General features: G+C 67.7%; 54 protein-coding genes and 6 pseudogenes (1 of these 60 cut by a window edge). 25 read left to right on the top strand and 35 right to left on the bottom strand.

The window, feature by feature from the left end; translation table 11 throughout:
• Both ABZ454_RS34075 and ABZ454_RS34070 read left to right on the top strand, forming a co-directional pair.
• A protein-coding gene (locus tag ABZ454_RS34075) for an AAA family ATPase (protein ID WP_359543431.1) crosses the window boundary here: on the top strand, positions 1–1621 show its 3' portion. The gene continues 1196 nt to the left of window position 1, outside the view; only the last 1621 of its 2817 coding nucleotides appear in the window; its start codon lies beyond the left edge, outside the window; its stop codon occupies positions 1619–1621.
• Between the two features lie 7 nt (positions 1622–1628).
• Positions 1629–2474 carry an ATP-binding domain-containing protein gene (locus ABZ454_RS34070; protein ID WP_359543430.1) on the top strand — a complete coding sequence of 282 codons (846 nt, stop codon included), beginning with the start codon at positions 1629–1631 and terminating at the stop codon, positions 2472–2474.
• Between the two features lie 267 nt (positions 2475–2741).
• On the opposite strand, the gene ABZ454_RS34065 is transcribed toward ABZ454_RS34070, so the two are convergent.
• From ABZ454_RS34065 to ABZ454_RS34040, 6 genes are all read right to left on the bottom strand, one after another.
• Positions 2742–4691: a DUF3732 domain-containing protein gene (locus tag ABZ454_RS34065; RefSeq protein ID WP_359543429.1), complete on the bottom strand. Its 1950-nt coding sequence runs from the start codon at positions 4689–4691 to the stop codon at positions 2742–2744.
• A 31-nt stretch (positions 4692–4722) separates the two neighbouring features.
• Positions 4723–5208 carry a three component ABC system middle component gene (locus tag ABZ454_RS34060; protein WP_359543428.1) on the bottom strand — a complete coding sequence of 162 codons (486 nt, stop codon included), beginning with the start codon at positions 5206–5208 and terminating at the stop codon, positions 4723–4725.
• Positions 5205–6416: an ABC-three component system protein gene (locus ABZ454_RS34055; RefSeq protein ID WP_359543427.1), complete on the bottom strand. Its 1212-nt coding sequence runs from the start codon at positions 6414–6416 to the stop codon at positions 5205–5207. Before ABZ454_RS34055 ends, ABZ454_RS34060 begins: the two co-directional genes overlap by 4 nt.
• Before the next feature lie 367 nt (positions 6417–6783).
• Positions 6784–7875, bottom strand: a complete 1092-nt coding sequence (locus ABZ454_RS34050) for a patatin-like phospholipase family protein (RefSeq protein WP_359543426.1) — start codon at positions 7873–7875, stop codon at positions 6784–6786.
• Entirely contained in the window at positions 7872–10433 is a 2562-nt protein-coding gene (locus ABZ454_RS34045) for a ThiF family adenylyltransferase (protein ID WP_359543425.1), read from the bottom strand. Before ABZ454_RS34045 ends, ABZ454_RS34050 begins: the two co-directional genes overlap by 4 nt.
• Positions 10430–11740: a hypothetical protein gene (locus tag ABZ454_RS34040; protein ID WP_359543424.1), complete on the bottom strand. Its 1311-nt coding sequence runs from the start codon at positions 11738–11740 to the stop codon at positions 10430–10432. Before ABZ454_RS34040 ends, ABZ454_RS34045 begins: the two co-directional genes overlap by 4 nt.
• Before the next feature lie 469 nt (positions 11741–12209).
• On the opposite strand from ABZ454_RS34040, the gene ABZ454_RS34035 reads away from it, so the two are divergent.
• Positions 12210–13694, top strand: coding sequence for an AAA family ATPase (locus tag ABZ454_RS34035; RefSeq protein WP_359543423.1), 1485 nt, complete (start codon positions 12210–12212; stop codon positions 13692–13694).
• Positions 13694–14545 carry a hypothetical protein gene (locus tag ABZ454_RS34030; RefSeq protein ID WP_359543422.1) on the top strand — a complete coding sequence of 284 codons (852 nt, stop codon included), beginning with the start codon at positions 13694–13696 and terminating at the stop codon, positions 14543–14545. Before ABZ454_RS34035 ends, ABZ454_RS34030 begins: the two co-directional genes overlap by 1 nt.
• A 321-nt stretch (positions 14546–14866) precedes the next feature.
• Here ABZ454_RS34030 and ABZ454_RS34025 read toward each other — a convergent pair whose 3' ends face one another.
• A complete protein-coding gene (locus tag ABZ454_RS34025; RefSeq protein ID WP_359543421.1) occupies positions 14867–15367 on the bottom strand; it encodes an alcohol dehydrogenase catalytic domain-containing protein in 501 nt (166 codons plus the stop codon).
• Between the two features lie 98 nt (positions 15368–15465).
• On the opposite strand from ABZ454_RS34025, the gene ABZ454_RS34020 reads away from it, so the two are divergent.
• On the top strand, positions 15466–16065 hold the full coding sequence (locus ABZ454_RS34020; RefSeq protein WP_359543420.1) for a TetR/AcrR family transcriptional regulator: 600 nt from the start codon (positions 15466–15468) through the stop codon (positions 16063–16065).
• 180 nt (positions 16066–16245) lie between these two features.
• Here ABZ454_RS34020 and ABZ454_RS34015 read toward each other — a convergent pair whose 3' ends face one another.
• Both ABZ454_RS34015 and ABZ454_RS34010 read right to left on the bottom strand, forming a co-directional pair.
• Complete coding sequence (locus ABZ454_RS34015) at positions 16246–17433, bottom strand: IS30 family transposase (RefSeq protein ID WP_359543419.1); 1188 nt, start codon at positions 17431–17433, stop codon at positions 16246–16248.
• Positions 17434–17524: 91 nt separating this feature from the next.
• Positions 17525–18160 carry a TetR/AcrR family transcriptional regulator gene (locus ABZ454_RS34010; RefSeq protein WP_359543418.1) on the bottom strand — a complete coding sequence of 212 codons (636 nt, stop codon included), beginning with the start codon at positions 18158–18160 and terminating at the stop codon, positions 17525–17527.
• Between the two features lie 146 nt (positions 18161–18306).
• On the opposite strand from ABZ454_RS34010, the gene ABZ454_RS34005 reads away from it, so the two are divergent.
• The 3 genes and pseudogenes from ABZ454_RS34005 to ABZ454_RS33995 all read left to right on the top strand — a co-directional run.
• Positions 18307–19065, top strand: a complete 759-nt coding sequence (locus ABZ454_RS34005; protein WP_359543417.1) for an SDR family oxidoreductase — start codon at positions 18307–18309, stop codon at positions 19063–19065.
• A 301-nt stretch (positions 19066–19366) separates the two neighbouring features.
• Entirely contained in the window at positions 19367–19927 is a 561-nt protein-coding gene (locus ABZ454_RS34000; protein WP_359543416.1) for an SUKH-4 family immunity protein, read from the top strand.
• Positions 19928–20003: 76 nt separating this feature from the next.
• Positions 20004–20519, top strand: a pseudogene (locus ABZ454_RS33995) (transposase family protein); the annotation flags it as partial.
• Positions 20520–21818: 1299 nt separating this feature from the next.
• Here the strand turns inward: ABZ454_RS33995 and ABZ454_RS33990 are convergent.
• Positions 21819–22214: a GNAT family N-acetyltransferase gene (locus ABZ454_RS33990; protein WP_359543415.1), complete on the bottom strand. Its 396-nt coding sequence runs from the start codon at positions 22212–22214 to the stop codon at positions 21819–21821.
• Positions 22215–22424: 210 nt separating this feature from the next.
• On the opposite strand from ABZ454_RS33990, the gene ABZ454_RS33985 reads away from it, so the two are divergent.
• A complete protein-coding gene (locus tag ABZ454_RS33985; RefSeq protein ID WP_359543414.1) occupies positions 22425–23036 on the top strand; it encodes a hypothetical protein in 612 nt (203 codons plus the stop codon).
• 342 nt (positions 23037–23378) lie between these two features.
• Positions 23379–24583, top strand: a protein-coding gene (locus ABZ454_RS33980; protein WP_359543413.1) for an IS3 family transposase whose coding sequence is annotated in 2 segments (ribosomal slippage) — positions 23379–23670 and positions 23670–24583 — 1206 coding nt in all. Because the reading frame shifts where the segments join, the coding sequence is not laid out codon by codon here.
• Positions 24584–24603: 20 nt separating this feature from the next.
• Here the strand turns inward: ABZ454_RS33980 and ABZ454_RS33975 are convergent.
• On the bottom strand, positions 24604–25035 hold the full coding sequence (locus ABZ454_RS33975; protein WP_359543412.1) for a hypothetical protein: 432 nt from the start codon (positions 25033–25035) through the stop codon (positions 24604–24606).
• Between the two features lie 110 nt (positions 25036–25145).
• Positions 25146–25766 (bottom strand): AraC family transcriptional regulator, encoded by a 621-nt coding sequence (locus ABZ454_RS33970; protein WP_359543411.1) that lies wholly within the window; start codon positions 25764–25766, stop codon positions 25146–25148.
• A 494-nt stretch (positions 25767–26260) separates the two neighbouring features.
• On the opposite strand from ABZ454_RS33970, the gene ABZ454_RS33965 reads away from it, so the two are divergent.
• Positions 26261–27235: a chlorophyllase gene (locus tag ABZ454_RS33965; protein ID WP_359543452.1), complete on the top strand. Its 975-nt coding sequence runs from the start codon at positions 26261–26263 to the stop codon at positions 27233–27235.
• A 349-nt stretch (positions 27236–27584) separates the two neighbouring features.
• Here ABZ454_RS33965 and ABZ454_RS33960 read toward each other — a convergent pair whose 3' ends face one another.
• Genes ABZ454_RS33960 through ABZ454_RS33950 form a run of 3 tightly spaced genes read right to left on the bottom strand, consistent with a single transcriptional unit; the run spans position 27585 to position 30295 of the window.
• Positions 27585–28133 (bottom strand): transposase, encoded by a 549-nt coding sequence (locus ABZ454_RS33960; RefSeq protein ID WP_359543451.1) that lies wholly within the window; start codon positions 28131–28133, stop codon positions 27585–27587.
• Positions 28130–28669 carry a winged helix-turn-helix domain-containing protein gene (locus tag ABZ454_RS33955; protein WP_359543410.1) on the bottom strand — a complete coding sequence of 180 codons (540 nt, stop codon included), beginning with the start codon at positions 28667–28669 and terminating at the stop codon, positions 28130–28132. The genes ABZ454_RS33960 and ABZ454_RS33955 overlap by 4 nt, the downstream gene beginning before the upstream one ends.
• Before the next feature lie 60 nt (positions 28670–28729).
• Complete coding sequence (locus tag ABZ454_RS33950) at positions 28730–30295, bottom strand: serine/threonine-protein kinase (protein WP_359543409.1); 1566 nt, start codon at positions 30293–30295, stop codon at positions 28730–28732.
• Positions 30296–30590: 295 nt separating this feature from the next.
• On the opposite strand from ABZ454_RS33950, the gene ABZ454_RS33945 reads away from it, so the two are divergent.
• From ABZ454_RS33945 to ABZ454_RS33935, 3 genes are read left to right on the top strand one after another with little or no spacing between them, the layout of a single operon-like run.
• Positions 30591–30848, top strand: coding sequence for a DUF6093 family protein (locus ABZ454_RS33945; protein ID WP_359543408.1), 258 nt, complete (start codon positions 30591–30593; stop codon positions 30846–30848).
• Positions 30785–31024: a DUF6093 family protein gene (locus ABZ454_RS33940; protein WP_359543450.1), complete on the top strand. Its 240-nt coding sequence runs from the start codon at positions 30785–30787 to the stop codon at positions 31022–31024. Before ABZ454_RS33945 ends, ABZ454_RS33940 begins: the two co-directional genes overlap by 64 nt.
• Positions 30957–31415, top strand: coding sequence for a DUF6093 family protein (locus ABZ454_RS33935; RefSeq protein ID WP_359543407.1), 459 nt, complete (start codon positions 30957–30959; stop codon positions 31413–31415). Before ABZ454_RS33940 ends, ABZ454_RS33935 begins: the two co-directional genes overlap by 68 nt.
• Here the strand turns inward: ABZ454_RS33935 and ABZ454_RS33930 are convergent.
• The 3 genes and pseudogenes from ABZ454_RS33930 to ABZ454_RS33920 form a co-directional block, all read right to left on the bottom strand.
• A pseudogene (locus ABZ454_RS33930) lies at positions 31306–31578 on the bottom strand (DUF6415 family natural product biosynthesis protein); the annotation flags it as partial. The gene ABZ454_RS33935 and the pseudogene ABZ454_RS33930 overlap by 110 nt on opposite strands.
• A 44-nt stretch (positions 31579–31622) precedes the next feature.
• Positions 31623–31805, bottom strand: a complete 183-nt coding sequence (locus ABZ454_RS33925) for a hypothetical protein (protein WP_359543406.1) — start codon at positions 31803–31805, stop codon at positions 31623–31625.
• A gap of 451 nt (positions 31806–32256) precedes the next feature.
• Positions 32257–32970 (bottom strand): N-acyl homoserine lactonase family protein, encoded by a 714-nt coding sequence (locus tag ABZ454_RS33920; RefSeq protein ID WP_359543405.1) that lies wholly within the window; start codon positions 32968–32970, stop codon positions 32257–32259.
• Positions 32971–33197: 227 nt separating this feature from the next.
• Between ABZ454_RS33920 and ABZ454_RS33915 the strand changes: the two genes are divergently transcribed.
• A complete protein-coding gene (locus ABZ454_RS33915) occupies positions 33198–33620 on the top strand; it encodes a hypothetical protein (protein ID WP_359543404.1) in 423 nt (140 codons plus the stop codon).
• A complete protein-coding gene (locus ABZ454_RS33910) occupies positions 33621–33986 on the top strand; it encodes a transposase (protein WP_359543449.1) in 366 nt (121 codons plus the stop codon).
• 8 nt (positions 33987–33994) lie between these two features.
• Here ABZ454_RS33910 and ABZ454_RS33905 read toward each other — a convergent pair whose 3' ends face one another.
• From ABZ454_RS33905 to ABZ454_RS33895, 3 genes are all read right to left on the bottom strand, one after another.
• The gene (locus ABZ454_RS33905; protein ID WP_359543403.1) at positions 33995–34492 is read right to left on the bottom strand and encodes a hypothetical protein; all 498 of its coding nucleotides are present in this window, start codon (positions 34490–34492) and stop codon (positions 33995–33997) included.
• Positions 34493–34857: 365 nt separating this feature from the next.
• Positions 34858–35649: a maleylpyruvate isomerase family mycothiol-dependent enzyme gene (locus ABZ454_RS33900; RefSeq protein WP_359543402.1), complete on the bottom strand. Its 792-nt coding sequence runs from the start codon at positions 35647–35649 to the stop codon at positions 34858–34860.
• Between the two features lie 159 nt (positions 35650–35808).
• On the bottom strand, positions 35809–36681 hold the full coding sequence (locus ABZ454_RS33895; protein WP_359543448.1) for an aldo/keto reductase family oxidoreductase: 873 nt from the start codon (positions 36679–36681) through the stop codon (positions 35809–35811).
• A 105-nt stretch (positions 36682–36786) separates the two neighbouring features.
• Between ABZ454_RS33895 and ABZ454_RS33890 the strand changes: the two genes are divergently transcribed.
• The 4 genes from ABZ454_RS33890 to ABZ454_RS33875 all read left to right on the top strand — a co-directional run bounded on the left by ABZ454_RS33890 (position 36787) and on the right by ABZ454_RS33875 (position 40283).
• A complete protein-coding gene (locus ABZ454_RS33890) occupies positions 36787–37650 on the top strand; it encodes a LysR family transcriptional regulator (RefSeq protein ID WP_359543401.1) in 864 nt (287 codons plus the stop codon).
• A gap of 390 nt (positions 37651–38040) precedes the next feature.
• On the top strand, positions 38041–38625 hold the full coding sequence (locus ABZ454_RS33885) for a transposase (RefSeq protein WP_359543447.1): 585 nt from the start codon (positions 38041–38043) through the stop codon (positions 38623–38625).
• 112 nt (positions 38626–38737) lie between these two features.
• Positions 38738–39349 carry a S1 RNA-binding domain-containing protein gene (locus tag ABZ454_RS33880; protein WP_359543400.1) on the top strand — a complete coding sequence of 204 codons (612 nt, stop codon included), beginning with the start codon at positions 38738–38740 and terminating at the stop codon, positions 39347–39349.
• 2 nt (positions 39350–39351) lie between these two features.
• A protein-coding gene (locus ABZ454_RS33875; protein WP_359543446.1) for an IS5 family transposase occupies positions 39352–40283 on the top strand; the annotation gives its coding sequence in 2 pieces (ribosomal slippage) (positions 39352–39687 and positions 39690–40283; 930 coding nt in all).
• Between the two features lie 15 nt (positions 40284–40298).
• Here ABZ454_RS33875 and ABZ454_RS33870 read toward each other — a convergent pair.
• From ABZ454_RS33870 to ABZ454_RS33845, 6 genes and pseudogenes are all read right to left on the bottom strand, one after another.
• Entirely contained in the window at positions 40299–40682 is a 384-nt protein-coding gene (locus ABZ454_RS33870) for a hypothetical protein (protein WP_359543456.1), read from the bottom strand.
• On the bottom strand, positions 40613–41314 hold the full coding sequence (locus tag ABZ454_RS33865; protein WP_359543399.1) for a transposase family protein: 702 nt from the start codon (positions 41312–41314) through the stop codon (positions 40613–40615). Before ABZ454_RS33865 ends, ABZ454_RS33870 begins: the two co-directional genes overlap by 70 nt.
• Positions 41311–41532, bottom strand: coding sequence for a helix-turn-helix transcriptional regulator (locus ABZ454_RS33860; protein ID WP_359543445.1), 222 nt, complete (start codon positions 41530–41532; stop codon positions 41311–41313). Before ABZ454_RS33860 ends, ABZ454_RS33865 begins: the two co-directional genes overlap by 4 nt.
• Entirely contained in the window at positions 41532–42023 is a 492-nt protein-coding gene (locus tag ABZ454_RS33855; RefSeq protein ID WP_359543398.1) for a DUF2975 domain-containing protein, read from the bottom strand. Before ABZ454_RS33855 ends, ABZ454_RS33860 begins: the two co-directional genes overlap by 1 nt.
• Before the next feature lie 214 nt (positions 42024–42237).
• A pseudogene (locus ABZ454_RS33850) lies at positions 42238–42348 on the bottom strand (IS5/IS1182 family transposase); the annotation flags it as partial.
• A 476-nt stretch (positions 42349–42824) separates the two neighbouring features.
• On the bottom strand, positions 42825–42977 hold the full coding sequence (locus tag ABZ454_RS33845; protein ID WP_359543397.1) for a hypothetical protein: 153 nt from the start codon (positions 42975–42977) through the stop codon (positions 42825–42827).
• 382 nt (positions 42978–43359) lie between these two features.
• Between ABZ454_RS33845 and ABZ454_RS33840 the strand changes: the two genes are divergently transcribed.
• From ABZ454_RS33840 to ABZ454_RS33825, 4 genes are all read left to right on the top strand, one after another.
• Entirely contained in the window at positions 43360–43710 is a 351-nt protein-coding gene (locus ABZ454_RS33840; RefSeq protein WP_359543396.1) for an STAS domain-containing protein, read from the top strand.
• Positions 43710–44642 carry an anti-sigma factor RsbA family regulatory protein gene (locus ABZ454_RS33835; RefSeq protein WP_359543395.1) on the top strand — a complete coding sequence of 311 codons (933 nt, stop codon included), beginning with the start codon at positions 43710–43712 and terminating at the stop codon, positions 44640–44642. Before ABZ454_RS33840 ends, ABZ454_RS33835 begins: the two co-directional genes overlap by 1 nt.
• 1264 nt (positions 44643–45906) lie before the next feature.
• The gene (locus ABZ454_RS33830; RefSeq protein WP_359543394.1) at positions 45907–46239 is read left to right on the top strand and encodes a hypothetical protein; all 333 of its coding nucleotides are present in this window, start codon (positions 45907–45909) and stop codon (positions 46237–46239) included.
• Positions 46232–46900: a hypothetical protein gene (locus ABZ454_RS33825; protein ID WP_359543393.1), complete on the top strand. Its 669-nt coding sequence runs from the start codon at positions 46232–46234 to the stop codon at positions 46898–46900. The genes ABZ454_RS33830 and ABZ454_RS33825 overlap by 8 nt, the downstream gene beginning before the upstream one ends.
• A 224-nt stretch (positions 46901–47124) precedes the next feature.
• On the opposite strand, the gene ABZ454_RS33820 is transcribed toward ABZ454_RS33825, so the two are convergent.
• The 5 genes and pseudogenes from ABZ454_RS33820 to ABZ454_RS33800 form a co-directional block, all read right to left on the bottom strand.
• Positions 47125–47535 (bottom strand): hypothetical protein, encoded by a 411-nt coding sequence (locus ABZ454_RS33820; RefSeq protein ID WP_359543455.1) that lies wholly within the window; start codon positions 47533–47535, stop codon positions 47125–47127.
• A 179-nt stretch (positions 47536–47714) separates the two neighbouring features.
• A pseudogene (locus ABZ454_RS33815) lies at positions 47715–48128 on the bottom strand (site-specific integrase); the annotation flags it as partial.
• Positions 48129–48924: 796 nt separating this feature from the next.
• Positions 48925–50280 (bottom strand): MFS transporter, encoded by a 1356-nt coding sequence (locus ABZ454_RS33810; protein ID WP_359543392.1) that lies wholly within the window; start codon positions 50278–50280, stop codon positions 48925–48927.
• Positions 50277–51122, bottom strand: coding sequence for an SDR family NAD(P)-dependent oxidoreductase (locus ABZ454_RS33805; protein ID WP_359543391.1), 846 nt, complete (start codon positions 51120–51122; stop codon positions 50277–50279). Before ABZ454_RS33805 ends, ABZ454_RS33810 begins: the two co-directional genes overlap by 4 nt.
• On the bottom strand, positions 51119–52468 hold the full coding sequence (locus ABZ454_RS33800) for an NAD(P)-binding domain-containing protein (protein ID WP_359543390.1): 1350 nt from the start codon (positions 52466–52468) through the stop codon (positions 51119–51121). Before ABZ454_RS33800 ends, ABZ454_RS33805 begins: the two co-directional genes overlap by 4 nt.
• Positions 52469–52600: 132 nt before the next feature.
• Between ABZ454_RS33800 and ABZ454_RS33795 the strand changes: the two genes are divergently transcribed.
• Entirely contained in the window at positions 52601–53251 is a 651-nt protein-coding gene (locus ABZ454_RS33795; protein ID WP_359543389.1) for a TetR/AcrR family transcriptional regulator, read from the top strand.
• 328 nt (positions 53252–53579) lie between these two features.
• Here the strand turns inward: ABZ454_RS33795 and ABZ454_RS33790 are convergent.
• From ABZ454_RS33790 to ABZ454_RS33780, 3 genes and pseudogenes are all read right to left on the bottom strand, one after another.
• Positions 53580–54032, bottom strand: a pseudogene (locus ABZ454_RS33790) (transcriptional regulator); the annotation flags it as partial.
• A gap of 17 nt (positions 54033–54049) precedes the next feature.
• Positions 54050–54187 (bottom strand): annotated as a pseudogene (locus ABZ454_RS33785) (transposase); the annotation flags it as partial.
• A 238-nt stretch (positions 54188–54425) separates the two neighbouring features.
• Positions 54426–55469 (bottom strand): Lrp/AsnC family transcriptional regulator, encoded by a 1044-nt coding sequence (locus ABZ454_RS33780; RefSeq protein ID WP_359543388.1) that lies wholly within the window; start codon positions 55467–55469, stop codon positions 54426–54428.
• Positions 55470–55567: the final 98 nt, after the last annotated feature.

The raw sequence follows: 55567 nt of genomic DNA, 5'->3' as shown, positions 1-55567 counted from the left end.
TCTGGTGACCTGCACCGTCGACGACGGCGAGCCGATCGTCTTCGAGACCGTGGATCGTGGGTGCTTCCCCGACCTTCAGCTCACCGAGCATCATCCCCTGCCGCTGACGCAGCCCCTCGACGACGCCAACGACCGGCGCCGTATCGATGCGGCGATGACGACCGTGCTGCTTCGTGCCCAGGAAGAGGGACACACTCTTCTCCCCGTCGAGCAGATGGCAGAGCGGCTCGGTCAGCTGACCGTCGCTGTTCCGCTGGCCACCGATGAAACGATCCTCAGGCCTCTGGGCCTGGCCCCCGAGGCCCTGCTTGACTCCGGCAGCCACGACGAACCCGAGGAATGGAGCCAGCTGCGGCGCGTGGACCTCGCCAGCGGCAAGGCCGCCTACAAGCTTGCTTCCGCTGCCTTGCGCCGTGATTTCATCCGGGAGCGTCTCAACCAGCTACGAGACGGCAAACCTCACCGCGTCCCAGCTGACCTGGCGCAAACCCTGGACACGGCTCTTTCAGGACTGGCCGCTGCGGCGGACTCGGACAACGAGGCCCGGGCCCGCATGGAGAAAGCCGCGGCGTTCAGGGAGATGTTCCACCGGCGTGTGACCATCGTCAACGGGCCGGCAGGCACGGGCAAGACGACGCTGATCCAGGCCTTGGCCAAGCGTTCTGAGGTCACACGCCGAGGGCTGCTCCTGCTCGCCCCTACGGGCAAGGCGCGGGTGCAGCTGGAACAGAAGGTCGGCTACCGGGCCTTCACGCTCGCGCAGTTCCTGCGTCACTCCGATCGATACGACGACATGTACGCCCGCTACCTCACCCTCCCGGATGGGCGCCGCATCTCCGTGGGCACCGTGGTCGTCGACGAGGCGTCCATGCTCACCGAGGACATGCTCGCCGCGCTCCTGGACGCTGTGGAGATCACCGAACGGCTCATCCTGGTCGGTGATCCGCGGCAGCTTCCCCCCATCGGTGCCGGGCGGCCCTTCGTCGATCTCGAACGCCGTCGACGTCCCGACCACAGCAACTGGCCCAGAGTGGCGCCGGGCTGGGCCGAACTGACCATGCTGCACCGGCAGCAAGGTCATACGCGGGACGACCTCGCCCTCGCCCACTGGTACAGCGGAGACAAACGCTCCGAGGACGCCGAGGAGGTGTGGGAGAAGCTGCGCACCCGGGCCCCTATGGCAACCCTGAAGGCCGTTTACTGGAGCGGTCGCCCCGCCGCACGCGTCCTGGACGACGTCCTGCGGGAAGAGTTCCCCGTTACGGACGAGCTGTCATTCACCCACTCCTACGGGGCCACCACCAGGAGAGATTCCAAGGGCAACGAGTACCCGAACTACACCGACGCGTCTGGCTCCTGCGACCGCTGGCAGGCACTGTCCCCCACCCGTGGCCAGACGCATGGCACCGTCGAACTCAATCGGTACCTCAAGCAGACCTACCGGCGTAGGGCCCTTGCCGACGCTCAGCTCATCAAGTCCCGGCGACGTGTCCCCCAGCCCCTGGGCCCCGAGCAGATCGTCGTGGGCGACAAAGTCGTCAACACCCGCAACCAGTACTTGCGTGCCTTCCGGCCGTCCACCGGGAAACCCCGAGGACAGAAGCTACGTCGCCAATGGTGAACTGGGCGTGGTCACCGGCCAGCTGAAGTCCAAGAAGATGACCGGCGCCCCGTGGCAGACTCAGGTGGAGTTCTCCTCCCAGCCCGATCTGCGTTTCGCTGCCCAGCAGGGTCTGGACGATGACCCGGGCCTTGAGCTCGCCTGGGCGTTGACCGTCCACAAGAGCCAGGGCAGCGAGTTCGGCACCGTCGTCCTCATGCTTCCCGCCCACATTTCGGGCATCTCCCGTGAACTGCTCTACACCGCCCTGACCCGCCAGACCCGGAAGGTCATCATCTGCCACGAAGGGCCCTTGGAAGACTTGCGTAAGCTGGCCCAGCCCACCGCATCCGACACCGCGCGCCGACTGACCGACCTCACCAGGCCGCCTGAGCCCGTCGTGGTGCACGACCGCCAGGGACGCCGCATCGGCTGCTTCGATGCCAACCTGATCCACATCACCCACTTCGGGCTCCCGGTGAGTAGCAAGAACGAAGTCATCATCGCCGACCTGCTGCACCGCTTGGCGCGCGGGCGATTCGAGTACGAACAACCGCTGACCGGCAGGGACGGAAAGACGAAGTTCCCCGACTTCACCATCACGACCGACGATCCCGATAGACCCATCTACTGGGAGCACCTCGGCATGCTCGACAGCCCCCGGTACCGGGAGACCTGGGAGAGGAAGAAGGCCTGGTACGCCGCGCAGGGCATTCTGCCCGGCGACACAGGCGGCCCCAACGGACTCCTGCTGATCACGGACGACCGCAACGGGGTGAAGGAGCAGGAGTGGGAAGCCACGTTCCGGAAGGCCTTCGGCTCCACCGCGAGCATCAGGCCTCGATCCATCGGCCGGAGGCGCGGATCGCCGTGACCGCTGAGGTCGCCAGGGCCTGCCGGGGCTGCGCGGCTCACTGCGCCGAGCGTCCGGGGTGGCATCGTCGCCGCCCCTGCCGACCGCCAGCGCTCCGGCCGCTGGGGCCGGCGCCATGCCCAGCACAGCAGAGACCGGCGCCCTTCTCCTCTGCCGGCAGGGTCCAGGGGCGGGTGCCCGTCGACGCCGCCTGTGCCACACGCTTGGACGTTCTCACGGAGCTGGCAGTGCCTGGTTGGCGCCGGCGCGCCGCCCATTCTGGTGTCGTTAGTCGAGCCAGTCCAGGGGAATCAGAGCGGTGCGCGTGCCGTCGGCATCAGGACGCCAGTTGCCGATCACGGCGTCCTGGAACCAGCCTTCGGGCAGGTTCGCGTGGTCGCAGACGATGATCTGGAAAGCTCCCTGGTTGAGCTGTACCACGTCGTTGAGGAGTTGGAAGTAGGCGGTGACGGTGGCCCAGTCGGCGTCCTGGATGGTGGATGCGTCGCGGGGCTTTTCCGGGAAGAAGGCCTGGGTGGGCTGGTCGAGCATCAGGAAGCCTGGGACGGGTCGGTTGTTGCGTCGCAGGTAGGTGTGCAGCGCGAGGTGGGCGACCAGGTGGTAGCCGATGTGGTTCTTGGCACTGCCGATGCGGGTGAGGGGCAGCCGTCCGGAGGGTCGCCTGAGGACGACGTTGAGGAGCTTGAGGCTGATGGCTACTTCGGTGGCGTCGGCTGCTCCTCCGAGGTTGAGTCGCTTGGCCCAGGCCGTCATACCGATGGCGATGTCGGCGAGTCGGCGCTCCGTCTCGGCCGCGACGTCGTCTTCGTCGACGAGTTGTTCCAGTGTGGCTGCTTGGTCCTGGGCGAGGACGAGGTTCTGGCGCAGCCGGGCAATGTCGCTGTCTGTGCCTGTGCGGGTGAGTGCTTCGGAGATTCGGCCCTGGATGTGGGCGACTCGTAGGTTCTGTTCCTGCAGGTTGCGCAGGCGCTCGTCGCTTGCCAGGAGTTCTTTGAGCTGGGCGCCGTTGAGCCTGAGGTTCTCGGTGACGTCGGTGCGTCCGGTCTGCAGGGCTCGTCGGTGTTCCTCGCGGACGGGCTGGAGTGTCTGTGCCTTGGCGAGTTCGCTTGCGAGGTGGCCGGTCAGTTCGGTGATGTCGTGTGCGTTGGGGTCCGGGTGTTCCAGGGGCTGGGTGCACATGGGGCACACGCTGGTGTCGTGCTGGCGCTCCGGGCCGAGGAGGTCGAGGGTTTTGAGGCGGTCGAGCTGGAGGTGGAGTTCGCCGGTGAAGGCTCGTCCCTGCTGCTGCCAGCGGTCGACCGCGGCCAGGGCGTCGTCGAATTCTTGCAGTTGTTCGCGCAGGGCGCGGCGTTCGTCGTTGAGTTCCTGGCGCCTGTCACGCAGTTCGAGTGGTGCGGCGGTTTCCGGGGCTGCGGCCAGAGCTTGGTGGAGGAGGTCGAGGACCTGGGTGGTGTCGGGTGCTGCGGGCACCTCGGTCAGGAGGCCTTCGGCTTCCGCCAGGCGTACGAGGGCGAGACCGTTGGCATCCATGGCCTGCTGATGGCGCAGTGCGTCGTCGAGCTTGCGTTGTGCCGCACGCTGGGCGCGCTGGGATTCGCCGAGTCGGTGGCGGCGCAGTGCCTGCTCGGGGCCGGCGGCGCCGAGAAAGTACGGCAGGGTGTCCTTGAGCGCCTGGGCCATGCCGGATTCGGTTTGTCGGTGGAACAGGGCTGTCTGGTCGGCGATCTCGTTCTGGCTCTGGAAGCAGAGCAGAGCTGCCTGGCCGATGGAGACATCGAAGGCGTTGCGGGCAGCGCCGGTGGGTGGCTGGAAGTGGAAGTCCTCGATTCCGAGGCGGGCGCTGAGCTCGCTGCGCAGCGCTGCGACATTGGAGTTGCTGACGAGTTCGTCGGGTCGTGGGATGTCCAGGCCGGCGCCGCCGGTGCGGGTGTATGCGTGCTGGGTGGAGGCTCCTGCCGGCCGGGGACGGGCCAGGACCATGCGTGAGTTGTCGGCGAAGGTGACCAGGAGGGCGTACCAGCCGACGGTCTGGTCGATCAGATCGTCAGGCAGGTTGGGTGCGCGGCGCCCGAGGCAGTAGTCGACGATGGTGAGGACCTCGGACTTGCCGGTCTCTGACTCGCCGGTGAGGATGTTGAGCGCCCCGGGGCGAAACCGCAGGATCCTTGGGGGCTTCCTGCCGTCTCGGTGGTAGAGGGCCAGGGCGAGCAGTTGCATGACGGTTCTGGAACTCCTTGATGAGGGCGGATCAGGGCCGGACGCCGAGGGTGGTGAAGGCGCGGGTGGGGTCGGTCACGGCGAGCCAGCGGCCGACCAGTGCGGCTGCGCGGGCACAGTCGGCGACCTCTTCGCCGGGGGCGGCGGAAGCAGGCTTGGGAGTGCGGGGGCATACGAGTCCGCCGGGGGTGACGTCTATGGCCCGGTGGCGCATGGCGGTACGCAGGCTGGTGCGGGTGTAGTCGGTCAGTGCTGCGGCGCGTTCGGCGAATGCGGCCTGCAGGCGCGGGTTTTCGTGTGCCCAGGCTGTGAGCGTGACGGTGGATTTGCCGGGGAGAGAGTCGCGGGTATCTGCGGGCAGCACGAGAGGAAGGATCAGGAACGCACTGGGCCAGGGCAGTGGCCGGTCCGCCTTCTTCGTGGCGGTGTTGACGGCGCTGGCCAGCAGGTAGGCGCCGAAGGCGGGGTTGAACAGCGCCTGTACCTCCGACACGTTGCGGTGGGAGTCGGTCGTCACTGTTCCTGCGATTCGTCGGGGCTCTGACAGCGGTCTTGGTAGTCGGGGTGCCAGCCGAGTTGCCGGCCGGGTTGTGCGGTGTCTGCCTGGTCGGCCAGGCCGTGGGCGCTGCCTGTGCCAACCCAGGGTGCGGTGACGCTGCCGGGGCGGAGCGGGGTGTCAGCGACGCGGTCCATGGTGGCGTCCAGGATTTCCTGGCCGATGGACTGGCGTTCCTCTTCGCTTATGTCGTCGCTGACGCGCCGGGTCCGGCGGCGGAAGGCTGTCTCCCACTCGTAGTGGAGTTCGCCTTCGTATTCCTCGAGGCGCTCCGGGGTGATCTTGAAGGTGCGGAGCCATTCGGAACGCTGGGCCCGCGCCAGGTGGTAGTCGCGCAGGTGCATCGCCACTTCGTCGTCGGGCAGCCCGATCCACCGCATCTGGGTGACGACCAAACGGTCGCTGTAGCCTGCGATCTCCGCCTGGGTGAGATTGCGCAGCGTCTCGGTGATCGGCAGGTTCCTGCCGGCGTAGCGGCCGGTGACCTCGTCCCGTCTACACATGAGTTCCTGGGCGCTGACGGAGGCGCGCATGCGCTGGGGGTTCCTGCGTTCCAGCAGCTTGACCGCCATGCCGTACCACCACCCCTTGATCTCCTCGAGGGCGGCCTGAGCGTGGTCGCTCGGCGTGATCCCCAGTTCCTTGGCCAGACTAGAGTCCAGGTCTGACATCACGGGGGCCCCGTCGTCGACCGTGATGGCCCTGACGAACTGCTGGCGCCGGGTCGGGGCGAGTTGCATGAACAGCTCGCGGTCGTCCGCGGTGGTGCCAGGTCCGTCGTCGTCGCGGGCGGTCTGCTCCATGCGTTCCAGCGCCATGGCCTCGTCCCTGTCCGGGCCGTCGCTGAGGTACTGGAAGAAGGTGCCCGGCGGTGCGGTCTGGGTCGAGACCAGGCGGAGGATGGGCATGGCGGTGCCCGAGGGGTCGGAGAGTTTTTTGAGGGCGTCGATCCAGGACGCGACCGAGCGCCAGAAGTCCTTGCCGGTCTCACTCAAAGAGCCGGCGGCTTCACGGTGTTTGGCCTGTAGCAGTTCGAGGGGGGTCTTGTCCGGGTCGAGGAACTCGATGTCGTCGAGGAGTTCCATGCGAACCTCGACGGTGGGCTCCTGCCAGCTGCGGCGGGCGAGCTCAAGCAGGGCAAGCTCGCACTGATAGAGATATCCGGTCATCTGCCCTGCCGCCGAATGCGACCCTGCTCGCGCCACGTTCCCCACTACTGATCGTGCTTGCCTGAGCGGCGCGAGTCCCACCCCTTGCGACCGGCCGACCGCACCAGCAACGCAGCCCTCGAGCTTGTCTGGTCTGGTGTGATGCGCTGTGCCACTCCCCTGCCGCACAACGTAGCACCCGTACAGACGTCACCGTGAGGCTCGGCAAGATCGCCGTCGGTCGCGCGAGCGGACGCCACCCGATCCAACCGCCGCTCCTCCTGCCGCTTCGTCGAGTCTTCATCGGTCACACCGGAATCGCAGCGGCTGTCCGGGGCATTGCCGATCATTCCGGAGAAGCCGGGCCCCAAACGGGGCGGCGCGTTTGTTAGTGGGGTCGGTGGTACAGCGGCAGAACGCTGCGCATCAGTTGCTCTCCGCGGGTTGTGAGCGCATCGAAGCTGGGCTGCTTCATGGCGGCGAAGTTGGTGGGATACGAGGCGACCGCACTGCGGGGGATCAGGTCAGCGGGCCGGGCGGGGAGGCGTTCGTCCTTCATGCCGAGGTAGGCAAGTGCGAAGCCGTCGATGCGCTTGCTTTCAGCCCATTCGTGGAGTCGGGAGCGTGCCGAGTCCTGTGACTTACGGTGGACCACTTCGAAGGAGCGGATCATTCGTCCGAGCATGAAGTGGGGTGCCTTGGGCTGAGGTTGGCCTGTGCCAGCGTCGCAGGAAATGATGAAGGGAACATCGTAGACGTGATCGGTGTACTCGAGTGAGCGTCCTGGTTCGAGGACGGACAGGCCGAGGTTGTCGTACACGCCTCCGTCGGTGAGCAGCAGGGTGTGCTGCTGGCGTTCGTTGCCGCGTTGGAAGGTGAAGGTGCGTTCCAGGGCGGGCAGGAGTGCGGGGTAGGCGGCGGAGGCCGCGACGGCGGTGGCGACGTTGACGGGTTCGGTGATGGTGCCGTAGCGGGAGCAGCTGCTTTTGGCGCTGCCGAAGCGGACTGCGTTGGTGGTGGCGAGGTCGGTGGCGCTGATGACGACGTCGAGGCCGGGGTGGGTCACGTCGGCGAGGGTTTTGGTACCGAAGGCTTTGCGGGCGAGGACGGTTGCGAGGGCGTCGGTGCGGTTGCTAGCGCGGGCGACTGTGACGTCGCGGCGCCGGGTGAACAGTGGACGGGTGCCTGCTCGTGCGGCTGAGGTGAGGTTGCGGATGGCGGCGGTGGGGGTGAAGGCATGCCGGGCGAGGTCCATCTGCAGGCCGGAGCGCAGGAGGTCGGTGGTGAGGCTGTCGAAGTCGGTGAAGTCTTTCGGACCGTAGGCCCACAGGGCGGCGAGCAGGGAGCCGCCGGAGATGCCGGAGACGATGTGGATCTGGTCGAGGAGGTCTCGGTCGTGCAGGGCGCGCAGGCAGCCGAGATGGAAGGCGGCTGCGCGGGATCCTCCGCCGGAGAGGGCGAGGCCGATGGTTCGGATCATGGGCGGGCCTTGCGTGCGTCAGGGACGATGTGGTCGGGGGTGTGGGGGCGGTTTGTGTAGCCGCCGGGCCAGGTGGTGGAGCCGGGGGCGGTCAGCGGACGTGGTGTGAGGGGTTCGGTGTCGGCTGCGGCGGTGCGCGTCGCGAGGTGGGCGTAGAGGTCGGGAGTTGCGGTGGTGGTGAGCCACTTGTTCCAGGTGTCGGTGGTGCCGCCGGCGATGAGAACGAGGGCGCGGGAGGGGGCGTGGTGGAGGGGAAGGGTGAGGCGGGTCATAGCGGCGCGGTCGGTTGCGCTGGGCAGGGCAAGGCTGTGGGGGTGGGTGTGCCACATGCCGAGGAAGCGGCTGATGCCGCCTGTTGCGGTGCGGCGGGTGGCCAGGTGGTCGCTGACGCCGCTCAGGCCGTGCTGGAAGTAGGCCTCGGTGAGGAGGGAGTCCGGGGGCGGGCCGGTGGCTTCGTCGACGGAGATGACGCCGGTGGAGTCGTCGACAGCGCCCAGGAGCGTGCCGCCAGTCTCGATCTGCGGGCCGCGTACGCGGGCGCCGCGGCGTGCTTCTGCGCGCATTTCGGCGAGGGCACGGGGGTTGAGGCGGACTTCGTAGCCGGTGGCTTTGTCGGGGATGACGGTGTCGTTGGTCCAGGTGAGCCAGCAGGGCCCTGCAGGCTGGGGGTGGGTGGGACCGGTGGGCATGCGGATGATGAGTGTGGCCATAGTGTGTTGGCCGGCGGGCGCGGCAAGGGCGGCGAGGATGCCAGTGAGTAGTTGTCCGGCGAGAGCGGTGACGTCGGCGGCGGAGCCGGTGAAGGTGGCATCCGAGCATCCAGGTTCGGGCTGGAAGAGGTCGGTGCGGGGCTGAGTGGGGAAGAAGTCGTCGATGATGTCGGCGAAGTCTTTGGTGGGGGCGGTGTGGGCGGCGCGTGCGGTGCGGCGCAGGACGTCGGTGCCGCCGCCACTGGCGCCGTGGGGTGAGAGGGCGGCAATGCCACGGGTGGCCTTGTGGCCGATCATGAGGGTGGCCAGATGGGGCCATGGTGCGGGGTCGGTGCGGCGGGTGTGCTCGAGGTAGGCGCGGACGGTGCGGTCGGCGGTGCAGTCCAGGATCAGGTCGAAGGTGTGCACATCGAGGGTGGCGGGCAGTTGGTCGGTGATGTCGTCGACGATGGGTACGACGCGCGTGTGGTGGGGGTCGATCCGGTTGAGGCGGTCGGCGAGGACGCGGGCTTTGGGCTGGCCGATGTCGGCGTCGGTGTAGGGCTGTCGGGTGAGGATGCCGGGATGCACGGACGCGTAGTCGACGACGGTGACGTGGGCGGCTCCGGCCCGTGCGCAGTTCTCGGCTGTCGGTGCTCCCAGTGCCCCTGCGCCCAGGACGAGGATCTTCTTTCCTGTGACCCAGGCGGCCGGGGTGGCGTGGTCGCGGCGGATGGTGACTTCGGGCCTGGCTTCGTCGATGCGCATCCAGCGGGTTTTGAGGCCGTCGAGCCAGCGTTCGCCTAGCTCCATGACGCGTCGGCCGATGTCAGCGACCCTCGGGTCGTCGTCGAAGACGGTGTCCAGAGCCAGACGGCCGAGCCGGTCGGCGAAGTCCGGCAGGTGCCAGGCCACCAGATGTGTCTGGCGGGGGCCGTCGCCAGCGGTCCCTCGGGAGGGCGTGCCGAGCAGCAGGTGGACGGGCGCGACCGGTGTCTCGTCGGTTTCGTCCTGGTCCGTGGCCGGGTCGTCTTCAGGTGCGAGCATGTGCCGGTTGCGCTCCGCGACGAATCCGACCAGGCCAAGCAGGCGGTCGGTGGCGATGTGGTCGCTTCCCAGAGCGTTGATCAGGTCACGGGCGTTGCGGGGGTATTCGAAGGTGAGGTGCCGCGTCGTGACGAGGGCGGGGGCGAGATAGACGTCGGTGCCGTCGGGGAGTGCTGCCTGGCGCCGGGCCTGCGCGACGGTGTCCGGCCACGGATCCTGGAGGTGCAGCCAGGCGACGACGTCACTGCGCTCGTCGCTGACGCGGTGCAGGAGGGCCCCACCCAGCCATGGAGTGTCGGGCCCGGGGGCGGTGGGGGCGTTGGCCCGGACGACGAGCCGGCCCGCCGTGTGATCGGGAAACGCCACGGGTGGGTGCAGCGGCTCACCCGGGGTGTCGAGTTCCCCGGCTGCTGCGGCCTCGAACCAGTCGAGCAGGCGTGTGATGAACCCGTACATGCCGTCGGCGGGATCCCATTCGGTGGCAGGCGACCGATACATGCACAGGTTGCGGGCCCAGTTCACGTGAGGTGCTCCGGCGAACCGCACGTGACGGGTGCGTACCAGGGGATAGGCGAACGGGAAGTCGCCCGGGATGAGCAGGGTGACGGGTTCCTGGCTGCGCAGTCGCAACCCCTGGTCCGTGCGGGGCAGGTTGGAGCAGTCGAGGGTGACGCGGGCCTCGATACGCCCAGCCCACTGCCTTGACGGGCCCACGTGCGTGACGTGGATCGAGTTGTGGGAGGCGGCGGCAATCTGCTGGAGCTGGTGGACGGCCAGCTGCTGGCCGTCGGTGAGCGCCGTCGTGGTGGTGCTGTGGTTCACGCGTCACCGAATCCGATCACGGTTGCGGGGGCGGCGTCGTCGCCGCGGGCCTGCTGGACCGCGCTGCGGGCTGCGTCGGTGCCGTGCTGGTGCGGGATGTCTGCGCTGGCGGTGTAGGTGGAGGCGGGAAAGCGCGTGGTACCGAGGGCGACGAGGAGACCGCGTCCCGAGGACGCGGAGGCGGTGAGCGCCGCCGACTTGGTGTCCAGGGTGGTGACGTCAACGAGTTCGAGGCCGAGGTAGGGCTCGAGAGCGAAAACGATGGGGCGGGGCTCCTCGGGGTTGGGGTACTCCCCCGTGCACAGCACCGGCAGCGTAGTGATCAACTCGTAGGCGTCGCGGGCCAGCAGGTGCGGCGGGTTATTGCCCTTCTCATCCTTGTCCCGGAAGGGCCGCGAGCTGGCGATGACTTGGGCGTCGGCGCCGGCGTGGGCTTCGAGCTGGTCGAGGATGTCCTGCTTCAGCTCCACTTCGCCGTCCTCTCCGGGCGCGTACATGGCCTTCTTCGAGCAATGGTGCGGGGAGAGCAGGACGTCCCAGCCGATCCGGTCGGTGTTGCCGGCGGCTTCGCTGAAGTCGAGGATCTGCTTGATGGTCGGGTACGCGTGGTCACCCAAGAGCAGTAGCCGTCCGGTGGTGCCGTCGTCAGTGCGCATCTGGATCTGCAGAGCCAGGGAGGTGTCGTTACGGTCACCGGCACAGTCACCCTTGAACGGAGCATGGACGAACGCCTCGAACATGTGGGCGACATCGTGACCGTCGAGGCTGGTGATCGTCTGGCCGGGAAAGGCCAGATAGATATCGGGGAGCTCGGCGTAGGAGTGCTGGTCGCGGTCGTCGTCGTAGCCGACGATCCGGACTCTGTCCCCGCTTTCAGGCGTAGTTCCGTTCTTGACGGCCGTGAGGGTGGCCGTCACCCGGCGTTCGACCTCGTCCTGGAAGCGAATCGCGTCGGAGCACATACCCTTTCCCTCAACGATCTCCCGCCACAGCCGGGGCGTCGCCCAGATCTCCCCGATGTGAATGGTGCTGTCGAGGAGGTCACCGAACCCGCAGCAGTGGTCCGAGTCCGCGTGGGTGAGGGCGAAGACGGCCAGGTAGGGCGTCTCTCCGTCGGGCAGCTTCGGCAAGGTCTCCTCCAGGCGGTCGATGACTGCGGCGACCACTGCGCCTTCCTCGTCGGCGGCCTTCATGTCCCGCAGGTCGACCTGCACCACCAGGTCACCGCCCAGCACGATCGTGGTGGAGTCGCCCGTGCCGACGGGCCAGAACACCACCCCCTGTCCAGGGAGATCCGTCTCGACCATGTCCTACCTCTTCACTTGATAGTGATCAACTAGCAGGCAAATCAGATAAGTTCACCTAGCCATAGGTCTACCATCCGCCACTGACAACGCCCCCGGGCCGCCGGAACGCCGCCCCGGAGCCGTCGCCAGGCGTGATGGGCCCCCGGGTCTCGCTGGCTTCGGCAGTTGGCGGGTGTCCGGTGGCCCAGCGTTCCGCGGCCTCTCCCCCTGCCTGCTGTTCGCGTCTCGGACCGGCAGCGACGGCACGAGATCGGACGGCCGCCTGGGATCACCTGGGTGCGGCTGACGGCTCGGGCACGTCGATCCGGCCGGCCACCATGACAAGGGGCGGCCGACGGGGGCGCCCCCAGGCACCCATCGCGTATCGTCCGGGATCGGCGCGCCGCAGAGGCAGTTCGCGGTGCGTGGCAGGCCTACGGCACTCTTACCGGCAGCCAGTCCATGGAGGGTGCCTGCTATGCAGTTTGCAATGCTGGAGTACACGAGCCCGGTGCCGGACCGCGCAGGTGCCTACCTGATCTGCGACGGTTGGAACGACGGTGGTTTCATCACTACGTTCGATCTTCATGTCCGCTTGGCCGACACGCGAGAGGTCCGGATCGGATATCTGAGGATCTGCCATGTCTCGATGCGTTCCGACGGGCCAAAGCGGACAGCGGACCTGCTCCCCCGCGAATTCACCACACTTGACCACGGCTTCTTCAGCCTCGCGTACGAGGACGACTACTACGAAAGGCTGCGGGAACTTCCGGTTGCCGGCATGGGGCGTGAGATCCTCAGCGCCCTCAACGATGTCGCTCTCGGGCCAGGCGTGGACAGCGCGACGAGAGCACTGGATGTGTACAAGAAGTCCCTGCTTCGCGGCCGAACTGGGCAGCAACTCTTCAAGGCGAACTACATCGCCACGGGGCTGCGCGCACGCGTCGTCCCCTTTGTCTGGCAATACACACCCGCCCAGGATGGCCTGCTCCCCCCACACAGCTTCGAGTTCGAGGCGAAACCTGGAAGCAGGCCTCCCACAAATCTGCACGCGCTGATCGGCCGCAACGGCGTTGGAAAGTCCACGCTGCTGCACCGTCTGCCAGAGGCGGCGACAGAAGGGCGGATCACCGTGGAGAGCCAGTCCGCTTATGAGGACAACAACTTCACTGGCTGCGTCGTCGTCTCCTTCAGCCCCTTCGACCGGCCGTACGAACTGGCCCACACCGCCGGTATCTCGTCCCACTACATAGGCCTGCGCCACACCGAAGAGCAACGCCTCAAGACAGAGGCCGAATGGCGCAAGGAGTTCGTCGACAGCTTCGCCACCGCACGGATCGGGTCAAGAGGTGATCGCTGGCGCACGGCCGTCGAAACGCTCAACTACAGTGCGAGCGGCTTCCTCGACGAGCACATGCCCGTAATCGACGCCATGATCCGGGAAGGCAGCAGCCAACGGTTCGAAGAGCGGATGGGCGAAATCTTCGACAGCCTGAGTTCCGGGCATGCGGTGGTACTTCTGATGGTGACACGCCTGATCGAGCTAGTCGGTGAGCGCACCCTGGTCCTGATCGACGAACCAGAGACGCATCTGCACCCACCGCTCCTCTCGGCCCTGACCCGGGCGCTGTCCGATCTACTCAGCGACCGCAACGGCATGGCCGTAGTTGCAACCCACTCGCCTGTCGTCCTGCAAGAAGTTCCAGCGTCCTGCGTGTGGATGATGACCCGGCATGGCGACGAGCTCACAGCCCATCGTCCGACCACGGAGACCTACGGTGAAAGCGTCGGAGAGCTGACCTACGAAGCATTCGGCTTGGAAGTCGATTCGACCGGTTTTCATGCAGCGATCGCAGCAGAGGTGGAGCAGGGCGGTACCTACGAGGAGATCGCTGGCCGATTCACCGGCCTGGGAAGAGAAGCTCGGGCTCTTCTGCGTGCGATGACGTTTGCGCGGGCGCGGGGAGGAAGCTGATGCTGTGGCCGCCAAAGCCTGAGATCACTGTCCGCGACGTGCTGGACGCCTGCACCAAATGGCTGGGAACCCAGGATTGGGGTGCTGCACTCCTCGTTCGGCTCCCCGAACTGATAGCAGAGGAAGAGCGGTACCAGGCGGCCGGCGACGCTGGGGAGCTCCTTGCGCTCCTTCTCTCGGAAGCCGATTCACAGAAGGAAGACTCCGACAGGGAGCACTTCCACGCCACGTATGAGACAGCGCTGGTAGAACGTGCACCGGGCCGAAAACTCTACGACGCCCTCATGGCCGCCGCGGTGCACGACATGTGTCCTCTGTGCGGGTACCAGCCGGTGTCTCAGATCGATCACCACGCGCCGAAGGCCACCTTCCCCCTCCTGGCGCTAACACCTCTGAACCTGGTGCCCGCCTGTGGCCCCTGCAACCAGGGCAAGAGCAACAAGCTCGCCACTGAAGCCGCCAAGGAAGCGTTCCACCCATACTTCGACAACCTCGGAGATGAGCGGTGGCTCTTCGCGGAAGTCCACAAATCGGACGACGGCGCCGCAGCCGCCTACTCCGCCCGCCCACCCGCGCACTGGCCCGAGGCAAAGATCCAGCGCCTGCAATATCACTTCTCAAGCCACAAGCTCGGGCGCCGGTATTCAAACGCAACGTCCAGTCGGCTAGCCAATCGTCGCAGACGAGACATCAGGCTGCTGGCGTCCGCAGGGCCCGAGGAACTTCAGGCGTCGATCGGAGAGGAAGCCGCTAGCGCCGAGGAGGCCAACCCCAACAGCTTCGACACGGCACTGCTCTACGGCCTCGCAGCATGCGACTGGTACCTCAACGGCGGGATGGCGGACAGCTGATCACCGGACGGGTCCATACCCGGCGGCACGTACCAAGCGGGCTTGGTGCCTGACCACAACGGCGTCAGCTGGTGAAGGCCCAGCCGACAGCACGCCCACGGGGCTGTGCCCGTTCAGCCGCTCTACCGGCGGCTCAGCGAAGCTGCGCAGCGCCCGTTCCACCTGAGCAATCCAGCCCTTTCACCTCAAAAGGTCGACATAGCGCAGGTCAGCAGCCCGATTGACATGACGTGTGCTTCGACCGACCAGCGCCTCCCGTCACGGCCATTCGCTCATCGAAGTGAGCAATGCGCAGCTCACAGAATCCGAACCTGCTCTCTTTCAACCGAGCCACGACACCAACCTGCCGATGGACGAGCCGGCGGCGGTCTGAAGAACCGGACCCGTCTGCCCGCGCAGGGCCTTCTCCATCGCGCGATACAGCATGCACAGCGTCAGCGGGTTGACCAGCATCAGGGCTGCAGTCTCGTCACTGACCCCGTCCGGCACCGGCACTACCAGATCGGCGGGGACCACGACGAAGTCGCTCCACGTTCCCGGGGCCGGGAAAACCGCCACCCGCTGACCTGGGCGCAGTGTGCGGATGTCCGCTCCGACGCTCTTGACGACGCCCGTCCCCTCCACTCCGGGAGTCCGGGCCCCCGACTGCTGTTCGGGCTGCCCCGGCAGACCCTCCACACCGATCAGGTCCCCCGGATGGATGGGACGGACCAGCATGCGGACCAGAACCTCTCCGCTGCCGGGAGTCGGCGGGCGGGCCTCCTCCCTCAGCGTCAGTACCTGGGCGGCTTCCCCTTGCCGCGTGTACTCCACGGTGCGCATAGGCGCCTCCACTCACTCTTTGATGATGCTCATCATTAAAAAGAATGATGAGGAGTAACATCGAAAACGTCAAGCACTGCCGACACAGGAGGGCGGCCATGCCGCGGATCACCAGGGAAGACAAGGCCAGGAACCGGCAGAACATCGTCGAGGCGGCCGGGCGCATGTTCCGCTCGAAGGGCGTCGATGCCGTAGGCATCGCCGAACTGATGAAGGAAGCGGGCCTGACCCACGGCGGCTTCTACAACCACTTCGCGTCCAAGGACGATCTGGCCGCCGAGGCGTGCGGCGCCTCATTCAAAGCCTCCCTGGGCTCCCTGGAGCAGCTCCTCGAGGAAGGCGCCGATCTCACCGGCCCACCGCTGAAGCGAGTGGTGGACAACTATCTTTCGGCCGCCCACCGCGATGCCTCGGACGGCGGCTGTCCCTCCGCCTCCCTGGTCATCGACGCCGGACGGCACAGCGACACGATCCAGAGCGTCTACGCGGCCGGCGTAGAGGGGTACCTCACCGGCTTCGCCGAGGAGTTCGCCCGCGAGCACGAAGGGGAGATCACCTCACAGGAGGTGCGGGAGCGCGCGGTGCTGCTGCTCAGCCGACTCGTAGGGGCCATGGCCCTCGCCCGCGCCGTGAGCCACGTCCAGCCCGAACTGTCCGACGAGATTCTGCGGACCTGCCGCGCCCACCCTCTCGGCTGACCGGCTTCGCACCCGCCGGCCCTGCGCCGCCCCGTCCGGCGGCGAGCCGCACGGTCACGGCAGATTGCCAAGACTTCGTTCTCCTGGCACCACCCGAGTTGACGGCGGGCGGATGGATCAAGCTGCCCCGCCCTGCCGGCAAACAATGGCGAGCTCAAGCGGTCAGCGCATCACCGCTGTTCAGAAGGTCAGCGTAGACCTCCGCCGGAGTGCGATATCCGTGGGTCTTGCGCGGACGGTGGTTGAGCTCGTGGGCAATGGCGTCCAGGTCGGCCTGGCTGAACGTACGGAGGTCGCGCCCTTGGGGAGGTACTGCCGGAGCAGCCGGTTGGTGTTCTCGTTGGTACCGCGTCGCCACGGGCTCCGCGGCTTGCAGAGGTAGATCGGCATGCCGGTCTCGGCGGTGATGGCCTGGTGCTCGGCAATCTCCCGGCCCCGGTCCCAGGTGAGCGTCCGTCGTAGCTGGGGCGGGATGCCGAGGAGACTCCTGGTGAGGTGCGGGGTGACCTGCTCTGCCTTGATACCTTCCGGCAGCGCGACGACGGCCGTGTAGCGGCTGGTGCGCTCGACCAGCGTGGCCACGGCCGAGGGCCGGGTGCCCATCACGAGGTCACCCTCCCAGTGGCCGGGGACTTTGCGGTCCTCGACCTCGGCGGGGCGGGCGGTGATGGGCACTAGGCTGCGGATGATGCCCCGCCCGGTGGGCCGGCGGGCGAGCTTCGGGCGGCGGATCGGCCTGCCTGACCGCAGCCCCTGGGTGAGGCTGCGGTCGATCGCCTGGCGCTGGCGAGGGTCGTAGAGCGAGAGGTAGATCGCTTCGTGCGAGATCTGCATGGCGGCCTCTGCAGGGAACTGCCGTCGCAGCCATCCCGCAATCTGCTCGGGTGACCAGCACAGAGCCAGCTTGGCCTCCACCAAGGCGCGAAGAACGGGCCGTTGGGCGAGCTTGGCCTGCTTGGGACGACGCCCGCGCTCGTCGGCGGCTGCATCGGCCGAGGCAGCTCGGTAGCGTTCTCGGCCGCCGTTGCGGGCGATCTCGCGGGAGATGGTCGAAGGAGATCGGCCCAGCCGTTTGGCCAGCTGCCGGGCCGATTCCCCCGCAGCGCCACCGCGGGATATCTCCTCGCGCTCGCTGCCGCTCAGATGCCGCTCTGACCGCATCTGCGGGGTGAGGCGGACGCCGCCGCTCTGGTACAGGAAGCGGCGGGCGCTCTGCATCGGCGCCCCGAGCGCCCGCCCGATCAGGCTGAACGACTGCCCCTCACGCCAGCGTCTCCATATCACGTCCTGCTGAGCTGACGAAAACCCGTAGTCACGCACCTGCGCCTCCACGATCACATGATCATCCGTGAGTGGTGCGTTGATCACTTGAGGGTGCCATCGTTTGCCGACAGGTATCGCGGGTGAAGGCGCCGTGATCCTTGGCATTGCGCGGCAGTGTGGAAATTCCGGCTTCGGGTCAGGCCGACGGGTTGGGGGTGTATCTGGCGAGCATGGTCTGGACGGCCTCTTCGACGGCGTTGTGGATGTCGGAGGCTGCGGGGTTCCAGCCAGTCAGAAGCATGCGGGGCCACAGGACGTAGTTAGCGATCATGCCGAGGAACTGGTTCGCGGCGCTCTCAGTGTCGGGCACATCGGCGTTGCCCGCCTCACGCTCGGATTCCAAGTAGTGCTGGACGGAGGCGAAGTAGGGCAGTTTGCCGAGCTGGAACTGCATCCGTCCCAGCTCGGGGAAACGAGGCAGTTCGGCGATGACGATCCGGAACAGGCCTGTCATGCGGGGCTGGCCGATCAGGTCGGCGTACCGGTGGCCGATGACTGTCAGCCCGGAGCGCAGATCTCCCGCCTGTGGCCGCGCGGCGGTATCGCCGGCGTCGCGCTGCCAGGACTCGGTGACGATGGCCTCGAAGAGGGCCGCCTTGGTGGGGAACTGCTTGAACAGGGTGGACTTCGAGACCCCGGCCGCTTCGGCGATCCGTGCGAGGGAGGTGCCGTCGTAGCCACGGCCCAAGAACAGTTCTGTGGCCGCGGAGGTGATCGCCTCGCGCTTCTGCTGGGCGAGCCTGCGGTGATGCGCGGTGAGTTCTGCTGCCATGCGGAGAGTATGCCGCAGCCCCGAGGCGAGTCACTTGACTCGCCTCGGGGGCCCGCTTACGGTGCAGCAGTAAGGCGAGTCGAGTGACTCGCATCTGAGCTGTGGCACCTGGGCACATCCTGGTTCTCGCACGGTGGAGGAAGTTCATGACAGTCGACAAGATCGCTTTGGTGACCGGTGCGAATCGCGGCCTCGGGCGCAGCGCGGCCATCGCCCTGGCCACACGCGGGGTGCGGGTCGTGGTCACCCACCGCGGTGATGCGGCCGGGGCTGAGAAGACGGTGGAACAGGTGCAGGCCGGGGGTGGGACAGCCGCTGCTCTCCGGCTCGACATCAGCGACGTCTCCTCCTTCGGGTCCTTCACCTCCGAACTGGGCGCGCAGCTGGAGCGCTGGGGTACTTCGCGGCTCGACATCCTGGTCAACAACGCGGGAGTGGGAGTCTTCGGGCCGCTGGAGACTGTCACGATCGACGACTTCGACACGGTGATGGGCACCAACGTCCGGGGCACGTTCTTCCTCATCCAGTCGCTCGTGCCGCTGCTGGCCCAGGGCGGCCAGGTCATTAACGTCTCGACGTCACTGACCCGCCACACCGGCCCCGCCACCTCGGTCTACTCCGCCTCGAAGGCCGCCGTCGAAGCTCTGAGCCGCACCCTCGCCGCGGAACTCGGACCTCGCGGCATCCGGGTCAACTCCATCGCCCCGGGGCCGACCGCCACCGACTTCAACGGCGGAGCGATGCGGGACGACGCCGGAATGCGCCAGGTCCTGGCCGGACAGACCGCGCTCGGCCGCGTCGGCGAACCTGAGGAGATCGGCGACGCCATTGCCACGCTGGCCTCCGAGGGACTGCGCTGGGTCACCGCCCAGCGCATCGAGGTCTCCGGCGGCGCCCTCCTGTGACGCCGGGCGACGGCCGGTAGGGAAGCAGGCAGTGACGGCCCCAACTCACTCCGAGCCGACCGACTCGTCCTCATCCTCGTCCAGCTCGGGCGCGTTCGGGTCGCGCAGTGGGCGCAGGGCGCCTGCGGCTGCGGCCTTGTCGCCGCGCGCCACCGCCCGCCACATCCGGGAATCCAGCCGATGATATTCAGGATGATGCCGCCTCTGCCTTCCTAAGGGCTGTCCCGCAAATGCGGCCATGCTCTGACCTGAGGCCGGCTCGATAGGGTCAGGAGCACAGCCGACGGAAGAGGACCGCTCGATGGCGACGTACGACCAGCTGACCGAGTGGACCGGTCTGGGGCATGTCACGCGAGCCGGACGGGACGTGGTCGCCGACTGGTGGATCCCGGACTCAGCGAAGGCGCAGCTTGTCGAGGTGGGCATCCCGGTAGCTCCGCGCCTCATTGAACGAGTCGTGATGCAGAGCGAGGCTGAGCCGACCTTGCTCACGTCCCGGGGTCCGCTCTACCGTCTCACCGAGCAGGCGGACCCTGATGAGCCGGCCGAGCGGTCATCGTTCGGCGTCGAGCCGGAGACCGGGGCGGTCTACTTCGTCATGCCGGACGGGGAGGCATGGTTCGCGAACTCAGATGTCGGCGTGTGGCTCGACGTCCTTCACCGCTACGGCAGCCGCGTCACAGCCTTTGAGCTTCTCAGCGAGCCTGACGGTCCCGAGGAGTACTTCTCTGAGGAGGAGGAAGAGCAGGCTTTCGCCGAGCTGAACCGGCTGGCCGAGGAGCTGAAGGAGCTCGACCCCGCGGCCTTCAACGGCTACGCGGGGTTTCTCTGGCCAGGGCTCCTGGACCGCTGGCTCTACTGACCTCGGCAGGCAGGTCCAGGGCCCGTAGGTCTGGACCGTGCAGGGATGCCAGGCCCTTGGCTGAGATGATCTTCATGTGGGGGCTGTGATCACGGCGTCGGAGCCGTCATGGATAGCGCCGTACTCCGGGCTGAGCCCGAAGCAGTTCGGGAAACTGATCACCATGCTGCGGCGCGAAGGCCCGCCCCTCGTTCGCAGGGGCCGTCCGTGGAGTCTGCCGCTGGAGGACCGGGTGTTGCTGGTTGCCGCGTACTGGCGAACGAACCTGACCTTGCGGCAGCTGGCTCCCTTGTTCGGGATCTCGAAGTCAGCCGCGGGCCGGATCGTGAGCCAGCTCGGGCCCCTGCTCGCGCTGCGGCTGCGGAGCCGTTTCCGTAGAGACACGGTGCTGATCGTGGACGGCACCCTGGTGCCGACACGGGACCACAGTGTGGCGGAGCAGTCCAAGAACTACCGCTATTCCACCAACCACCAGATCGTCATCGATGCCGACTCACGCCTTGTCGTCTCCGTCGGACGGCCCGTGCCCGGAAACCGCAACGACTGCAAGGCGTGGGAACTGTCCGGAGCCAAGAGGTCGGTCGGCAACACCACCGTGTCCAGTCCAGCAGACGGGCGGTGAAGTCCTCGAAGCCCAGCAGCACTTCGTCCTTCGGACGGGAAGCACGCTTCCCGCCAGGAACATGCTCTCCACCGCCCGATTCAGGCCCTCCACCGTGCCCTTGAGGTGCGGGGTGTAGGCGGGCAGGACCTCCACAGTGACCTCGAGGAGATCGAACGCTGCGGTCACCGTCCGGGACAGGAAATCCTTGCCTCGGTCGACGCGTACCTTCTCGGGCAGGCCGCCGAAGGGTCCGTAGGGGTCCTCCCGCAGGACCGCGGAGCGCAGCGCGGCCAGCACCGACTCCCGGGAGGGATGTACCGGGGTGACGGCGACGCCGGTGATCGCGTTGGTGGCACAGTCGGTGAACCATGTGATCCACGGCCTGCGGGCCCTGCCGTCGACGTCGACCAGGACTGGGGCCTGCATATGGTCGGTCTCCCACACGTGGTTGCGCCAGCCCCGCGGCCGAGCCAGGAACACATCGTGTTTCCGGGCCGCCCGCTCCCCTCCCGCGAGCCCGGCCCGCTCCCCCGGCGTCAGGTCCCGGCGGATCGCCCGGTGCAGCGTCGGGATCGAGGGAGGCGGATCCCCCTCGCCCCTGGCCGCGCGAGCGGCCAGCTCACGATGAACCGCCGCGACGTTGCCCTTCCATAAGGCCAGCAGAGCCCGGACCTCATCAGTAACCGTGAACCGCCCGGGATACGCGGCCCGCTCCCCCGGTGCCCGAGCCTCAGCCTCGTCCCGCTCCGCGGCCGCCAGCCACCGCCACACCGCACGCTCCCGCACCCCCAGCACGTCCGCCGCCGACCTCACCCGCGTGGTGGTGAGCTTCCCCTCCCGACGCAGGGCCAGCAGACGGCGCACCGCCGGTCCCCGCAACGCCCGAACCCACGCAGCCGGCAAAGCCCCACTCGAACCACCACCCGTCCCTTCCAGGGTGGGGTCCTGCTCTCCCTGATGCACACTCCCGAGCACACCAACACCGATCGGCCAGCGGATCAGAACTCACGAAACTGAGACAGCATCACCCCTCCCGCGATAACGCTCCACCACAGCGATGCTCTGCAGATCTCTCACCTCCAGAACAGTGACCCCGTAGCCCCAAAACAACCCACTACCAGCACCAACATCCCCAAGCCACGCTGTCTTTCACCCCCACTGTCACAAAACCGAGAGATCGCACCTACCGCCTCGCCAGCACCCGGGCCCGAGCCGAAGAGCACATCGCCAGCTGAAGATCTTCCCTCCCGGTCTCCGGACACATCCCCAGGGCCGGGAGGCCCAAGGTCACAAGGCGATCAGCCCTGCCGCCGTCTTTTTAAAGCCGCAGGCATCGAAGTAGAACGATCGCAAGTGCTCTTCGAAGTCGACATGCAGCCACTCACACCCTGCAGCACGGCATCCCTCAGCAGCCGCCTTGACCAGCGCGGCTCCCACCCCGTTCGAACGATTGCGCTGAGCTACGACGGTGTCCAGGACGAACGCATGGACGCCGCCGTCCCAGGCGACGTTAACGAAGCCGACCAAACGATCATCCTCCCAGGCGCAGACCCAGCCGAGGCTGTGACGTTGAAGCCTTGCACGCCAGTCCGTCTGCCCGACCGGATGATCGAACCCTTCGGCATGCAGCTTGTTGAGAGCTGAGTTGTCGACGTCGCCTCGCCACTCATACGTGATCGTCATGATCCGAACCTAGCGACCACACGGAGTCGGACTGCAGGGCGGGCCGACTCACCTACTCCCGGCTGCCGTCAAAACTGCGGTTGCGGCTCAGTTTCCGTGATTGATGACAGTGCGTCACGACGTTCGGACGAGTAGGAGCCTGGAGCTTGGCGGTGGTGGGTGCCATGATCGGCTGTGGCTGACTGAAAAGCGCCGAGATGGGGAGGGTGAGTGGAGAGGTTCACAGTCGAGCCGCTGCGGGTGGTCGACTTCGTGGAGCATGTGCGGCGCCGCCCGAAGATGTACTTTCTGGTTGAGCAGGGCAGCCCCGAGCTGCCCACCGAGGTACTTCGGGCGGTGGCCTGGGATGCGCTGCACCGTCGCGATGGCAGGCATGGACAGATCAGTGTCGAGATCGGATCTGATCTCGGCTTCACTGTGGAGAGCGATCAGCGCCCCAGCTCCGATGAACGTGAGCGGCTTCTTCCGGCATTCTTCGGTTCCCTGCTCGACATGTTCGACATGCAGCGTTGGGCTCCCTCCGCAGCTGCCGCACTCAGCGTGAGTACGGTCATCGAGGTTTGGCTGGATGGCCACGGCTACCGCCAGGAGCTGGCCGGGATGGATCCGACCGGCTCCCAGGAGGAGTTTTCAGTATCTAAGCCGTTCGGGACCCGGGTCACGTTCCACCTTGATCCTTCTTTCTGCGGTCCGCACGAGGCCATCGCCTGGGCACTGCGGTCCGAAGAACTACACGGGGAGGCATGCACGGAGCACCCTTCACCCCCGACGTTCCCGATTCACGATCTCCGCTCGGAGGCTGAGAAGTCAGTCAGCGAGTAGGACTCGTTTTCGCAGGAGGTCGAAGCCGGCGCGGCCGAACATCTGGCGCTTGAAGGGCAACTTCCCCAGGGCTCATTCGCTCGATCACCATCACTGAGCGTGCATGCTCCACGGAAAGTGAGCCAGAACCAAAACTGCTGAACAACGAACGCGCCGAAGTCGGTAAGTGCTGCTCAAACTCGGTTCTGGCACAGATCTTGGGGAGCCATCGCGGAGGGTGAGGGCGTTGTTCGATTGCGAAGAGCCAAGCCCCGGTGGCTGGGCATAGTGGCTCACGGGCCTTGACCCCGGATGTTGGACACACGAGACACTGGATCCTGAGGATCTGAGAACGGACATCTCGTGGTCATGAAGAACTACCCGCCGGAGTTCAAGGCGGACGCGGTCGCGCTGTACGAGTCGCGGCCCGAAGCGACGATCAGGTCGGTCGCCGCCGATCTGGGGATCAACCCGGAGACCCTGCGGAACTGGGTGAGGGCAGCCGGAGCGAGCCGTCCCCGGGGCCGGCGGATGCAGGAACCGGCCCAGCCGCCGGCCCCGCTGGAGGCTGAGAACGCGGCCCTGCGGAAGAAGGTCCGCGAGCTCGAGGAGGAACGCGAGATCCTGCGGAAGGCCGCCAAGTATTTCGCCGGGGAGACGCGCTGGTGAACCGCTTCCAGTTCGTCGCCGACCACCAGCGCCGCTACGGCGTGAAGCGGCTCTGCAGCATCCTCGGCGTCGCCCGCTCGAGCTTCTACTACTGGCACCGGACCGCTGTGGACCGGGCCGCCCGGCAGGCGGCCGACACCAAGCTGGCTGCCCGAATACGGGCCGTGCATCAGGAATCGGACGGCACCTACGGAGCCCCGAGGATCACCGCCGAGCTTCGCGAGACGAGCGGAGAGGCGCTCAACCACAAGCGCGTCGCCCGGATCATGCGGACGTTCGGGATCGAAGGGGTCCGGTTGCGCCGCCGGCACCGAACCACCGTCCCCGACCCGGCCGCGGCCAAGGCGCCCGACCTCATCGGCCGAGATTTCACCGCCCAGGCGCCGAACATGAAGTACGTCGGTGACATCACTTACCTGCCCATCGACGGCGGGAAGTTCTGCTATCTGGCGACCGTGATCGACATCGCATCGCAACGTCTGGCCGGATGGGCGATCGCCGACCACATGCGCGCGGATCTCGTCACCGGCGCCCTGGCCGCGGCTGTCCGGACCCGCGGCAGCCTCGCCGGATCGATCACGCACACCGATCACGGAGCCCAGTACACGAGCAGGATTTTCGCCGAAGCCTGCAAGTCAGCAGGGGTCCGGCGAAGCATGAGCGCGGTCGGTTCCAGCGCGGACAACGCACTCGCCGAGTCCTTCAACGCGACCTTCAAACGCGAGACCCTACAAGGGCGAAAGAGCTGGCCAACCAAGCACGAGGCCCGACTCGACGCGTTCCGATGGCTCCACCGCTACAACACCCGACGCCGACACTCACGCCTCGGACAACAATCACCGATCGCCTTCGAGAACGCCCTCCAACACACACCAACTACGCTGGCTCAAGCCGCATAACCCGTGTCCAGGAATCGGGGTCAAGGCCCGGCTTTCGCCTTCGACCGGACCCCTTCGATCTTCGCCGGAACCGGTTCGAGGTCCAGCGCGTTGGCGAGTTGCCGGCAGATCGCCGGCCCTTCACCGGACCGCTCACGCTCGGCCAGGACGTGCATGATCCGCTGATAGTCCGGCGACAGCACCGTCACATCTAGCCCCTCCCGCCGCACCGGAACCACCGAATGGGGCACCGCCCCGGACGCCGCCGGTTCCGACTCGATCGGACGGGCATCCCCGGAAACCTCCACGTCCTTGGCCTCGCGGGACTCCGACGACACCTGACTTACCGTCTCCTTCGCGATCACCAGGCGATCTCGCGCGACTTCCGCCTCCTCCAGCTCGCCCCGCAGCGACTCCACCCGCTGCCGGGCAGCGACCTCCCGATCCTCAATCAACCCGAGCACAGACGGCATCCGGCACCTATACCGAAGAGAAAACACGACGTGTCATCTCTACTGCAGGAGAGACCACTTCACGCCTGACCAGCGGAAACCTAGCTACCACAGGCGAAAGACAACAGCTTCTAACGCACGCTCCTGGCATAGCCGCCTGCGCTCATGCCGAACTCCCGCCGGAAGTGCCGATTGAGCTGGCTCTGGTCACAGTAACCAAGCTCGGCGGCGGTCTCTGCCACCGATCGTCCCGCTGCCAGCATGGACTTGGCGCGTGCCAAGCGCAACAGGGTCCGGTAATGGTGCGGTGGAACCCCGTAAGCCTGCCGGAAACTCCTGATCAAATGGCCTTTACTGCAACCGGCGACGGCCGCGAGGTCGTCGAGCTTGATGTTGGAGTTCAGTTGGCTGTGGAGCATCTCCCGTACTTGACGAAGCGCTCGAGGACGAAGTGTCGGACTCGCTGCGCCGGGAGCATCCGCATGCCTGGCGAGCAAGACGGTCAGCAAGCGGATCAGCGACGACTCGAGATCCAACTCGTCCTCGCCGTGCGCCAAACCCCTGTGCAGCGCAGCCATGCCGTTGAAGAGGCTGCGGTCTGGATAGGTCACCTCATGAAAGCGCGGCCGGCCTGTGCCGACTGGCATGAGATCGGCGTCAATGAACATCAGTTGCACAATGGCCTGGCCGTCAGCGGCGGCTTTGTCCTGATCGAGGCAGCTCACGACCTCATGGGGCTCGATCACCGTCACCGCGCCTGGAACAGGGGGACCCTGGGTTCGCCCGAGGTACTGAAAAGGGGGTGCAGAGCCGCCATGCGTGATCTTGACAGTGTACCCACCGTTCACAACGGTCGGGAAGACACCATCGGCAGCGCGCACAACCAGGCTCTCGACTCCGAACCGCGCTCTTCTGTGACACCCATCGCTTGCGGACTCAGTCATGTCACTTTCGCCCTAGTCCGGTTTGTTCGGTTGATCTTACAGTTCCCGGCAAGACAAGTGCATCCGTCGAGCCAGGGAGGCATGACAGTCGATGGTTGAGCCAGTCGCCCTGCCCCTGGCGGCAGACCGCAGGACCAACACCTGACGAGATCTGTGCACCGCTGCGGAGATCACCGTCCACACCGATCCAGGTGCCGGGCGGCCGTTCCTGGCCCATCAGGCTCGCGGCCACGACCGCCAGTTCCATGCCTACCGCCAGTTACGACAGGCGCTATGTCAACACCGACCTCGAGAGGGCTCCGATGAGCAAGCCGTACAGCGACGCCGCCAACATCCCGGTCAACGCGTCGCAACCCGTCCTCACCTACCACCCGGTCACCCTCGACGTTCCCGGCCGGCCCGTGCCGCTGGAGGTCAAGGTGTCGATCCCCGCGACCGGCACCGACCTGCCGCTCATCCTCCTGTCCCACGGGCACGGGCTGGCGAACTTCCTGTCCTCCTACAACGGCTACGGGCCGCTGGCGAACTTCTTCGCCGCCCACGGGTTCGCGGTCATCCAGCCGACCCACCTGGACTCGACGGCCCTCGGTCTGCGCGACACCGACCTCAAGGACGCGCCCCTGTTCTGGCGTGACCGCGCCACCGACATGCACAACATCCTCGACCGCCTCGACGACATCGAGGCCGCCGTCCCTGGTCTTGCCGAACGGCGGATCGACAGGGACCGTGTCGGTGCCGTAGGACACTCCCTGGGCGGCAACACCGTCTCCCTCCTCCTCGGAGCCCAGATGCTGGACCCGGACGACGACCGGCCCAAGGACCTCTCCGACTCCCGTGTCAAAGCGGGAGTGCTCATCGGAGCTCCAGGCATCGGCAACGACGAGCACTTCGCCGAGTGGGCCAAGACGAACTACCCGGTGCTGTATTACACCGACTTCGAGCAGATGACAGGCACCAGCCTGATCATCGTGGGCGATCAGGACCTCAACCCCAACTTCTCCAATCGGCTCAGCTACCGTGCTGACGCTTACTCGGCCAGCCCCGGCGGCAACAAAACCATGGTGACCATGTACGGCGCTGGTCACATCTTCGGTGGCATATCCGGATACGACGCGGCAGAGACGGACGACGAAAATCCCGAGCGCGTGGCGACTCTGCGGGTTCTCGTGTGGGCCTACTTGCGCAGCCAGCTCTACTCGGCCGACCCGTCCTGGAAGAACGCGGTGAACGCCCTGGAGAACGGTGAAGACCCGATGGCCAAGGTCGAAACGAGGTAGTTCCGCGAGGTGGGCGGCAGTGCGACGGCCGTCACCGATCCGGCCCTCCGGCGACGCCTGGTCGAGGCAGCCCGCGCCGCCGGGATGCCCGTGCGGGTCAACGACTACCACCGCGGCGGCGTCCAGGACCAGCCCGTCGTCGCCACCACGGCGGACGGCGAGCCCTTCACAGCATTCGGCGGCCGCATCGGCCGCGCGGACATGCGCATCCGTGGCGGGGGCTCGGCCGCCAGCTCTGCTCCCGGGCCGCCCGCGGCATATACGTCTCGGTCGTCGCGCCGGAGTACGGGCCCGCCGGCGAACGGCTCTGCGACACGCTCGCGCTGCTGACCGAGGCCCCGCAGGCCTGTTACTGAGGTTGTAGGCGTGGTGTCGTCAGTGTGAGGCCGGTCCCGGTGAGACATCCGTCGATGATGTCGCTGCGGTAGTGGATCTGGCGGAGGCCGTGCCGTAGCCGGCGGATGAGGTGGTCGGGGTCGGTGAAGGCGGTGTTGGCCTGGGTGGTCCGACGGAGTACTGACCAGATGCCTTCGACGGGGTTGAGGTCGGGTGCGTAAGGCGGCAGGTGGTAGGCGGTGATCCAGTCCTGTGCGTCGATGAAGGCCCGCATGCGGCGGTCTTTGTGGTCGTTCAGGTTGTCCCATATGAGGATGATGGGTCCGTCGAGCTGCTGGTGGGCGGCGATGAGGAGGTCGCGGTACTCGGTCCAGGCGGAGCTCTTGCGGCCGCCGCTCTTGTGGTCGGTATGCCGTTTGGGCCGGTAGATCAGGCGGGAGCGTTCGCCGGGCTGGTAGCAGCACAGGGCTGCGACGGAGAAGCGGCGCTGGGAACGGCCCCGGACGCGGATGACCGGGGTGGATCCGCGTCTGCCCCACGTGCGTGAGGTCGGCGGCGTCATCGAGAATCCGGCCTCGTCTTCGAAGACGATCCAGGCCCCGAGCGCCGCCGCGGTGGTTCCAGGTGCGGCCACACCTCCTTCACCCAGCCGGCGACGGCTGCCTCGTCGCGCTCGACGGCACGACGGGCCGGAACCTGATGGCTCCAGCCACGGCGCCGCAGCATCTGGGAGATCCCCGACAGCGTCATGGACTTGTGGAACCGTCGGCCGATCAGCGTCTTGATCCGGGCGAGCGTCCACCGCTGGTCCGGCCAGCCGTGAGCGACCGGTCCCTTGGCCAACTCCTCCTCGAGCACCGCGAACAGTCGGTCATTCAGCTTCGGACGGGACACCGGGCCGCGGGAACGGACCGCGTCCTGGCCGGCCTCCCGCCAGGACCGCCGCCACCGCTGAACCGACCGGACGCTGACCCGTAACTCCTTCGCGATCTCCGTACTGCCACGTCCGTCGGCGAACATGGCGACCGCTTCCATCCGGACCCGCTCGCGAAACGCTTGCCTCTCCGCGGTCAGACCCCCACCCTGCGGATACCTCACACCTCCGGCATACCGCGACGAACACCAACCATCAGCCCCTACGACAAGACGACTCCAAGGTCAGTAACTGGGGCGCGGCGGCACGCCTGCCCAGGCTTCGTCCTCCCACTTGCCCTGCCCGTATCGGGCAAGGGCTTCCGTCAACAGGGTCCGTTGCCAGTCCGTCATAGGGCCGAAGACACAGATGGGAACCCACCCGTTACGCACAAGGGCCTTCTCGCCGAACCGGTATGGCCAGCCAGCGGGCCGGTAGGCGGACGGATTGGCGCCCTTCCTGAACTTGATGTGGAGTCCGGCGGCACACCGGACATCGTTGTTGACGGCCTCTTCAATGGTGAGGGTCTTTATCTTGCTCCACTTGTATTCGCGCATGTCGAGGCCGTTCGTGGTTCTGATGCCCAGGGGACCCACCTGCACGGACCAGGCGGATCTGTCATGCGAGAGGGGGAGAAAGATGAGGAGCCACAGCAGAAGCAGCAGGGGCAAGCTTCCGACGACGAGGAGGACCTGAGCCGCGAGGGCCCAGCCGGACGCGTCGTCCTGACTCAATGCGGCAGGGCTCATCGCGAGCGAGACGAGCAAGCCAGCTAGCGTCACGGCCACCGGAACGCCGGCCCCGACGAGCCAGCGGCGCTCCCAGGATGTGGTGTACGCGGACAGACGTTCCCTTCCCGTCCACGAGATGGCGAACAGGCCCTCCGCATGAGAGGGGCGCGGGTGGCGAGATGGTTGCTGGGTTTGCTCCAGTGGGAGTGTGCGTGCTGGGGGCGGCTGCACGGCCGTGTTCTGGTCGAGTTGCCTCAACTCCTGAGCGAGGCTGGCGGCGTCTGGGTGCCGCATGCCGGGGTCTTTGCTCAGGAGAGCGAGTACGAGGTTGTCCCAGGCGGGCGGGATGTGCGTGGAGAGAGAGCTGGGGCGGGGTGGGTCCTGGGTGAGGTGCGCTGATAGGTAGCCCACGGTGTCGTCGGCCAGGAACGGCAGTCGGCCAGTGATCAGTTCAAAGAGAACGCAGCCGAGGGCGTACAGATCGCTGTGTGGTTCCGGGTGCCCGCGTGCTTGCTCGGGCGCCATGTAAGGGGGTGTGCCCACGATGAAGCCGGACCGGGTGAGTCGGTCCGCGGTCGCGTTGTGGTCGGCAGCCCTTGCGATACCGAAGTCGAGGACTTTGACCGTGCCGGAGGGCGTGATGAGAATGTTCGATGGCTTGATGTCCCGGTGGGTGATGCCGACAGCGTGAGCCTCACCAAGTGCGTCGCAGATCTGTGCGCCCCAGCGTGCCGCGTACGGCAGGGTGACGGCGCCTCGGTGCAACAGTGAGTCGAGGCCCTCGCCCCGGACCAGCTCCATGACCAGGAACGGGACACGAGCGTTCTCCGTGCCGGTCTCACCGAGGTCGTGGATAGTGACGATGTTGGGATGCTGCAGGCGGGCGGTGATCTGCGCCTCGCGCAGAAACCGGGCGCGTGCTTGGGTTCCCTGGCTTCCCCCGCCGGCGAGCAGCGAGATCAGCTTGATGGCGACGTATCGGCCCAGCAGTTCATCCTCTGCCTCCCAGACTTGCCCCATGCCTCCCTCGCCTAGTTGCCGCAGCAACCGGTAGCGACCTTCGAGAAGTTGGTCCTGCACTGCCTGTCTCCCCCGTTTCGACCGGTCCCGCCTCCCGCCGAACTAGCCGGCGCTCCTCACCACATGGCCCAATGTTCCTATGGCGCCGTCACCGAGTCGAGCCGTTGCCTGAGTTAGCGCCGACTGACCAGGCTGCCCACATTCTTCACCAGGTCAAAATGACCGGCGGCGCCACCTGACCGGCGTCGGCCCCGCATGACCGCCGCCCAGGTGCCAGTAGCTGACCACTCCCAGGATCGTTGCGCTGAGGCAGAGGCTGGGAGAGTTGTCCGCGCGCCGTCCTACGCTCGAACGGATGAGCACTCCTCCGCCCTCTGAGGGGCTTTCGCTTGTCGCCGTCGCCCCCATCGTCGAGACGCGCATCCTTGTGGACACTGTCGAGATCTTCCGCCCTGGGGAGCCGGTTCTTGACCCGGACTCCGGCGAGTACCACCCCGGCCCGGACCAGATCATCTACACCGGGTCCGGTGCGATCTTCGCGTCCCTGGCCTGGTCCTGTCCCTGGAAGGGCAGGCATACGCTGATGACACCCGGAACCGCTACCGGCTGCTGACGCCGCTGGACGTCCCGCTCGCATCGCGTGAGGACCACGTGCGTGTCACCGTCGCCACGCAGGATCCGGGCCTGATGAACAGGGTGTGGCGGGTCCTGGACATCTCCGATGCCAACTCGCTCGCGGTGGTCCGCACTACGTGGTTGGACGAGTCCACGCAGACCACCGGGGCGTGAGCCGGTGCCGCTGGATCTTTCGCAGGCCAGGGCCGAACTGGAGGCGCAGCTGACCGACACTGTGCGGATCTCCCGCACAGCCGGTCAGCCCGCTCTGGCCCCGGTGACCGGGGAGCCCGGCCAGACTCCGACCACCGTGGTGTACGACGGCCCGGGTGCGGTGTTGTCCACGCACGGGCAGATCGTCCTGGGCCAGGTCCTCGGCCAGGACTGGCTGTCCGAGGGCTCGGCCTGGTACCAGCTCGTGACGCCCGTGACGGCGCCGATCGCGTTGGCAGGTCTTCTGCCTCGCGCAGGACGACGTCGGCGAGCGCTTTGGGTCCGCTGTCCTTGGGTAACTGGTCGGCGCGGCGGCGGACGTCGGCGGCGAGCGCGCGGGCGTGGCCGGTGAGCTGGAGGGCGATCTGCTCGTAGTCGCGGGTCGTGAGCGTGTCCTGGCCGGTCCACGCAAGGACGGCCTTGACGAGGCACTCGTACGGCTCGCGATCCAGCGGAAGCTCCGCCTCGATCAGCCCGTCGGGGTCGTACAGGACCGTGTGGGAGCTGGTGTGCATGGCGGGCCTCGCTGCCGGGAGCGTCGTGTGCGGGTGGCCGGCGGTCACCGCTGGGTGTCCTCGCCGCCGTCGGCTTGGTCGTCCTGGTCCTCGCCGTGCTGACCGAGGAACCGGGCAAGGCCGCGGTCCGCGCGGGCCAGCAAAGCCGGGGAGGGAACGCCGTAGGCGGGCGGCTGGAGGCCGCGGCCCTCCGGGGCCGGGGCGGTGCTGTCCGGGTGTGTGCGCATGGAGCCCCGCCTCTCCGCTGGTGGTGGCGGTGTCCAAGAACCGACCGATTAAGCCCCCGCAGTCCTATGGAATCGGGGGTAGCCAAGCGGAGGGCAGGATGGCCTCTGCAGGAGCAGGTGTGCCGACGGCAGCCAGAAGCCCCCTGAGGAGCCGGACCGGACGCGTCGGAGAAGGCCACGTAGCCGCCGGAGAACATCGCGCCGCGGAAGTCCACGGTGCCGCCGCAAGGCGGCCACCGCCGCCTGATCTCACCGTCACCACCAGCGGGCGGGCGCCACAACACGGCACCCGCCCTTTCGCGTTCCTGTCAGGGGAAGCGGCCGGGCGGGCGTCGTGAATCACACGCTACCGCCACCAACCCCGGCCAACAGACACGATCCGGCTCCGCTCCAGGACAGCCAGGAAACGTCACCCGATCGAGGGTTGTCCTATGTGACAGGAAGTCGGGCTTCAGCCACCTTCAGTCTGTTGTGGTTCCCAGACCGAGCAGTCATGGGCGAAGAGCACACGTCGAGGGTCGAAGTCGGCGAGTCGATCCAGCCAGTGCTGATAGAGAGGAAGCGGCTGTTCCACGCCGTGAAGCGTCGCGTGGCGGGCCAATTGCTCAGACGCGAAGTGGGAAGCGAAGTCGTATGCCTGGCCGGCGAGTACTACTGTCCCATCGCTTTGCCGGAGGACCAGCGACTGGTGCCCTTGAGTGTGACCGGGTGTCGGAATGATCCAAATTCCGGGCCAGAGCTCGGTCTCGCCGGCGACCTCCTCGTAGGTTGCACCGGGGAAGTCGACCAGCTCGTCGACTGTGTAGTTGCCCCGGCGTGCGGTGGCCAGTTCGACGTCCTGCACCAGGATGGGCTTGCCTCCCAAGAGAGGGTTCCCGCCGATGTGGTCGAAGTGCAGGTGGCAGTTCACGATCATGGAGACGTCATCAAGGGCGACTCCGGACGCGGCGAGGGCGTCCTGCAGCGCACGGCGGCGGGGTCGATAGTGCGCTTCGGTTTCGGGGTCTGCGTCGCCGATGCCGGTGTCGAAGAGGAGCAGCCCGTTGTCGTGTTGCACCAGGTAGGCAAGGACGGGTTCGACTCGTGGTTGCGGGCCGCCCACTTCTGAGGCAGGCCGGATGAAGTACCCGAGATCGAGTCGACGCACAGCCATGTTCTTCCGCATGCCGTCATCCTTGCGGGCCACCATCTGAAGTCCAGCCGGTCTGCTGACAGCGGAACCATCATGGGCCCCGCTGAGACCCGGCAAGGGCGGGGCCAGATAAATCCGTTCCTTCCGCGACGCGTCAGAGCCCTTCACCCGCATGGGTCCAAAGTGGGGCCAGCACAACTCGTTCAAGTGGGGCCAAAAGTGCCCGGCGAAAAGATCCAGGTCGCCGACCGGTTCCACGTGTGGCGGAACCTCGGCGAACGGCCGAGCGGGGTGTCTCCCGCCACCGCTCGTGCCTCCGCGCGTCCATCGCCAAGCACGCCGTCGTCCACGCGCTGCTGGCTGCCGGCCACAGCCGACGGTCGGTCCAGCGCGAGATCGGCATGACCTACCGCACCGTCCAACGGCTGGCCGACGCCGCGAGGCCGGGAGACCTGTTCCTGGGGCAGTGGCAGAACCGCCAGACCAAGCTCGACGACTTCAAGCCGTATCTGCACGAGCGATGGGCCCAGGGCTGCACGAACGCGTGGACCCTCTGGGAAGAGATCAAATCGCAGGGCTATACCGGCGGCTACGGCGCCGTCCGCGCCTACCTCCAACCGTTTCGCACATCCCCGACCGCACCTGCAGCCCGTCCTCCCTCCCCGCGCACGGTCACCGGCTAGATCCTGACTCACCCCGACACCCTGCCGGAGCGCGAACGGCTGAAGCTCAAATCCGTCCTCGCCGGCTGCCCTGAACTGGATGCCTTCACCAGGCACGTCCGCGCGTTCGGGAACATGCTCACTCAGCTCCAGGGCGACCAGCTCCCCCAATGGATCAAGGCGGTTCGCGCTGACGACCTGCCCAGCCTCCACACCTTCGCCAACGGCCTCGAACGCGATCTCGCCGCAGTCACGGCAGGTCTCACCCTGCCGTGGAGCTCCGGCACCGTCGAAGGCCACGTCAACCGGATCAAAATGATCAAGCGCCAGACGTACGGCCGGGCTGGCTTCGGTCTCCTGATGAAACGAGTCCTGCTGGCATCCTGACGGGACAGTCACGAGCTCTGCTGGAGTCGCTCCGCAGCCTGAGCAGGGGTGTCGTAGTAGCCAGGCCGTGCCAGCAGGACCGAGCTGAAGTAGTAGCCCTGTTCCTCTTCCGGCTCATCGTCGGCTGCGAACGGACGCCAGAAGCTCAGCAGCAAGTTCGGGGCGATGAATGAAGCATCGTCGTCAGGATCTTCCTCGATCGAGGTGAGCTCACCGACGCGCCGGATAACCTCGCGGGCCGGAAGCGCGAACACGTCCACACCCCGGAACAACGCTCGATCCGTCTGGGACGAGGGCCTTCCCAGCTCGATAGCTTCGAGCATGTCGCGCATGCAGTGGATGCTGATCATCAGCCCGCTGGGACGGAACACGTGTTGTCCCGGCCGGTCGGACTCCGAGATCGCAGAAGGATCGCGGAGCGCGTCCAACGCGGTGTTGGCCGCGAGTCGAGTCATACCGATCCGCAACGGGCCAACGCCGTTTGGTGGGGCGAGGTCGAAGTCCATGCGGGCATCATCCCGAACAGGTCTGTCAGCGCGTGACGAAGGGCCATCCAATAGCGGCGGGTTACAGAACGTGAGGACTCCACAGAAGTTGGACCAGAACCCGAGAACGGGAGTCGTTTGTCGATGAGCGCGGGAGGCACCCCGGCGGCGGCCAAGTCGATGTTCACTAATTTGGGAGGCACCCGCCACTGAGGCGATGGGTACATGTACAGGGGTGCCCAGACTCCAGTGGCCGAGCATCGTCGAACGCGCTGCCGAGACCGTCACCAGCTACGACCAGGTCGGCGGCTGCACGCTTCGCCAGGCGTTCTCCCTATGGTTTGAGACGGTCTCAGCGAACGGGTGACCGCGTCGTCGACCACGCCTTACGCGTTCGGGTCCCAGGCGAAGAGCCGCTCGAAGATGACCCGGTCGCCGTCGATCTTCACCGAGTCCAGCGGTGTGCGTCCGTAGAACCACAGGACCAGCTCACCGGCCGTGCCCTGGGCGGAGGCGTCGGCCGGAGCCTGGGCCGCGCCCTCGCCGGGAGGCGGGAGGCGGACAGCGCGGGCGCCGTCCGCCTCGACTGTGAAGCGCCAGGAGCGGCCCTCGGTGGCGTGGTAGTCGACGACGGCCGGCTCGTGCGGCCAGACGCCCGACCACGCGCAGCAGGTGTACAGGAAGTCCTCGACGCCGTCCAGCGCCACCTCCGGCGGCAGCGGCTGCGCGGCGCCCACGGTGAGCTGGGCGTCATAGGTGTGCATCGCGATCTCCTGAAGCTGGTGCCGGGCGACGGCACCGCTGGTCCGCGGCGACTGCGAGGCGCCCCACCACGTCCAGCACTCGGCGTCCGGGCCAACCTCCCGCAGGGTGTCCAGCAGCTCCTGCGTCGACTCGGCCAGCCAGGCCACCAACGCCCCTCGCTCCCGGGGCGCTTGCGCCCCGGCGCGCGCCGCCACGGCCTGGGCCGGCGGGGCGTCGGCCGGACCGGCCTCGACGACGGCGGCCCAGAACGGGCGGCCCGAGCCCAGGTGCCGCGCCAGGTCGAACAGCGTCCACTCGGGACAGGTCGGCACCTGCACGTCCAGGCTGGGCGCGGCGGCGATCGCGGCCCGGAAGGCCGTCGCCCGCTCGTCGATCAGTCGCAGCAGGTCAGGGAGTTCAAGATTCTTCTGCACTACGGCTGTCTATCAGCGCACTCCGGCGGCCGAAAGTGAATTTCCCAGCCGCCGCCTGCCGCCGCCGTCCAAACTATCCGCCCGAACCGCCGCCGGGCATGAGGCCCGCGTCACACAGCCGCTGCCCCTTCGTCTTGCTGGGGGCCGGGCTGCATCCTGCTATTGGCCGATCTTGTCCAACTCGGCGAGTTCCTCGTCGGAGAGCGAGAGCCCCGCGCCGGCGACGTTCTCGCGCAGGTGCGCCACCGACGAGGTGCCGGGAATGAGCAGGATGTTCGGTGACCGCCGCAGCAGCCAGGCCAGGGCGACCGACATCGGCGTCGCATCCAGCCGGGTGGCCACGGCGGACAGCGCCGTGGCCTGCAGCGGGGTGAAGCCGCCGAGCGGGAAGAAGGGGACGTAGGCGATGCCCTGGTCGGCGAGTTCGTCGATCAGCTCGTCGTCCTGACGGTAGGCGAGGTTGTACATGTTCTGCACGCACGCGATCGGCGCGATCGCCTGCGCCTCGGCGACCTGTTCCGCCGTGGCGTTACTCACTCCGAGGTGCCGGATCAGGCCCTGCTGCTGGAGTTCGACGAGGGTCTCGAAGGGCGCGGCGAGCGAGCCGGGCTGGGGGCCCTGAGCGTCGCCGAGCCGGAGATTGACCACATCGAGCGAATCGAGGCCGAGGTCCTCAAGGTTCTCGTGGACGGCGCGGCGCAAGTCCTCGGGCTGCCGGGCAGGAGGCCAGCCGCCCTGCTGATCGCGGACCGCGCCGACCTTGGTCACGATGTGCAGCGATTCGGAATAGGGGTGCAGCGCTTCACGGATCAGCTGGTTGGTGACACGTGGTCCGTATGCACCGGCGGTGTCGATGTGGCTGATCCCGAGGCCGGCGGCCTCGCGCAGGACGGCGAGCGCGCCGTCGCGGTCGGCAGGCGGGCCCATGACCCCGGGGCCGGCGAGCTGCATGGCGCCGTACCCGAAGCGGGTGACGGCCAGATCGCCCAGGGTCCAGGTGCCACCGGGCAGTGACGCGGAGGGTGCGTTCATGATTTCGCTCATGCCGTCGATGCTCGCTCGCGGACAAGCGGCGCATCCAATACCGATACAGTGCCCTGTCATACCCGGTAGGTATCACCGATGTACGCTGTGGCCATGGACACCTTGGAGACCCGCGAGCTGAGGTACTTCATGGCCGTCGCCGAGGAACTTCACTTCGGTCGCGCCGCCGAGCGCCTCGGCATGGCCCAGCCACCGCTGTCCCGGGCGATCCAGCAGCTCGAGCGGCGCCTCGGCGTCTGTCTGCTGAAACGCAACCGCCGCGGCGTCTGTCTGACCGGCGCCGGAGAGATGCTGCTGCACGAGGGCCGCGCAGCCCTCGACGCGACCACCGCTGCCGCTCGCCGCACCCGTCGTGCCGGTGGCGCCGAGAGTCCGGGCGGCCCCCGCAACCGCCTGGTGCTGGCGGTGAAGGCCGGCGCGTCTCACGAGCTGTTGCACAAGCTCCTCGACGCCTACGCGGCCGAGCCCGACGCCGCCGAGATCGAGGTGCTACCGAGCGGCACGTGTGAGCAGGAAGGGATGCTGCGCGATGGCCGCGCTGATGTGGCGCTCATGCACGCGCCGTTCAACTCCCTCGTCGGGTTCGACAGCGAGGAACTGATGACCGAAGGGCAGATCGCTATCCTGCCCGCCGGGCACCCCCTCGCCGCGCACACGTCCCTGTCCCTGGCCGACGTCAGCGACATCCCCGATCTGCCGCTCGCCCGCTGGTCCCGCCACGGCACGTACCCGCCCGGCCCGGGCCCCGAGATCCACGATCAGACGCAGCTGGCCCAGCTGATCGCCCTCGGACGCACCGTGGCCGTCTTCCCCGACTCCGCCCGCGCCTGGCTATGGGCCGAGCACACCGCCGTCCCCCTGACCGACGCACCCCCCGTCGTCACCCACATCGCCTGGCCCGCGCACAGCCGCTCCCTCGCCCTCGCCGGGCTGATCCGCACGGCCACACGGCTATGACCCGCCCTCGCCTTCCACCGCCGCAACGCACCACCTGACCGCCGACCCCCACACCCCGCCGCCGCCCACGAGCACCGCCGCGACTCCGTACTGCCGACCTTCGCGCCAGCAGAGGGCGTGCAGGGCCGACCACGGGACGGGTGGGTCCGCGAAGCCGTCACGGCCCCGGCGGGCGAGACGGCTTCCCGCACTCCTTCTGGGTCGCTGACCAGCATGTACGCCTTGTCAAGTTGGTCACGACTACGACGAGCCGATGATGCCGTACGGCATTGCCGCATCACTCGTCGTCAGCGGCGTCCTTGTCGCGCAGCGGGCGCAGGCCACCCGGCAGCTCGGGGAGCTGGAACGAATACCGGCCGAGCATGTTGATGTGGTGCCGTACGAACGGGGATAGGCGGGCGACGTCCTCGTCGCGGACATCGAAGCCGTCGGTACCCGGCCGCCGAGCTGGTTGCGCTCTACCGGGAACGCTGGGAGATCGAGCTGGCCTTCGACGAGATCAAGAACCACCTCGGCCCCGCCGGGCCGATCAGGCCGCGCACACCGGAGGGTGTCCGGCAGGAACTGTGGGCCTACCTCGCCGTCCACCATGCGATCCGCCAGTTCGCGCACACAGCCGCGCTCGCCCGGCCGACGGTGGACGCCGACCCTGTCTCCTACCTGAAGTGCGTCCGCATCGTCCGCCGCAGCATCCCGTCCCAGCCGGGAGCGACCGCCCCCAAGCTCACCCGCTCCTACGCCGAGGCCAGGCAGAAAGCACGCAGCCGCCTCCTCCCGGACCGTCGCAGCCGGGACTGCCCACGTGCGATCAAGAAACCGAACCGATGGCCGGTGCTGAGGACCCGCGCAAGGCGCAACACGGTGCAGCCCGGTCGCTGGGCCCACAACCCGACGGCGAAGCCGAAGAGCACCCGTCGGGCAGGACGACCGGCAAAACAGAATGCGTCTGCTCTGCCACCGCCCGCTGGTCACTAGGACTTGTCCGGGCGATCAAGGTGCTGGCGGCTTGGGCATAGCGGGCTTGCGGACGGTCGCATCGGCCTGAGGATATGGCTGGCACACGACGCCGTGTGCCATGGTTACGGGTATGGATTGGCAGTCTGGGAGCCCGGAACTCTGGGCGTTTCTCGAGTCCCTGCACCGTGGCGACATCTTGTCCGGCACCGTCGTGGCGATCGAACGGTTCGGGGTCTTCGTGGCCCTGGACGATGGGCCTGACCATCCCACCCTGCCCGGTGTCGGGTTCCTCGGCCTCCCCGAACTGTCCTGGCGGCGCTTCGACGATCCCCGCGATGTTGTTCAGGTAGGGCAGCGTGTCTCGTGCGAATTCATGGGGTCCGACACCCACAACGCTGAGGCCAGACTGTCTTTGAAGGTACTGGAGCCCGACCCCCTCCAGGCTTTCGCCGACCGCACAGTGGTGGGACAGGAAATCCGCGGGACGGTCGAGAAGGTGGCTCCCATCGGCATCTTCGTCGACCTCGGGGATGGAATCGTCGGGCTAGTCCCCTCCAGAGAGATCGACGGCCGCCCTGCGGCGAGTCCGGCAGAAGACTTCGAGGTCGGAGAGCAGATCGCCGTCGTCATCGCGGAAATCGAGCTGCCAACCCGCCGGGTATTCCTCTCCAGGCCAGAGAGTAGCCAGTTCGCAGGTGTCGTCCGCCAACGTGACGGCCGCCCTGCCCAAATCGTTGAGTGAGCATGGGGCGGGGCGATTTAACGGATGCCGAGTGGGCATGGCTGCGGCCGATCCTGCCGGTCAGCAACGGGCGTTGTGGCAGATGGCGGGATCGCCGGCAGGTGATCAACGGGATTTTGCACCGGGTGCGGACCGGAGTGCAGTGGCGTGATCTGCCCGAGAGCTTCGGACCGTGGAAGACCCTCTATGAACGCCACCGTCTGTGGTCGGCTGACGGGACTTGGGAGCGTCTGCTCCAGCAGGTCCAGGCCGAGTCCGACGCGGTCGGGGAGATCGACTGGGCCATCTCTGTCGACTCCACCGTCGTGCGTGCGCATCAGCATGCGGCCGGCGCCCGCACCGCCCCGCCGCCGACCCCCGCTTCAAAGGGGGCCACAAAGGTAGAACACCAGCACGAGAAACCGTGGCAGAGCATTCACGGCCGCCTGGCGGAAGTAATGCTGGAAACGAGGGCTTGGGCCGCTCCCGGGGCGGTTTCACCAGCAAAATCCACCTGAGCGCGGATGGCCACTGCCGTCCGCTGTCCCTGGTCGTCACGCCAGGGCAGCGGGCGGACTGCACCCAGTTCAAATCGGTGTCGGAGAAGATCCGGGTCCCCCGTCTCGGGCAGGGCAGGCCCCGCACGAAGCCGGACAGCCTCGCTGCGGACAAGGCCTACAGCAATGGCCCCATCCGCGACTACTTGCGGCGCCGCGGCGTCCGGCACGCGATCCCGGAGAAGACTGACAGCCAGGCCGCCCGCCTACGCAAAGGCTCAGGAGGCGGGCGGCCGCCCGCGTTCAACGAAGAGCGGTACAAGAAACGCGACACCGTCGAGCGGGCCATCAACAAGCTCAAGCACGCCAGAGCCATCGCCACTCGATACGACAAGCGCGGCTACGCCTTCCTCGGCACCGTCACCGTAGCCGCCCTCGTCATCTGGCTCCGCACGTGATCGCCCGGACAAGTCCTAGTCGGGTAGTGCCAGCGCTTCGTCCCAGACATTGCCGCCGTCTGCCCAAGTCCACAGCCACTGGCGCAGCGATGGCGCCGCGTAACGCAGGCCGTCATGAGGGTCTTGGCCCCACTCCGGTTCCCAGCCGTCGGCATCCCAGAGCAGGACCGGGTGATCAACCGCTATCAACGAGACGTACCACTTCATGGTGCAGCCACCGCCCGTCAAGAAGAACCACGACGCCGGCGACCCCCACTCCGTCCGCTTGTCGTAGATGACCGTCGCGCAAGGCCAGTCGCCCATATGCCAATGTGGAACACGGCGCGGTGTCAGCGACGCGAGGCCCCCTTCCGGCCCGAACCCACCGTCGCCGACCTCGGTGTAGATGCGGCGGAGCACTTCAGGTAGGCCTGGGTGTGCATGGCGTCGCTGGTCACGACCACGCCCTCAGGTCGGCGAGGGTTTCCAGCAGAGGCTGGAAGCTGGGGATCTCGTTGGTCTTCTCGCCAACGTCGAGTTGGGCCAGGACCAGGCCGGAGAGGTGGTCGCGGGCGGCGAGCAGAGCCCGTGGCCCTGGCCGCTCCGCGCAGGGCCTTGCCGTCGACCGCCACTGCGTGCAGCTGGCCGTCGGCCCCAGCGCGCCGGTCGGCCAGCCAGCGGCCCACCGCCCGGTCCAACGCGTCGCCGTCGATGCGGCCCAGCAGCCGACGCACCGTCGCCTCCGCCGGCAGGCACCGCTTCGGGGACAGCGGATCGGGCCGTACGCCGAGGCGCTCCAGGGCGGATGGCGGGGCGTCGGTGATCCACTCACCCACCGCCAGCAGGGAGGTCGCTCCGGCCAGAACCGCACACGCGGTCAGCGCAAGGATGACGACCGGAGCGTGGCGTACGCCGCGCCGATCGCGAGGGTCGGGCGCCTCGGCCAGACGCTCCAGCAGGCCTGGGATCTCCCCGGGAACGGCCCCTGGGCCCTCGCGGAGTTGGTCAAAGGCAAGCGGGATCGGTGATGACGTGCGAAAGGCACGATTCATTCGCCGGCGGTGTCCTCGGCCTCCCAGCGCAGCAGGTCGCCTGGCTGGCACCTCAGCACCTCGCAGAGCGCGGCGAGCGTCGCAAAGCGCACCGCCTTGGCACGGCCGTTCTTGAGTACCGCCAGGTTGGCGGGCGTGATCCCTACGCGGTCCGCGAGCTCGCCCACGGACATCTTCCGCCTGGCCAGCATCACGTCGATGTCGACGGTGATCGGCATCAGATCACCTCGTCCAACTCGGCCTGCATCTGGGCCGCTTCGACGTCGCGCGTGACGGCTTGGGCGAGCAGCATCCGCAGTACGAACACGATGAGCGCGACTCCCAGGATGGCCACTCCGATCCCGCCCATGATGACGGTGACGCCCGGGTCGTCCCGCTGGCCCGGCGCATTGAGGACCGTGACCGCGAACCACAGCAGGGCAATCGCCACGATCGCGCCGATCACGGCGTCCACGTACCGGAAGGCGGCGTGGGAGAACACGGTTCCGCGGCGCACCATCGTCACCAGCCGCCATACGCAGATCCCGGCGACCTGGACCGACACCATGCCCAGGATCGTGATCACGCGGAACGAGGTCAGCGGGAGCGACCCGTCCTCCGGGTCGCTCCCGCTGACCAATGTCCACACCATCCCTGCCTGTACGAACACGGTGCCGGCGAGCACCACCACGAGCACAGCGCGCAGCGCACCCACTGTCAGCTTTCCCATGACTCACCCTTCCATCGACCAACGATGGGAATCTATCGAATTTCGATAGGTAAGGCAACGGTTGAGTCGGAGGGCGGGCGGCGGTTTCGCACCATGGCGGGACGCCGCCAGTCCCTCCCGCGGCAATGGCGTGCACGCGAAGATTCTTGATCTTGTCGAAGTCGGCCTCGCTTGGCCACAAATCGGACGCCATCCGACTTCGCCGAAGCCCTGTGTGCAGGGTGAGGACAACCTCGATGAGCCTCGTGGTGCGGGTGGTGGAACATCGCAGCTTGCGCACGAGTCGCCAGGTCTAGACGGTGGCCACAGCCTGTAGCGCTACCGACTCGGCAGCAGTTCCGCCACCCACACCATGCGCTGCCAGCCGCCTGCCAGCAGCCCGCCGAGCATCATCCCCACCACCGGCGCGAGTTCCAACGGGATCCCCTTGGGTGGACCGGCCGCCCGGCAGCCCAGCCATGCGGCAAGGGCTCCGCAGAACATGGCGACGACACCCCCACCATGTGCGTTTCTCGGAGCCTCCGGCGGGTGAGTGTCACCGTCCCCCAGGCCCGCCTCGGGCAGCAGCCGGCCCGCACCTGCCTGGGCTGACGAACGAGGCGCTCGACGTTGCCGTAGCCCCGCCCAGAGCCTGGCGTACGGGGAGGTGCCTGACTATCCAGCCGTGATTCCGAGGGCCAGGGAGACGAGCAGTGCGGCCAGGATCACCACGTAGAGGACTTGCCGCTTGAACTCATTCACCGACCTCACCCCCGCGTGGAGACCGAGCGCCCATCGACGGCCTTCTCAGGGCGTCGGGGCTCACGAGAGGAGGTCTGCAAGGCTTCCCGCTGCAAGCAGCACGGCGATGAAAAGGAGGAAGCCGAAACAGCTGGGCTGGGCCAGTACGCACAGACATCCCTGGTGGTCGGTCACCAGGACAGCGGTCCTGGTGTCAGCGTCGTGGTCGTGCATGTCTGTTGCGCCGTTCCTTGGCGTAGCCCGGCGAGCCGCGTGGGGCGGGTGTCATCGTGAGGCCCGCCTATGGCCAGTCGGCGAGGGCCGTGAGGGTGCGTTTCTTGGGCTCGCGGCCAAACCATGGCCGGGCTTGGCCCCGGTTCCCGGTCTATTGGCGGGTCTTTCGCCAGGACCGGGCGAGCCTCACCGCTGTCGGGCACGGGCCGGTGGACCTGCAGGCGGTACACGCCACGGTGTGCCCCAGCAGCGCCTTGTACTCGCGGTCGCCGGCCTTGGGGTGCTTCGGTCTGCCGCCTGGGTACACTGCCCCGTCGGTGGAGCTTTTCCTCTGCCTGTGCCGGGACGGTCGGCAGGCGGCTGGATGTGAAGGAGTCCGAGCGTGGATGCCCCACGTGCGGTGGGCGGGCCCGCCCCGGTGCCCGAGAGAGCCGCGTTGGAGGTGAACCCGTTGCCTGGTCGTTGCGGGATATGTGCCCGCGGTGAGATCAGCGCCCGCACTCGCCCGTCTTGGGAGCAGGCTCTGTCCGAGCTGGCCCGGCGGCACGCGGGCGTGTCGTACGTGGAGCTGTCGGATGTGGCGTTTGTCGACGTGGCCGGGGTAACCGCGCTGGCGGTCACCGCCATGAACCTGCCCGACGGGAGGGTTGTGGTCGAGAATCCCCCGCCGCAGCTGCCGCGGGTTTTGGAGATGTTCTGGCCGGGCCTGGACCGGATCGAGGTGGCTCTGTGATGAGCACGGGGACCACCCACAAGGCGTTCGTGCACCCTGCCCTCTTCTACCGCACCGAGCAGGAGTACACGCAGCAGACGGTGGCCTTCCTGCGCGAAGGCCTGACCGACGGCGAGCCGATGGCCGTGGCGGTGCCCGGCCCCAACCTGGAGCTGATCAAGACAGGTCTGGGCGGGGACGCCGAGGGCATCCTGTTCCTGGACATGACCGAGGCCGGCCGCAACCCGGGGCGGATCATCCCCAAGGTGCTGCGCGGATTCGCCGATGCCCACCCGAAGAGGCGTGTGCGGATCATCGGCGAGCCGATCTGGGCCGGGCGCAGCGCGGTGGAGTACCCGGCGTGCGCGCAGCACGAGGCGCTGATCAACGCCGCGTTCGAGGGCCGAGCGGTGACGATCCTGTGCCCCTACGACGAGGTGCGGCTGGACCCGCAGGTGATCGCTGACGCGAAGGTCACTCACCCGACCCTCATCAGCGGGCAGGGACGTGAGTCGGTCAGCGACGCCTACGACTGGCAGTCGGTCGTCGATCGGTACAACCAGGCGCTTGCGCCTGCACCGGACGCCGCGGCCTTCTCCTACGGCGGGGAGGGCCTTCCGGCGGTCCGCGTGTTCGCTGTCGCTCAGGCGACGCGGCTGGGCATGACCGGGGAGCGGCTGATGGATGTGGAGCTGGCGGTCGCGGAGCTGACGACCAACAGCGTGGTCCACGGCGGAGGCGACGGGACACTCGCCATCTGGGCCGAGCAGGAGCAGTTGGTCTGTGAGGTCCGCGATGCGGGCCGGCTGACTGATCCGCTGGTCGGCCGCCGCCCGCCGGAGCCCGGCCAGCTGGGCGGCCGAGGCCTGATGCTGGTCCACTACGTCGCCGACCTGGTGCGCATACACACCAGCGAGGACGGCACGACCGTGCGCTTCTACCTCAGCTTGTGACAGCGCGCGTGGGCGGCCCTCCGGGCCGGGTGGCCGCCCGCCCCGCTTCTGCTTTCACGCCGCAGCGATCTACGATTCCAGGCGGCGCCGGCGCCGGCCAGCGAGGAGCGGGGGAAGTCATGCCGCAAGCAGGACACGGGTCCACGTGGGGGTGACACCCCCAGCAGCAGGCAGTGCTCGGCGTGGCGGAAGCCGCCCGGCTGGGAACGCCAAAATTGGCTGACGCTCCAGCGCATAGAGGCCCCCTGCAAGCGCCGCGTGGTCGGACGTCCGCGCGCCACGGCGAGCGCGAGCGCCAGAAGCTGGACGGCACAGGCAGCGCAGAGGACCAGTGGCTCGCGCCCCTTCTTCCGTATGTGAAGCTCCTGTTCACCTCCGCTCGCGCGGAGAGCACAGGTCGAGGATGGAGCCGAGGGCGTGTCAGATCCGGCTCACCTCCGCTCGCCGCGGAGAGCACTGCATCGAGTACAGGGAGACCGGGCCCTCGGCCGGCTCACCTCCGCTCGCGCGGAGAGCACAAAACCGCCCAGATGTTCCCCGGCGTGCAGTACGGCTCACCTCCGCTCGAGCGGAGGTGAGCCGTGGGGGTTCAACGACGGCGATGAGCCTGAGTGGTGCTCTCCGCGCGAGCGGAGGTGAGCCGCCGGAGGCCGGTGGTTCGAGTCCATCGCTTGGGTGCTCTCCGCGCGAGCGGAGGTGAGCCGACGTACGAGGACGACGAGTTCGCGATTATGTGGAATCAGGTTTGTCAAGGTTCACTCCTGTTTGCCTTGGCAGACCTCCACGATGGGCAGCATGGCGACAGCCCGTGGGTGCTCCAGCCGTGGCACAGGTGGTAGTACTGCCAGGGCTCGCCAGTGGCCGCCGCCCCGGAAGCGACGACGGCGCAGTCCACGAGGACACCTCTGCGACAGCCGGAGGATCGAGGAAGACGGGCACGATGGCTCCGGGTTGTCGAGGGGGGACCAGGCCCGTATGTGGATGCCCGGCGGCCGGGCGGCGCAGGAATCGCGCGGGTCCAGGAGAATCGGGGCGCGCCGTTGCGCAGTTCGCGTACAACACCGATACCCGCGCCAAGGACCTTGTGGCCCAGCACTTGCTCGACGCCACGGTCGAGGTGCGGGAAGTCATCGGTACTCCGAGCCCGACAGCCACGCGTCCGCCGCACTGGTATCTCTGGTGTGACACCGGGGTAATCCGGTCGATTGGGCTCGATGGCCACCAACTCCTGTCCGTAGCAGGTGAGTTGGGGCATCATGCTGGCATGGCAACGTTTAACCAGGGCAACCAGACGGTGCACGGCGACCAGTACATGGGTGACACTGTCAACGTTACTCACGGAGACCGCAGCCCCATCGATGCCCGGACGGTCGCGAGGGAGTTCGACCGGGCGCTGGCCGCAGTTCAGGAACTAGAGATTTCCACCGCCACCCGCGAGCGGGTGACCGCCGAGCTGACCGCAGCACGCGGAGAGCTGGAGGCTGGAGAGACCGGCGCTGCACGGGGCCGCCTGGCTGGGCTCCTGACAATGGGGGGCACGGTCGCGGAGGTCGTGAACAACTTTGCTGGCGCCGTTGGGGTGTTCCTCGGTGGGTAACCCGTACGACCGTGACCGCGGACACGCCAGACGCGACCAAGATCGGGGGGCGTACTTCAACCAGCAGGGTCAGCAGGTCAACGGGCCCCAGTACAACGCCGACCAAATCAACATAGGCGAATCCATCTCTCCGGATGACATTGCCGAAGGTTTAAAGCGAGACCGTGAGCGCACGCTAAGAGAAGGGGAGAGCGCCGCCCAGATCCAGCGTGAACGTGCCGCCCAGATCCAGCGTGAACAGGACCAGCGTAAACAGGAAGAGCGCGACCTCAAGCTCTACGGTTACCGGCACTACACGCGGGACAGGAACAGGTGGTTGCAAAGTCTTCCCCCTCGGGAGAGGTGGAACGAGCGACGGCGCCAGAGTGCCCAAACCAAGCACGGAAAGATGCCGTGGCATCACCATCAGCGAATCCTACGCGCCGGAAAACTCCCCCCTGAGACGAGCCCTGCCGACCCTCGATACGTGCAGGCGAAGAGGGAAGTTGAGTGCAAGGGAGACAAGCGCGAGCTGAACTACGCTATTGCAAGCCTTGTGGTCATGCTCGCGCTAATTCTGATCGCCGTATTGGACAATGCCATCTGGTTGGCTGTCATCCTGGGGTCTCTGATGATCATTGGCCTTGTGTCGGGCTACCGTAAGCGCAGGGCTTCGCCGTAGTCGGGTGATGTCTGATTGATCACCTCATTCCGAGGGTGGTCAGGGCTTGGCGGGGGCGCAGGCGGCGTGTGGGCAGACGGTGGCGATGTTGGTGTGGCCGTCTTAGCGGAAGACGCTGAGGTTCCTTTCGGCAGCACATGGCCGCAGGGACTGGTAGGCGTCGGCGTAGTCGAGGTAGCAAGCGTGACCGACTTCAGTTGATGTGGGATCAGGTTTGCCAAGGTTCACTCCTGTTTGCCTTGGCGGACTTCCACAATGGGCAGCATGGTGACGGTGGCCGGGAGGCCAAGCTCCCGTGGTGTAGGGCCTGCCGGTGTGGGAATCTCGGTGAGCCGGGCAAGGAGCGCGTCGATAGCGCTTTGGCCGTCGTCGACCGCGGCGCGTTCGTCCTCGGTAAGCGGGATGGAGGCGAGCATGCGCTGCAAGTTCTCCTTGGCTTCGCGGAGTTGGGCCTTGCTGGAGCCCTTGGGGGTGTAGAAGTCGCAGCGGGCGCAGGCCATCCGGTGCTGGCACTGTTCGAAGAAGGAGTAGGTGCACCAGCCGTGGCCCAGGTCGTAGTACTGCCAGGGTTCGCCGGTGGCCGCCGCCCCGGAGGCGACGGCGTCGCGGTCGACGAGGACCTCGATGGTGCGCACATTCCGGGCGAAGTAGCCGGCGTCCGGGGTGGCTTGCGGTGGGCGTGGATGCGGATCGGGCTGTACTCGACCTCAGCGCCTCGCTGGGTGTGCGCCAGCATCGGCGTGTAGGAGCCTGTCGGCCGCCTGGCCAGCAGGTTTCCCAGCAGCGCGGGCACTCTCTCATCCCGCCGGGCGTGGAACCGGTAGAAGGACGCGAGCGCGGCCCGCTTGCGCTGCAGCGTGGTGTTCTCCAGCGCCTGGCCGACACCCGGCAGCACAAACACCTCCGGCGCGCGGGCCGGCTTCGGACGGCGCAGCCAGTCGAAGAACTGCGCGACCACCTCCAGCCGCAGATGCCGGAAGTCCAAGCCCATCTGCCCCAGCCAGACGAAGAAATCGCGCAAGTCGTAGGCGTAGCCCTGAACCGTGTTCGGCGATGCGCCCCTTGCCGTCAGGTACGCGAGGAAGTCCTCCACGTCATCGACGGGCAAGCCGTCGTCCCCCACCACGGTGTACGAGACCGGACCGCCCTCGGACAACCGCAGCCTCTGCACTGCGAACGACACACCACACCCCAGACCGACATGGACAGGCGAACAGAGCCCGTCCATGTGGCACCGAAAGGCGCCTTCATGGCCACGAGTTGGACATCAAAGACACCCGCAAGGCTGATGGACATAGTTGACGACACGGGCGAGCTGCTGCCCGATGGCACGATCATCGACCCGCATCGCCCCGTCGCTGCGACGGGAGCAGTTGCGTGAAAACGGTGGAGAGGAGTTACCTGGTCCCCTACATCACTGCTCGTGGCGGAGAGGAGGCCGACTCCTTCCTCTCCTTGCGCGCCACCTACGACGGGGCCGGCGTTCACCGCCTCGGCTACTGGGACGAGAGCACGGAGGACCGCGACGTGCGCGGTGTCCTGTGGTCCCGCGTCTCCCAGTCCATCGGTGACGACGGCCTGCCCACCGGTGATCCGCAGTGGAAACCGGTCCACCCTGCGCGCCAGCGCGAGACGATGCTCCGCCTCCGATGCCAGGTATGCGTCGACAGCGCCCGCACTCCCGACGGAATCCTGTTCCTGGAGAGCAAGAAGGACGGAGCGCCCGCGCTGGGCGCCACGGTCCGGACCGCGCAGCCCCCGGTCTGCCGACGCCACGCACGGATAGCCGCAAGTCGCTGCCCCTACCTGGCCGCACACGGATGCGTTGCACTGCTGGCGCAGAGCGCCCTGCTGTACGGAGTCATCGGGACACCTCACACGGACTCCGAGAACGGCATCCAGGTATGGCCGTCCACGCCCGGATGGTCGACCGCGGGTACGTGTCGCGCGAACCGGCGCGCCGCACACACCGGACGGGCCCACCGCCATCGTCCCCATCCCTGTTGTCAACTGTTCCCGCACGCTCAAGCCGCCCCTTCAAGCGCGCAACGCCGCTGCAGCCACAGCGCCACACTCATCAGCACCGCGGGCACGCAGGTGAATCCGACGAGCAGCGCGGTCAGCGCCGTACCGGACTGGTCGGCGGACGTGCCCGCCGTACTGGAGACGAATCCGCCCGCCGCCAGGACCGCCGCGTACGCATAGGGCCCGACGGCCGTCCCGGTCGCCTCGGTCGCGGTCCACACCCCCGTGTACGCCCCCGCCTTCGACGCCCCGGCCGCCGCGATCGCGTCGGGCAGCATCGAGAACGCGAACAACTGCAGCCCCGCGAACGCCACGCCCATCACTATCACCACAGCGGACGTGACCACGACACCCCGCGTCCCGCCCAGTGACACTCCCGGCAGCAGGGCCAGCGCTCCGGCCGCGAACACGCCCTGCGACAGCAGCAGTCCGCGCTGTTTGCCGTGCCGGCGCGACCAGGCCGTCCACACCGGGGCCGCGAACAGTGCCGGCCCGAGGAACAGCCCCATGAGTAGCGCGGTGAGCCCTTGCGCGTCGAAGACGTACTCGGTCACATAGGGAAGCGCCGCGAGGAAGAGATGCGTCGTCGTCCCCGTGAACAGGTATGACAGCACCAACATCCGGTAGCCGCGATCCCGCCATGCCAGGTGCAGATCGGCGAGCGAGGAGTGACCCGCCCGTATGCCGGGCGTCCGGAAACCGCAGGCGTCCGTGAGTCTGCGTACGCCGACCAGGGCGATGGCCGCAGAGCCGATCATGGCCACCCCGAGGACCGCCGCCATCAGGGTGTAGTCACCGCGCCCGCCCGCCGAGGACAGCGCCGGAGCGGCGACGCCCGCGCCGAGGAGACCCACGGTCAGCAGGACCATGCGGAACATGAAGACTCGGGTCCGCTCGTGGTACCCGATCGGAAGGTCGGAGGGGGTAGTCAGGTACGGCACCTGGAAGCCTGCGAACAGCAGATTGCCCACCACGAACCAGCATCCCACCCAGAGTGCGGCCGCCCCGCCGCTCAGCCCCGACGGCACGCTGAACATCGCCACCATCGTGGGCCCCAGCAGGAGTCCGGACCGCAGCATCCGGCGCCGGTGCCCGAACCGCCGCGCCTCCCGGTCCGACCGCGAGCCCAGCAGCGGATGGACGACGATGTCGACGACCTTGGGCAGCAGTAGCGTCAGACCGGCCGCGAACGCGGGGACGCCGAGGACGTCCGTCAGGAAGTAGAGCAGCAGCAGCCCCGGCACCGTGACCCAGACGCCCATGCCCACCGAGCCCGCCGCGTACGCCGACAGCGCGCCCCGGCCGGGCGACGCGCCGGCGACCGGGTCGGCTCCGGTGGCCTGGTCGGCCGTCATGTCCCGCTCCGGTGCCGCTCGACCACGCCGGCGGCCAACTCCGCCCCGTCGAAGACCCCCGACCGGGCGCGCGCGGCAAGCGTGCGGGCCACGACCCGGTCGGTGAGCGCGGGCAGGTGCCGCGCGAGGAAGAACTCCACCGCGCCCCGCCGGGTGGTGGCCACGTCCCGGCGCGGCCGTCGGGCCAGCGCCGTACGGACCAGCGCGTCCACCACGCCGTCCAGCGGCTCGTACACGCTCATGCCCTCCAGCGAGAGCCCCGCCGCCTTCGTCGAGTCATGGATGGGGCTGCGTACCGCCGACGGATACACACAGCTGACCGAGACGTGCGTGCCCAGTTCCAGGCGCAGCGCGTCGGCGTAGGCGACCATGGCCCGCTTCGACGCGCCGTACGCGGCGGCGAGCGGCAGCTGCATCACCGCCATCCTCGAGGTCACCATGACCACCCGTCCGCGCGCCGCGACCAGGGCGTCGACACAGGCGGCCGTGACCCGCCAGGTCCCGAGCAGATTCAGCTCCAGCTGCCGGCGCACCTCGGTCCCCGGCGCGAACTCGGCCGGAGCCGGTCCGCCGACGCCCGCGTTGTTCACCAGCACGTCCAGACCGCCGAGCACGTCGAGCGCCTCCTCGACGGCCGCAGCCGTACGCGCGTCGTCGGTGACGTCGCACGCGATGACGGGGAAGGGCTCGTCGCCTCCCGGACGCAGATCGAGACCGACCACCCGCGCTCCCGAACGCGTCAGCCGCTCGCCGAGGGTCCGGCCGATGGTGCCCGACGCACCGGTGATGAGGACCCGCCGCCCGCGGGCGTCGTGGCGGCGGCCGGTAGAGGAAGAGGTCATGACACATCTGCCTTCATGGTCGAGGAGTGGAGGGTGGCACCGCGGGCGGCCCGGCGGACACCGGCCCGGATCTCGCGGGGGAGCGCGGTCACGTACCGGTCGAAGTCGATCCGCATCATCGGCCGCCGCTCGCCCCAGCGCCCGACCGCGGCAGCGCGGGCGCGCTCGACCGCCGTGCGTTGCTCGGCGGTCGAGGGCAGGGCGTACCGGCCGGAGAGGTACGCGGCAACGAGCCTGCCCTGGACCTCGACGACGGGCAGGGCAGCGCCGGTGGACTGCATCAGGCCGACGAAGGACAGCGTCGGATCATCGAGATGGAAGACCCGCTGGTAGAGGGGCAGTTCCTCCGGATCGTCACCGGTCCAGGCGCGGTCCAGGAACGGCATCGTCACGTGGTAGCCGGTCGCCCACACGATCACGTCGACGTCCTCGGCCGAGCCGTCCGTGAAGACCACCCGACCCCCGTCCAGCCGCTCGATGGCGGGCCGGGCGACCACCTCGCCGTGGGTGAGACGGTGCAGGATCGTGTCGCTGACCGTCGGATGGTTCTGGAACAGCCCGCCCGCCGGACGCGGCAGCCCGTAACGCTCCGGCGTGCCGACCGCCAGGCGCAGCACGCTCTCCGCCACCTTCTGCCGGATCCGCCACGGCAGCATCGCCAGGGCCCCGCCGGTCGCGTCCGCGGGACGGCCGAAGAGGTACTTGGGCACGATGTGCGTCCCGTGCCGCGCCGACAGCAGCACCGGCCCCGAGGACACGTACGAGGCATCCACGGCGATGTCCATCGCGGAGTTGCCCATGCCCACGACGAGGACCCGCCGCCCGGCGAACATTTCCGCGCTCCGGTAGTCGTGGGCGTGCATCTGTACGCCGTCGAACGCGCCCGGATAGGCGGGTGCGGGCCACTTCGGCTCGCGGTTGTGCCCGTTCGCCACGACCACGGCGTCGTACATCTCCGCCGCCGGCTTCCCGCCGTACCGGGTCGTCATCTCCCACCCGGTGTCGCACCGACGCACGGCACCGGCCTCGGCACCGAACCGGACGCGCTCGGTGACCCCGAAGGCGTCCGCGTACGCCGCGAGGTAGCCCCCGATCAGCGCCGCCGACGGAAAGTCCGGCCACCGCGCGGGCATCGGGAAGTCCGCGAACTCGGTCCGTCCCTTGCTGGTGTTGAGATGCAGACTCCCGTATGCGGGCGTCGCCCCCTCGTCGTCCGGCGCCCACAGACCACCGAGTCGCTCGCCGCGCTCCAGGACCGTGACGTCCAGATCTTCGTCGAGCAGTGCCTTCGCCGTGGCCAGCCCGGCCGCCCCGGCACCGATCACCGCAACCCTCGTCGCACCCATGCCACGCCCTACCTTCCGTGAGGGCGCTCATTCAATCGAATGATGGAGAGGAGAGCAATCGTCTCTGACCTGTTCTTTTTCTCTCCGGCATCTGATTGAACCGGCTCATTTCCGTCGGGTAGCCTCAGAGCCATGAGCCAGCGAGCCGACGACGGATCCAGCCGGGAACGCATCTTGGAAGCGGCCACCCGGCTCTTCGCCGAGCGCGGGTACGACGCCACCAGCACCCGCGCCATTGCGGAGGCCGTCGGCCTCAACATCGCCACGGTCGCGTACCACGTCGGCGGCAAGCCCGATCTCTACCGCGCCGTGATGCGCCGTGCCCACCTTGCCCAGCGCGACGTCGCCACCGCCGCCCTCGACCAACTGCGCGCCTGCGGCTCCTCCGTCGACGAGACCCGCGCCGCGCTGCTCGGCTTCGTCGACACCTACCTCTCCTTCTGCCTCGGCCACCCCGAGATCCCCGCGCTGTGGATGCGGCGCTGGCTCTCGGAGGGACCCGAACTCGCCGAGATCGAGACGGAGTTCGCCGGCCCGCTCGTCGCCGAGGTGGCAGACGGTATCCGCACGGTCCTGGACCGCGCCGGAATGGGCGCCGGCGTCGACATCGAGATGCTCGTCTTCACCATCGTCTGGACCACCCACTCCTTCGGCCAGGCCGGAGTGATCGACCCCGCCGGCCGCCGCCGCGGCCCCCATGACCTGCCCGCCCTCGACCGGTTCCGCCACCATCTGCACACGGTGGCGACCGGAGTACTGGAGCACGGGGCCCGTGCGCACTGAGCTTGTTCTTTATCCACCGGCCTCGAACGGTATCCCGGACTGAGTCGCTGACCTGGAGATTCGCCGGACGCGGGAGCGGCCTTCGTCCGATCATGTGCTCCGACCCAGGTGCGCTGTCCGCGTGTGCGCAGGTTCTTCCTGCGCACCCCCGCAAGGAGGACCCTTCGTTCAGTCCGTCACGAAGGAATACTCGGTCGTCGCGGATCGACCCGCATGGCCCCGTTAGCCCCGGGTCTCTGGTAAGTCCGGCGGGCCCAGCCGGCGTGTTCTTGGACATGTAGTTGCGACGTTCTGTGGCCGCTGGGGAAACCTGCGCGCGTCTTCCGCCTCAGGGCGCCTGCCTGGCCAGCCTGTGCAGGGCCCGCACGGCAGGTGATCCGAGTCGGCCGTGATCAGGACGACTTCCTGATCATCCTCGGGTACGGGCAGGACGTCACAGTTCAGCCGCAGCGTGCCGGCTTCCGGGTGGTCGAGGATCTTGGTGCGGTGCCCGGGAGCGTGGACCGGACGTGTCTGCCAGATCTGCCGGAACTCCTCGCTGTCCGCGTGCAGTTCAGCCAGCAGGGCAGTCACCTGCGGGTCGTGCGGGTAGCGGTCGGCGGCCCGGCGCAGCCGCGCCACCACGATGTGCCCGAACTCCTCGGTGCTGGAGCTCTCGTACAACTGCCCCTGGCCCAAGAAGCGGCGTCGGGCCAGGTTCGTCGTCCCGCGCGCGAGGTCGCTGCCGAGCAGTGCCTGGGGCCAGGGCGTTCCAGGCGACGACGCCGTACGCCGCGTCAGTGGGGCCCTTGCCCGGCGGTACCAGCCACGCAGGGACTCCGAGCTGATGCCCAGCTCCCGGGCGACGGCGGTGACCGTCTTGCCCGAGGAGTCGACGAGCGCGATCGCGTCCCGCTTGAACTCCTCGGTGTACCGCTTCGTGTACTTGCTTCCCACCTGGCGCTACTTCCTCTGGAACCCCAGGTCCCAGCCTCCAGGTGTCCACGATCAAGGGGAAGCTTCACCGCCTGCCTGAACCTCGCCCAGGACCTGCCGCCAGCCCTCCATCACCGGCATGCACGTGATCACGGCGGAGCAGTGGCACCGACGGGCGGCACCCGACCGGGGCGCCTATCTGGCCGCCCGGCGCCAGGCGAAAAGCGCACGCGCCGAATGACGCTCCCCGCCAGTATGTTCAGGCTCGACGTTGTGCCTCGACGAGGCGATCGCCGTACAGGAGCGTGCCTGCCTGCTTGACGTGTCGCAGCACAGGTGAGACTTCCATGCTCTGCAGGCCGGTCAAGGACCCGATGCGGTCCGTGGTGAACTCGAACAGTTCGTCAAGGTCACGGCAGTGCGCGACGGCGTGGATGTTGTAGGTGCCGGACACGGCCGCAGCAAAGGCGATCTCGGGTTCCTGCGCAAGTGTGCGTCCGACGCTCTTAACGGCCGACGGATGTACGCGCAGCCACAGGTTCGCCCGCGTGTGATAACCCAGTGCGGCTGCGGCGATCTCGACGTCGAGGTGCACGACGCCACGCCCCAGCAGAGCGTGAAGGCGACGTGATACCCGACCTGGAGTGGAGTCCGCCGCCGCGGCGAGGTCGACGAGACTGGCGCGACCGTCTGCGGCGAGAGAGCCGAGGAGCTTCTCGTCCTCTGCGGTGAGGCGCACGGGATCGCGGGCGACGACCGGGGCTTCAGCGAAGGGCGGACCTTCACTGCCCAGCATGGCTTCCTGCTCCGGAGACAGGACGCCGTGCAGCGCGGCCCAGTAGTGTCCGCGGCCTCCCATGAACTGACGGAGCATCGCGAAGGCGTTGACGTCGAGTACGGCCGCGGTACGCGGAAGCCGCTTTCCGAGCAGGTCTTCGCGCTGCTCACGGGTCCGTGACTGAGTCGCGCAGGTGATTTCGCAGCCGGCCGCGCTCAAGGCGACCCAGTTGACATCGTCACGCTTGGCGAGTGCGTCGGCGATCGCCGAGACGCTGCCGGGGCGGCAGCGCAGTCGCACCAGCCACCTGCTCTGCCCCAGCGCGCCTGGATTCACCATGCCTGCGACGCGGATGACGCCGTCGGCGCACAAGCGCCGGTAGCAGCGCTTGACGGAGCCTTCCGTGAGGCCGAGCGCGTTCGCGATCGAGGCGAACGAAGCCCGCGGAGCGACCTGGAGAGCTCGAATGATTCGCACATCATCGGGCTGCACAACGCCGGATTCACACATTCGCATACCTACCATGAACTTGATCTTTAACCTGTGCGGCGTGGACGCGGGGTTGTTGACTTCTTCGTGCGTCGCTTCGTGGAGCCTGGTCGGCCAACTGCGTGCACGTCATA

The sequence above is a fragment of the Streptomyces sp. NPDC005803 genome, from assembly GCF_040630435.1.
Classification (GTDB): domain Bacteria; phylum Actinomycetota; class Actinomycetes; order Streptomycetales; family Streptomycetaceae; genus Streptomyces.
The sequence above is the reverse complement of the archived record's forward strand: the minus strand, read 5'-3'. Positions and strand labels throughout refer to the sequence as shown.

Coding starts and splice junctions, on each gene's coding strand:
- ABZ454_RS33960 (WP_359543451.1), bottom strand. CDS start 28,133: ATGACGCCGCCGACCTCACGCACGTGGGGCAGACGCGGATCCACCCCG.
- ABZ454_RS33965 (WP_359543452.1), top strand. CDS start 26,261: ATGAGCAAGCCGTACAGCGACGCCGCCAACATCCCGGTCAACGCGTCG.
- ABZ454_RS34050 (WP_359543426.1), bottom strand. CDS start 7,875: ATGATCCGAACCATCGGCCTCGCCCTCTCCGGCGGAGGATCCCGCGCA.
- ABZ454_RS34040 (WP_359543424.1), bottom strand. CDS start 11,740: ATGGTCGAGACGGATCTCCCTGGACAGGGGGTGGTGTTCTGGCCCGTC.
- ABZ454_RS33890 (WP_359543401.1), top strand. CDS start 36,787: ATGGACACCTTGGAGACCCGCGAGCTGAGGTACTTCATGGCCGTCGCC.
- ABZ454_RS34020 (WP_359543420.1), top strand. CDS start 15,466: ATGCCGCGGATCACCAGGGAAGACAAGGCCAGGAACCGGCAGAACATC.
- ABZ454_RS33880 (WP_359543400.1), top strand. CDS start 38,738: ATGGATTGGCAGTCTGGGAGCCCGGAACTCTGGGCGTTTCTCGAGTCC.
- ABZ454_RS33845 (WP_359543397.1), bottom strand. CDS start 42,977: ATGCACGACCACGACGCTGACACCAGGACCGCTGTCCTGGTGACCGAC.
- ABZ454_RS33805 (WP_359543391.1), bottom strand. CDS start 51,122: ATGACCTCTTCCTCTACCGGCCGCCGCCACGACGCCCGCGGGCGGCGG.
- ABZ454_RS33945 (WP_359543408.1), top strand. CDS start 30,591: ATGAGCACTCCTCCGCCCTCTGAGGGGCTTTCGCTTGTCGCCGTCGCC.
- ABZ454_RS33895 (WP_359543448.1), bottom strand. CDS start 36,681: ATGAACGCACCCTCCGCGTCACTGCCCGGTGGCACCTGGACCCTGGGC.
- ABZ454_RS33795 (WP_359543389.1), top strand. CDS start 52,601: ATGAGCCAGCGAGCCGACGACGGATCCAGCCGGGAACGCATCTTGGAA.
- ABZ454_RS34065 (WP_359543429.1), bottom strand. CDS start 4,691: ATGCAACTGCTCGCCCTGGCCCTCTACCACCGAGACGGCAGGAAGCCC.
- ABZ454_RS33925 (WP_359543406.1), bottom strand. CDS start 31,805: ATGCGCACACACCCGGACAGCACCGCCCCGGCCCCGGAGGGCCGCGGC.
- ABZ454_RS34005 (WP_359543417.1), top strand. CDS start 18,307: ATGACAGTCGACAAGATCGCTTTGGTGACCGGTGCGAATCGCGGCCTC.
- ABZ454_RS34025 (WP_359543421.1), bottom strand. CDS start 15,367: ATGCGCACCGTGGAGTACACGCGGCAAGGGGAAGCCGCCCAGGTACTG.
- ABZ454_RS33830 (WP_359543394.1), top strand. CDS start 45,907: ATGGCAACGTTTAACCAGGGCAACCAGACGGTGCACGGCGACCAGTAC.
- ABZ454_RS34055 (WP_359543427.1), bottom strand. CDS start 6,416: ATGACCGGATATCTCTATCAGTGCGAGCTTGCCCTGCTTGAGCTCGCC.
- ABZ454_RS33810 (WP_359543392.1), bottom strand. CDS start 50,280: ATGACGGCCGACCAGGCCACCGGAGCCGACCCGGTCGCCGGCGCGTCG.
- ABZ454_RS34035 (WP_359543423.1), top strand. CDS start 12,210: ATGCTGGAGTACACGAGCCCGGTGCCGGACCGCGCAGGTGCCTACCTG.
- ABZ454_RS33835 (WP_359543395.1), top strand. CDS start 43,710: ATGAGCACGGGGACCACCCACAAGGCGTTCGTGCACCCTGCCCTCTTC.
- ABZ454_RS33855 (WP_359543398.1), bottom strand. CDS start 42,023: ATGGGAAAGCTGACAGTGGGTGCGCTGCGCGCTGTGCTCGTGGTGGTG.
- ABZ454_RS33780 (WP_359543388.1), bottom strand. CDS start 55,469: ATGGTAGGTATGCGAATGTGTGAATCCGGCGTTGTGCAGCCCGATGAT.
- ABZ454_RS34000 (WP_359543416.1), top strand. CDS start 19,367: ATGGCGACGTACGACCAGCTGACCGAGTGGACCGGTCTGGGGCATGTC.
- ABZ454_RS33920 (WP_359543405.1), bottom strand. CDS start 32,970: ATGCGGAAGAACATGGCTGTGCGTCGACTCGATCTCGGGTACTTCATC.
- ABZ454_RS33975 (WP_359543412.1), bottom strand. CDS start 25,035: ATGCCGTCTGTGCTCGGGTTGATTGAGGATCGGGAGGTCGCTGCCCGG.
- ABZ454_RS33905 (WP_359543403.1), bottom strand. CDS start 34,492: ATGGACTTCGACCTCGCCCCACCAAACGGCGTTGGCCCGTTGCGGATC.
- ABZ454_RS34010 (WP_359543418.1), bottom strand. CDS start 18,160: ATGGCAGCAGAACTCACCGCGCATCACCGCAGGCTCGCCCAGCAGAAG.
- ABZ454_RS33990 (WP_359543415.1), bottom strand. CDS start 22,214: ATGACGATCACGTATGAGTGGCGAGGCGACGTCGACAACTCAGCTCTC.
- ABZ454_RS33935 (WP_359543407.1), top strand. CDS start 30,957: ATGCCAACTCGCTCGCGGTGGTCCGCACTACGTGGTTGGACGAGTCCA.
- ABZ454_RS33800 (WP_359543390.1), bottom strand. CDS start 52,468: ATGGGTGCGACGAGGGTTGCGGTGATCGGTGCCGGGGCGGCCGGGCTG.
- ABZ454_RS33860 (WP_359543445.1), bottom strand. CDS start 41,532: ATGCCGATCACCGTCGACATCGACGTGATGCTGGCCAGGCGGAAGATG.
- ABZ454_RS33865 (WP_359543399.1), bottom strand. CDS start 41,314: ATGAATCGTGCCTTTCGCACGTCATCACCGATCCCGCTTGCCTTTGAC.
- ABZ454_RS34030 (WP_359543422.1), top strand. CDS start 13,694: ATGCTGTGGCCGCCAAAGCCTGAGATCACTGTCCGCGACGTGCTGGAC.